The organism is Methanosarcina sp. MSH10X1, assembly GCF_004099695.1.
Lineage (GTDB): Archaea > Halobacteriota > Methanosarcinia > Methanosarcinales > Methanosarcinaceae > Methanosarcina.
Genome location: NZ_SCHL01000002.1, coordinates 173,015 through 230,685, shown reverse-complemented (window position 1 = coordinate 230,685; position 57,671 = coordinate 173,015). Strand labels below are relative to the sequence as shown.

At 43.1% G+C, this 57,671-nt stretch carries 48 protein-coding genes and 1 tRNA gene (2 of these 49 running past the window's edge); 22 read left to right on the top strand and 27 right to left on the bottom strand.

The window, feature by feature from the left end:
* The 3 genes from EQO05_RS02650 to fdhD all read left to right on the top strand — a co-directional run.
* Positions 1-938, top strand: partial view of a hypothetical protein gene (locus EQO05_RS02650; RefSeq protein WP_240664295.1) — the 3' portion only. 70 nt of this gene lie to the left of the window's left edge; the window shows 938 of its 1,008 coding nt (coding positions 71-1,008); the start codon falls outside the window, past its left edge; it ends in the stop codon at positions 936-938.
* Positions 939-1,004: 66 nt separating this feature from the next.
* The gene (locus EQO05_RS02645) at positions 1,005-2,600 is read left to right on the top strand and encodes a hypothetical protein (RefSeq protein WP_128503495.1); all 1,596 of its coding nucleotides are present in this window, start codon (positions 1,005-1,007) and stop codon (positions 2,598-2,600) included.
* Positions 2,601-2,674: 74 nt separating this feature from the next.
* Complete coding sequence (gene fdhD / locus EQO05_RS02640) at positions 2,675-3,436, top strand: formate dehydrogenase accessory sulfurtransferase FdhD (protein ID WP_128503493.1); 762 nt, start codon at positions 2,675-2,677, stop codon at positions 3,434-3,436.
* 760 nt (positions 3,437-4,196) lie between these two features.
* On the opposite strand, the gene EQO05_RS02635 is transcribed toward fdhD, so the two are convergent.
* From EQO05_RS02635 to EQO05_RS02615, 5 genes are all read right to left on the bottom strand, one after another.
* Positions 4,197-5,336: a TIGR04013 family B12-binding domain/radical SAM domain-containing protein gene (locus EQO05_RS02635; RefSeq protein WP_128503491.1), complete on the bottom strand. Its 1,140-nt coding sequence runs from the start codon at positions 5,334-5,336 to the stop codon at positions 4,197-4,199.
* Positions 5,337-5,372: 36 nt separating this feature from the next.
* Complete coding sequence (locus EQO05_RS02630; RefSeq protein ID WP_128503489.1) at positions 5,373-6,485, bottom strand: site-2 protease family protein; 1,113 nt, start codon at positions 6,483-6,485, stop codon at positions 5,373-5,375.
* 100 nt (positions 6,486-6,585) lie between these two features.
* Entirely contained in the window at positions 6,586-7,029 is a 444-nt protein-coding gene (locus tag EQO05_RS02625; RefSeq protein WP_128503726.1) for a DUF126 domain-containing protein, read from the bottom strand.
* Positions 7,016-8,221 carry an aconitase X gene (locus EQO05_RS02620; protein WP_128503487.1) on the bottom strand — a complete coding sequence of 402 codons (1,206 nt, stop codon included), beginning with the start codon at positions 8,219-8,221 and terminating at the stop codon, positions 7,016-7,018. Before EQO05_RS02620 ends, EQO05_RS02625 begins: the two co-directional genes overlap by 14 nt.
* Positions 8,222-8,227: 6 nt before the next feature.
* Entirely contained in the window at positions 8,228-9,502 is a 1,275-nt protein-coding gene (locus EQO05_RS02615) for a UbiD family decarboxylase (RefSeq protein ID WP_128503486.1), read from the bottom strand.
* Positions 9,503-9,769: 267 nt separating this feature from the next.
* Between EQO05_RS02615 and EQO05_RS02610 the strand changes: the two genes are divergently transcribed.
* Positions 9,770-12,187 (top strand): hypothetical protein, encoded by a 2,418-nt coding sequence (locus EQO05_RS02610; protein WP_128503484.1) that lies wholly within the window; start codon positions 9,770-9,772, stop codon positions 12,185-12,187.
* A gap of 127 nt (positions 12,188-12,314) precedes the next feature.
* Positions 12,315-13,109 (top strand): hypothetical protein, encoded by a 795-nt coding sequence (locus EQO05_RS02605; RefSeq protein WP_128503482.1) that lies wholly within the window; start codon positions 12,315-12,317, stop codon positions 13,107-13,109.
* A 195-nt stretch (positions 13,110-13,304) separates the two neighbouring features.
* Here EQO05_RS02605 and EQO05_RS02600 read toward each other — a convergent pair whose 3' ends face one another.
* The 3 genes from EQO05_RS02600 to EQO05_RS02590 form a co-directional block, all read right to left on the bottom strand.
* Positions 13,305-14,372, bottom strand: a complete 1,068-nt coding sequence (locus EQO05_RS02600; RefSeq protein WP_128503480.1) for a citrate/2-methylcitrate synthase — start codon at positions 14,370-14,372, stop codon at positions 13,305-13,307.
* A gap of 412 nt (positions 14,373-14,784) precedes the next feature.
* Complete coding sequence (gene acnA / locus EQO05_RS02595) at positions 14,785-17,592, bottom strand: aconitate hydratase AcnA (protein ID WP_128503478.1); 2,808 nt, start codon at positions 17,590-17,592, stop codon at positions 14,785-14,787.
* Positions 17,593-18,102: 510 nt separating this feature from the next.
* Positions 18,103-19,473 carry a hypothetical protein gene (locus EQO05_RS02590; protein ID WP_128503476.1) on the bottom strand — a complete coding sequence of 457 codons (1,371 nt, stop codon included), beginning with the start codon at positions 19,471-19,473 and terminating at the stop codon, positions 18,103-18,105.
* Between the two features lie 855 nt (positions 19,474-20,328).
* Between EQO05_RS02590 and EQO05_RS02585 the strand changes: the two genes are divergently transcribed.
* Complete coding sequence (locus tag EQO05_RS02585) at positions 20,329-21,060, top strand: hypothetical protein (RefSeq protein ID WP_240664294.1); 732 nt, start codon at positions 20,329-20,331, stop codon at positions 21,058-21,060.
* Between the two features lie 82 nt (positions 21,061-21,142).
* On the opposite strand, the gene EQO05_RS02580 is transcribed toward EQO05_RS02585, so the two are convergent.
* On the bottom strand, positions 21,143-22,891 hold the full coding sequence (locus EQO05_RS02580; protein ID WP_128503472.1) for a VWA domain-containing protein: 1,749 nt from the start codon (positions 22,889-22,891) through the stop codon (positions 21,143-21,145).
* A 92-nt stretch (positions 22,892-22,983) separates the two neighbouring features.
* Positions 22,984-24,498: an AAA family ATPase gene (locus EQO05_RS02575; protein WP_128503470.1), complete on the bottom strand. Its 1,515-nt coding sequence runs from the start codon at positions 24,496-24,498 to the stop codon at positions 22,984-22,986.
* Between the two features lie 680 nt (positions 24,499-25,178).
* Here EQO05_RS02575 and EQO05_RS02570 point away from each other — a divergent pair.
* The gene (locus tag EQO05_RS02570; RefSeq protein ID WP_128503468.1) at positions 25,179-25,922 is read left to right on the top strand and encodes a HesA/MoeB/ThiF family protein; all 744 of its coding nucleotides are present in this window, start codon (positions 25,179-25,181) and stop codon (positions 25,920-25,922) included.
* A gap of 117 nt (positions 25,923-26,039) precedes the next feature.
* Entirely contained in the window at positions 26,040-27,005 is a 966-nt protein-coding gene (locus EQO05_RS02565) for a hypothetical protein (RefSeq protein ID WP_128503466.1), read from the top strand.
* A gap of 316 nt (positions 27,006-27,321) precedes the next feature.
* Here EQO05_RS02565 and EQO05_RS02560 read toward each other — a convergent pair whose 3' ends face one another.
* Complete coding sequence (locus EQO05_RS02560) at positions 27,322-27,780, bottom strand: peroxiredoxin (RefSeq protein WP_128503464.1); 459 nt, start codon at positions 27,778-27,780, stop codon at positions 27,322-27,324.
* Positions 27,781-28,640: 860 nt separating this feature from the next.
* A tRNA-Thr gene (locus EQO05_RS02555) sits at positions 28,641-28,714 on the bottom strand.
* A 176-nt stretch (positions 28,715-28,890) separates the two neighbouring features.
* On the opposite strand from EQO05_RS02555, the gene EQO05_RS02550 reads away from it, so the two are divergent.
* From EQO05_RS02550 to EQO05_RS02535, 4 genes are all read left to right on the top strand, one after another.
* A complete protein-coding gene (locus EQO05_RS02550) occupies positions 28,891-29,451 on the top strand; it encodes an aldolase (protein WP_205793662.1) in 561 nt (186 codons plus the stop codon).
* Between the two features lie 185 nt (positions 29,452-29,636).
* Positions 29,637-30,248 carry a CDP-alcohol phosphatidyltransferase family protein gene (locus EQO05_RS02545; RefSeq protein ID WP_128503461.1) on the top strand — a complete coding sequence of 204 codons (612 nt, stop codon included), beginning with the start codon at positions 29,637-29,639 and terminating at the stop codon, positions 30,246-30,248.
* A 121-nt stretch (positions 30,249-30,369) separates the two neighbouring features.
* Entirely contained in the window at positions 30,370-30,810 is a 441-nt protein-coding gene (locus EQO05_RS02540) for an archease (RefSeq protein WP_128503459.1), read from the top strand.
* Between the two features lie 346 nt (positions 30,811-31,156).
* On the top strand, positions 31,157-32,659 hold the full coding sequence (locus EQO05_RS02535) for an RtcB family protein (protein WP_128503457.1): 1,503 nt from the start codon (positions 31,157-31,159) through the stop codon (positions 32,657-32,659).
* 195 nt (positions 32,660-32,854) lie between these two features.
* Here EQO05_RS02535 and EQO05_RS02530 read toward each other — a convergent pair whose 3' ends face one another.
* From EQO05_RS02530 to mtrE, 9 genes are all read right to left on the bottom strand, one after another.
* Positions 32,855-33,994, bottom strand: coding sequence for a hypothetical protein (locus EQO05_RS02530; protein ID WP_128503455.1), 1,140 nt, complete (start codon positions 33,992-33,994; stop codon positions 32,855-32,857).
* Between the two features lie 1,327 nt (positions 33,995-35,321).
* A complete protein-coding gene (mtrH, locus tag EQO05_RS02525; RefSeq protein ID WP_128503453.1) occupies positions 35,322-36,272 on the bottom strand; it encodes a tetrahydromethanopterin S-methyltransferase subunit H in 951 nt (316 codons plus the stop codon).
* A 13-nt stretch (positions 36,273-36,285) separates the two neighbouring features.
* Complete coding sequence (gene mtrG, locus EQO05_RS02520) at positions 36,286-36,504, bottom strand: tetrahydromethanopterin S-methyltransferase subunit MtrG (protein ID WP_128503451.1); 219 nt, start codon at positions 36,502-36,504, stop codon at positions 36,286-36,288.
* An 18-nt stretch (positions 36,505-36,522) separates the two neighbouring features.
* Positions 36,523-36,747, bottom strand: coding sequence for a tetrahydromethanopterin S-methyltransferase subunit F (locus EQO05_RS02515; protein ID WP_128503449.1), 225 nt, complete (start codon positions 36,745-36,747; stop codon positions 36,523-36,525).
* The gene (mtrA, locus tag EQO05_RS02510) at positions 36,747-37,469 is read right to left on the bottom strand and encodes a tetrahydromethanopterin S-methyltransferase subunit A (protein WP_128503447.1); all 723 of its coding nucleotides are present in this window, start codon (positions 37,467-37,469) and stop codon (positions 36,747-36,749) included. Before mtrA ends, EQO05_RS02515 begins: the two co-directional genes overlap by 1 nt.
* Before the next feature lies 1 nt (position 37,470).
* Positions 37,471-37,797, bottom strand: coding sequence for a tetrahydromethanopterin S-methyltransferase subunit B (locus EQO05_RS02505; RefSeq protein WP_128503445.1), 327 nt, complete (start codon positions 37,795-37,797; stop codon positions 37,471-37,473).
* A complete protein-coding gene (mtrC, locus tag EQO05_RS02500; protein ID WP_128503443.1) occupies positions 37,794-38,594 on the bottom strand; it encodes a tetrahydromethanopterin S-methyltransferase subunit MtrC in 801 nt (266 codons plus the stop codon). Before mtrC ends, EQO05_RS02505 begins: the two co-directional genes overlap by 4 nt.
* A 1-nt stretch (position 38,595) precedes the next feature.
* The gene (gene mtrD, locus EQO05_RS02495; protein WP_128503441.1) at positions 38,596-39,348 is read right to left on the bottom strand and encodes a tetrahydromethanopterin S-methyltransferase subunit D; all 753 of its coding nucleotides are present in this window, start codon (positions 39,346-39,348) and stop codon (positions 38,596-38,598) included.
* Positions 39,345-40,259, bottom strand: a complete 915-nt coding sequence (gene mtrE / locus EQO05_RS02490) for a tetrahydromethanopterin S-methyltransferase subunit E (RefSeq protein ID WP_128503439.1) — start codon at positions 40,257-40,259, stop codon at positions 39,345-39,347. The genes mtrD and mtrE overlap by 4 nt, the downstream gene beginning before the upstream one ends.
* 783 nt (positions 40,260-41,042) lie before the next feature.
* On the opposite strand from mtrE, the gene EQO05_RS02485 reads away from it, so the two are divergent.
* Positions 41,043-41,852 carry a sugar phosphate isomerase/epimerase family protein gene (locus EQO05_RS02485; RefSeq protein ID WP_128503437.1) on the top strand — a complete coding sequence of 270 codons (810 nt, stop codon included), beginning with the start codon at positions 41,043-41,045 and terminating at the stop codon, positions 41,850-41,852.
* Between the two features lie 51 nt (positions 41,853-41,903).
* Here the strand turns inward: EQO05_RS02485 and EQO05_RS02480 are convergent, their stop codons facing one another.
* The gene (locus EQO05_RS02480) at positions 41,904-43,823 is read right to left on the bottom strand and encodes a sodium:solute symporter (RefSeq protein WP_128503435.1); all 1,920 of its coding nucleotides are present in this window, start codon (positions 43,821-43,823) and stop codon (positions 41,904-41,906) included.
* A 369-nt stretch (positions 43,824-44,192) separates the two neighbouring features.
* Here EQO05_RS02480 and wtpA point away from each other — a divergent pair, with 369 nt between their 5' ends.
* The 4 genes from wtpA (at position 44,193) to EQO05_RS02460 (ending at position 47,852) form a co-directional block, all read left to right on the top strand.
* The gene (wtpA, locus tag EQO05_RS02475) at positions 44,193-45,281 is read left to right on the top strand and encodes a tungstate ABC transporter substrate-binding protein WtpA (protein ID WP_128503433.1); all 1,089 of its coding nucleotides are present in this window, start codon (positions 44,193-44,195) and stop codon (positions 45,279-45,281) included.
* Positions 45,282-45,399: 118 nt separating this feature from the next.
* A complete protein-coding gene (locus EQO05_RS02470) occupies positions 45,400-46,218 on the top strand; it encodes an ABC transporter permease (protein ID WP_128503432.1) in 819 nt (272 codons plus the stop codon).
* Complete coding sequence (locus EQO05_RS02465; protein ID WP_128503430.1) at positions 46,205-47,251, top strand: ATP-binding cassette domain-containing protein; 1,047 nt, start codon at positions 46,205-46,207, stop codon at positions 47,249-47,251. The genes EQO05_RS02470 and EQO05_RS02465 overlap by 14 nt, the downstream gene beginning before the upstream one ends.
* Positions 47,252-47,264: 13 nt before the next feature.
* Positions 47,265-47,852 (top strand): molybdenum-dependent transcriptional regulator, encoded by a 588-nt coding sequence (locus EQO05_RS02460; RefSeq protein WP_128503428.1) that lies wholly within the window; start codon positions 47,265-47,267, stop codon positions 47,850-47,852.
* Between the two features lie 16 nt (positions 47,853-47,868).
* On the opposite strand, the gene EQO05_RS02455 is transcribed toward EQO05_RS02460, so the two are convergent.
* From EQO05_RS02455 to EQO05_RS02440, 4 genes are all read right to left on the bottom strand, one after another.
* On the bottom strand, positions 47,869-48,333 hold the full coding sequence (locus tag EQO05_RS02455; protein WP_128503427.1) for a universal stress protein: 465 nt from the start codon (positions 48,331-48,333) through the stop codon (positions 47,869-47,871).
* Between the two features lie 312 nt (positions 48,334-48,645).
* The gene (locus tag EQO05_RS02450) at positions 48,646-49,704 is read right to left on the bottom strand and encodes a COG1361 S-layer family protein (RefSeq protein WP_128503425.1); all 1,059 of its coding nucleotides are present in this window, start codon (positions 49,702-49,704) and stop codon (positions 48,646-48,648) included.
* Positions 49,697-50,806, bottom strand: a complete 1,110-nt coding sequence (locus EQO05_RS02445; protein WP_240664293.1) for a hypothetical protein — start codon at positions 50,804-50,806, stop codon at positions 49,697-49,699. The genes EQO05_RS02450 and EQO05_RS02445 overlap by 8 nt, the downstream gene beginning before the upstream one ends.
* 29 nt (positions 50,807-50,835) lie before the next feature.
* Positions 50,836-53,196, bottom strand: coding sequence for an RND family transporter (locus EQO05_RS02440; protein WP_128503422.1), 2,361 nt, complete (start codon positions 53,194-53,196; stop codon positions 50,836-50,838).
* Positions 53,197-53,424: 228 nt separating this feature from the next.
* Between EQO05_RS02440 and EQO05_RS02435 the strand changes: the two genes are divergently transcribed.
* From EQO05_RS02435 to EQO05_RS02425, 3 genes are all read left to right on the top strand, one after another.
* Complete coding sequence (locus tag EQO05_RS02435) at positions 53,425-54,195, top strand: TrmB family transcriptional regulator (RefSeq protein ID WP_128503420.1); 771 nt, start codon at positions 53,425-53,427, stop codon at positions 54,193-54,195.
* A 337-nt stretch (positions 54,196-54,532) separates the two neighbouring features.
* Complete coding sequence (locus EQO05_RS02430) at positions 54,533-55,195, top strand: MBL fold metallo-hydrolase (RefSeq protein WP_128503418.1); 663 nt, start codon at positions 54,533-54,535, stop codon at positions 55,193-55,195.
* Between the two features lie 60 nt (positions 55,196-55,255).
* Positions 55,256-55,579: a ribonuclease P protein component 4 gene (locus tag EQO05_RS02425; RefSeq protein WP_128503416.1), complete on the top strand. Its 324-nt coding sequence runs from the start codon at positions 55,256-55,258 to the stop codon at positions 55,577-55,579.
* Between the two features lie 121 nt (positions 55,580-55,700).
* Here EQO05_RS02425 and EQO05_RS02420 read toward each other — a convergent pair whose 3' ends face one another.
* On the bottom strand, positions 55,701-56,006 hold the full coding sequence (locus EQO05_RS02420; protein WP_128503724.1) for a signal recognition particle protein Srp19: 306 nt from the start codon (positions 56,004-56,006) through the stop codon (positions 55,701-55,703).
* A gap of 193 nt (positions 56,007-56,199) precedes the next feature.
* Here EQO05_RS02420 and EQO05_RS02415 point away from each other — a divergent pair, with 193 nt between their 5' ends.
* Complete coding sequence (locus EQO05_RS02415) at positions 56,200-56,445, top strand: hypothetical protein (RefSeq protein ID WP_128503415.1); 246 nt, start codon at positions 56,200-56,202, stop codon at positions 56,443-56,445.
* Between the two features lie 702 nt (positions 56,446-57,147).
* Positions 57,148-57,671, top strand: partial view of a hypothetical protein gene (locus EQO05_RS02410; protein WP_128503413.1) — the 5' portion only. Its footprint extends 295 nt past the window's final position; the window shows 524 of its 819 coding nt (coding positions 1-524); it begins with the start codon at positions 57,148-57,150; the stop codon falls past the right edge of the window.

Here is a 57,671-nt window from a genome sequence, read left to right as displayed (position 1 = left end):
CAACTATTATTGGGGCAGTATTACTTCTGGGAATAATATTTTCGGTATTCGCCATTGTAAGGATAGGATATGTTCCGGAGTGGAAAAGTGATGCTGAGTGCTCTCATATGAATGACGTATATGAGGACATGGCAGACCTAAAATCAAAAATCGATATGATGACAGTCGTCCTGGCTTCAAACCCTAACTCCTCTTATATCAATTCTTCGAATCCGAGTTCCTATGCCCTTCAACCTATTATGACTGTGCCTTTCCATATGGGCGGTGGAGATGTCCCGTTTATAGGACCCATAAAATCAAGCGGAAGTCTTGCTGTAAACAAAGATAACTGCATAATGGGCATAGTAGTAAGATCACCGTCAGGCTCTATGTTGTATAACAAATCTCTTAATTGCAGTACCATCACCTACAATTCTCAAAATAGATATTACATTAATCAGAATTTCAGTTATGAGTGTGGAGCTTTGATCCTTGACCAGGGAACGCAATCAGTTATGACGCTCTATCCTTCTATTCGCTTCTCGAGAACTCCAAATAACAAGTATAATGTTTCGATAAATGCCTTAAGAGTATTCCAGAAGCCTTATGTTCCCCCTCAGGTAATTTCCTCAAATAAAGGATGCTCTCTCCGCCTTACAGGCTTGGATTATGTCCGTTACTATGATAGCAGTAAAGTAGCTGGAGAAATAAGCCAACTGGTACTGACGGTCAGCACAACACATCCCGAAGCCTGGAAACAATACCTTAAAGGTATGGTCGACGATGCAGATATAGAACCCTGGGATTATAGCCTTACAGAGAACAAACTTAATGGTGTACACTTCATAAGCCTGACCTTCCCTTCAAAACTACCTTCAGAATCAAGCTCAAAGCGTTTAGAAAGGGTGTACCTCAGTGAAACTGTAATCAAAGCCGAACCCGGAATTGGCTTGAGTTAACTGGATGATAAGAAGGCAGGAGTAATTTAAGGATAAAGTAGTAAAATCAAATAAAAAGGTTGGAAAATGATTCCGGATGCCTCCATTAAAAGAAATGAGACCAGGAAAACTAACCAGGGGCTGTTCTCCCACTTTTCAAAGTCCGAATCCGCTGCTGCAACAATTATCCTGGCTATACTCCTTTTAGCACTCGTATTTGCAATGGTTTCCATAGTCAGGCTTGAATATGTTCCTGAATGGAAAAATGAGGCAGAGCAGGACCATATGTATGAGATCTGGGATGACCTTCTGGAATTAAAACTAAGGATCGATATGCTTTCCGGGCTCATGGAATCAGGCAGTTATCCTGCAAACGATTTCTCAGCAACTGTGCCTTTTAGTATGGGAGGAGGGGATATTCCTGTTTTCGAGCCTTCGAGGTCAGATGGAAAACTTGAGGTAAATAAAGAAAGGTGCGTAATGATAATAACCCTATACAATTCTACTAATGAGGCAATAAATTTTTATAAATTCGACTGCGGTGGAATCACCTGCAATTTACGGAACAGGCAGTATCCTGACCAGTTTTTCAGGTATGAGAACGGAGCTCTGATTCTTTCAGATGGTACAAATTCCGTGCTGAGACAGTCGCCGGTTTTCACTATAGAAGAAAACAAAACAATAAAAGGCAGTTATACAGTCAATATTCGTGCAGTTCAACTTTCAGGCAAAGCTGATTCTTTTTACTCAAATACCATTACCCCCCTTGAATTAACAGGACTGAGTAGCAAACGAGAATACAATAACAGTGAGGATAAAAACACTAGTGTCAAAGCCTTTAATATGACAATTGCCACAAAATATCCAGATGCCTGGACTTTCTATCTCAAAGAAACCGCAGAGAGCGCAGGACTTGACTACGGCACGGACTATGAAATCGAAAGACAAGACCCCAATTGCGTATATTTTAAATTTATGCCTAAAGATAGTAAAAAGCTTGATAGGCTTAACATAGACAGGTCTATTATTCAGGTAGATCTGGAAGCCGGGAGCTCTCCGATTTTGGCAGAACCTAGCATAGATGAGTCAATACCCGTAGATGTTAATGAGTCCGTCATGAAGCTAAACCAGTGGTACCACTTCGACACGTTTACAGGAACTTCTGACGGAAATTCAATATCTGGCAGTACTGATCCAAATGTGTTTAATGATTATGATGAAGCAAGTTCACTTCCGACAGGAAATTTCGAAAATCAGCAGCTGAGCTCATACAGTGCGGTGAACGACTTCAGTCATAATATGGAGAAGAACCATAAGACTCTCGACCTGAACTTTGGATTTGACAGTTTCAGCTCGTTTAATTCTGCTTCGGCTCCAACTAAAGCAGATGTTTGCATGATCTATAGGTTCGACAATAAGGATAAAAGCAACGGCAAAAACAAAGATGAAAATAAGAACAACGGTGAAAACAGCAATAAGAAACCTGATATAAAAATGAGTTTCGAAGATGCCACAGATAGCACCTTTGAGCCGGGAGATGGATGGTGCCTGTATAATCGAACCCTATCTATGTCTCCAGGAAATCCTGAAGATATTACCCTCAATCTAACAGTAACCACTGGTAATGGAAATTATGCAGAGGGCACTTTCCATATTGACTATCTTGCAGTCCGTCCTGAATGACGGAAAAGAAAAAGGCATATGGACTCCATACCGTTTGCACCGGAAACCCGGATAAGCTGGAAAAATAGATACACATGCCTGAAAAATACATAATTTCTTACCCTGCAAAAAGAATTCATTCCGACGGCAGGACCGAAAATCTGAAAGTGCTGCTTGCCAGGGAATGCCCGGTTAAAATCATTCTTGACGGTAATCTTTTTACAACCCTTTTTGCCTCCCCACTCGAACTGAAAGAGCTTGCAGTCGGTCACCTGATTACGGAAGGAATTCTCAGATTCAGGGAAATTGAAAAAGCTGAGGTGGAAGGCGGTGAGGTTCGTATCCTTACCCGGAAGGAGAAACAGACCCTCAGTACCGAAGCAGCCGGAGAAGCCAGAAAAGAAGAACAGATTGATAAAGGGATTTTTGTCGGTTCGGACTCTGTCTTTGACCCGGAAGTCATTTTTGCAGCCATGGAGTATCTCGAATCCGATACCTACAGACTTACCAGAGGGACCCATCTGGCAGCCCTGATAGACAGAAAAGGGAAACTCGCAATCCAGATTGTCGATGTCGGGAGGCATAATGCACTGGACAAAGCAGTAGGAGCCGCTTATCTCAAGGGCTTCGACCTTTCACAGCATTATCTACTTTCCACGGGCAGGCAGCCTGCCTATATGGTCACAAAAGCCGCAAGGGCAGGAATTCCTCTTATCGCAACCAAAGCCATGCCCTTCGACTCAGGCGTTGAAGCCGCGAAAAAAGCAGATATATGCCTCGTAGGCCAGCTCAGAACAGAATCAATGCTTATTTTCTCCAGCGAATGGCGGGTCACAACAACACACCACAAACGCTGAGCTAAAATCGCTGACTTGCGACCGTTGTGCCGCGACCGTTGCGCCGGTCGATCACGCTCCGGTTACACCGGTATAGATAAATCATGAGTTTTTGATAAAACTTTTTTTGAAAAAGTTTTCGCTCAAGCCTTTTCTCAAAAGGCTTGCGGTCAAGGATTTTTTGTAAAAGGCTTGCGGTAAAGGATTTTTGTAAAAGGCTTGTGTGAGTTGGGCGAAATTTTGCTGAAATATTTTATCTCATTAGTATGTACTAATTTGAAATTAGTAGCAATAAATTATAAATACTTTAATTACTGTATTACTAACGGGACTAAAAACGAAAAAACCTCCCTTATATGAGTATGTTAACGTGAGAGCCTCCTAAGTTCAAAACGTACGATTCTAAACTGAAAAAATAGCCAAAAAAAGTAATAATTGATAAAAAGAACAGCCAGTAGTACAAGATCAATCGAAATTTTAAGACCAATAAATTAATTTGAAAAATCGGAATCTAGTCAAAGTTAAGGAGTAAATAAAACATACTCCGAAATGTAATCCAAACTGGAGAAAATAGAAAAAACAACCGACCTGAACTCAAATTCAGGTTAAAGGGGGTTGATAGGAGAATATAGTAACCGATCAAGAGAATAACATGTGCGGGATATTTCTAAATCAAAAAACTTGTGCTAAATTGTCTCAGGCAGTTTATGAATCTAGAAAAGAGGTCTGGTTTCAAAGCCGATAACTGGTGCTCAAGATCCCGGCTTTTAACCTGATCTCCTTAATTTGACTCTTTTTCAGACTTTCGGTGTTTTTCCCAGTATCCTGTTAGTTTGCCGCCAAGGGCAAGCTTTCCGAGTTCTCGCCTTACCTTGTCACTCACTTCTGACGGCACAGCCGAAGCATATGGAGTTCCTGGCAGAGGGGTGAGATAATGGGCTCTTACAGTGCCGCCTTTTTTGCAGATCCATCGGACAAGGTCAAGACTTTTTTCCTGGTCTTCTTCGGTTTCAGTGGGGAGGCCAAATATGAAATCAACTGCAGGAACGATCTCATGCTCCAGGCAGCATTCAACTGCTGAAATGCTGTCTCCTACAGTATGCCCTCTTCGAATCTCCTTTAGAATTCGGTCACTCCCGGACTGAGCTCCAAGGCTAAGGGTATCGTTTGCGCAGTATTTTCTTATAAGTTCAACAGACTCATTGCTCACGAATTCCGGGCGCACTTCGGAAGGAAATGTCCCGAAGAAAATCTTCTTATCAGGGAGCTTATGAAGTGTCGAAAGCAGTTTCTCCACCTTATCAAATCGGGGGTGAATTCCGTCACTGCCGTAGCCAAAAGCATTGGAAGCTATAAAACGAAGGTCATTATAATGCCCTGCATTTCTCACAATTGAATCTATGCTTCTGTGCCTGACTTCTCTTCCGAAAAGCCTGGGAGTCTGGCAGTACTTGCAGCCCCAGGGACATCCCCTGCTGATTTCAATCGGAGCCCGAAGTTTCTCAGGGTTAAAGCAGGGATAGGAATCAAGATCTGCATAGGGTCTTTCCGAAGTTATGAAAACCGTACCCGTTTCTGTATCCCTGTATGCAATTCCAGGGACTTTCCCCGGAGCTTTTCCTTTCTGTATTGTTTTTACAAGTTCCGGAAGGGTTTCCTCACCTTCCCCGATAACGACATAGTCAAAGTATTCAAGTGTCTCTGCTGGAGCCCCTGACGGGTGAGGTCCTCCTGCGATGAAAATCGAATTCGTGCCTGCATTTTTTACTTCCATAAAAACCTTTGCTGCCTGACGCGTTGTAAAACTATAAATCATTATCCCGTTTACAGGTTTATCTACAAAACCGGCTTCCGGTAGTAAAGGGGAAAGGACTGCAAAGCTGTAAGAGTTTTTCTTGCTGTACCGGAAATGCACGTCCATTATTTTGCCTCCGTTTTTTAAAATCCAGGGCTCTTTTCAGGGAATTGGCTTAAAGGGGATCAGCGTAAAGCAGAGGAAGCCCAGGATAAAGGTAATGATCCCCAGAAGGATGCGTTTTTTGTCCAGTTCTATTTTGTCATGCAGGGGAGAGGGGTGTCCTGCTGCTGCAAAAACCCAGAGCAGAAGAGCCCAGAAAATCCATATAACTCCGTCTTCCTTCAGCCAATAAATTACATAAACTCCTATCAAGAACAGGATACGAGGCATAAGGAAGGAAATCTTTTCCGCTTTCTTACCAAGCATAGCCCTGAGAATATGCCCGCCGTCAAGTTGTCCTGCCGGAAGAAGGTTAAGAAGGGTCACAAACATTCCGACCCAGCCAGCAAAAGCTACGGGATGCAGGTTATTTCCTGTAGTCCCGACAATCTTCTGGATAAACACGAAAAGAGGTGGCAAGCCGAGATCAAACATCATAGAATCCGGCAGAGGGTTTACTGCAGGCATCTCAAGGTTAAGCCCTACGATAGTAACTGCAACTGACATTAGCAGACCTACCAGAGGCCCCGCAATCCCGACATCAAAAAGTGCTTTTCTGCTGGGCACAGGTCCTTTGTAACGAATTACTGCCCCCATAGTGCCGATAAAAGTGGGAAAAGGAATGAAATACGGAAGAGATGCCTTCATACCATGATATCTCGCCATAGCATAGTGAGCCATCTCATGGGACCCGAGAACTGCCATTATTGCAAGGGTAAAAGATAAACCTCGAAAAAGCTGGAGAGGCTCTTCTTCCAGGTTCACTCCGAACATCCAGGCTCCGCAGATCATTGTTGTAAAAAAGGTTGCTATGAAAAGTACAAGGTTTAGCCAGGTCTTTTCCTTCGCCTTTTTTTCAGGAAAAACCAGCAATACATACTCCCCAAGCTCGTACTTTAATGTGCACCCGAACCCAAACTGTTGTAAAGGTTCCCAGAGTTCCCCAATGAGATTTTCAGCATCGGTTCTGGGAGTTCCGAAGAAATAAAGGCCCTCCCCGGAATTCTGGATCTCATACACATCGAATACCCTGACTATAAAAGGGTATAAACGCGAAACCGTTTCCTCGGCGTTGAATTTTCCTTTTCCTTTCTTGTGGTTATCTCGGTTCATTTTGGAGTTCCTATCTCCCAGCTTAAGATTTGATTTTCAGGTTTATCCGTTTTCAGCTTTTGGGACTTAGTTTATCGTTTTTCATTTTGCTGATTATTTTTCAGTCATACCTGTTTTCAGTTTTACCTGTTTCCGGTTTGATAAGTTCTATATATCCTTTGTTTCCGTTAACCAGAACAAGGTCTCCATTATTTAATACTTCGTAAGGGTCTCTCTCAAGCTTATCAACAAGCGGGATTTCGGAAATAATAGCTCCAACTGCAACTATCGGTTCAGTCTCCAGATTTATTATCGCTATAGGCGCAGTTCCGTTTTTCTTCAGTTGATACATAACATACGAGCCAACTGTAGAGCCTTTTCCGTGAGGGAAAACAAGAACTTTACCCTGGATCGATTTTCCTTTAAGGATGTGATTTTCCTCAATCACGACCCCGGTTTTCGGGTCTACACTGCCAAGGAAGGAAATCGGGTCTCTGGAGAGCAGTACTTCTCCTTTTGCACATCCCCTGGAAATTATCCTGCCTTTAAGTTTAATGGGAACCACCTTCCTTCTTTGCAGTCCCACCGACTGCCTCCTCAACACACGCCTCCATACTTCCGTATACGGCTTCAGCACCGCACATACCTGGCACGTAAGCAAGAGCTTTTCCTGAGTTTACCATAACGCAGGAAAAGCGATTGGTAGCAGGAGAAACTACCATGCAGGTATCACAGACTACTTTAGCTCCGCTTTCTTCGATAGTCCGGATATACGCAGGATAGCGTTTTGCAAGTTCCCTTGAGGTAAAAATCCAGAACTCTTTCGAAACGGTTTTTCCCTTGAGGAGTTTAGCTGCCGTTTCGAGCTCGGCTGCCGTGCAGTGGGGACAACCTATGGTTATCAATTCGGGTTCTTTGCGGGCTGTTCTCAGACTTTCATAAATCTCATCAAGCTCTTTTTTCTCAATAGCCACCTTTTCCGCAGGATCTTCAAAATTTCGCTTGCGAATTTCAGGCGTGATCCCTTCCACATGGTAAAGGGCGACTGCTCCCGAAGCTGCCATTGCAGCCCCGAGCGCCTTTAATTCATCTGCGTCAGGAGTACTTCTGAGATGAAAAACAGGCACTCTTTTTCCTGCGAGTTTCCCGGCCACATAACCGAGTGCACCATAGTCCGATCGCTCAAGTGGATATTCTACATCAATTGAGATTTCAGGCACACGGTTTTCGTCCAGATGAAACCCATAATTTGCGGTTTTCCCGAGAAGTGCCGCTGAAAGCGCTGAGGGCCCTCCTTCCCGGTTTGTCCTGGCTCCAAGCACGGAGTTTGCATAGGATACAGCTGAAGATTCGCTCCATGCCAGATGATCGCCATAGCCAACATCGAAGCCCTCAAGGGCGTAAGGTGTGCATGTGCATTCACAGCGAATTCCCAGTTTTTCATATGCCTGAACAATCAACTTTTGCTTTTCCGCAAAATCGGGTGAGATCCTGAGCCTTTCCCAGTCTTCCAGATCCATCCCTGCAGGGTTCAGGATCGCAGGGACCTTAACTCTGCCCTGCAGATCAGAAATCCATTCAAGGCCTGCATCACCTATCGTTTTATAGGAAACCCCTGCAATCTGGGCACTTTTGATGGGTATGAGCCTGTCTGCACCATAGATATCTCCAAGGGTCACCAGGATCCCGATAGCCTGCCTTAAAGTTTCTCCGGCTTCTCCATTCAGGATTTGCTCTTCTTCTTTTGTAAGATACATTGAGATTCACTCGGTAACTTCCGGGATTATTGCCCTTTCAAAATTTTCTTTTTCAACAAGCACCTTTGTTGCATCAATTCCCACTTTTGTAGTCGTTCCATCAGGAGCTCCGCGCGGGTCAAGGGAACTGCCCCGGACATTAGGAACAATAAGAATATCCATATCCCCTTTGACCCTTGTTGCAATTGCAAACTCAACATCGTTAGGGTCGAAAATATTTATATCTTCGTCAACGACAACTACATGCTTAAGGCTGGTATGGGCTGCAAAGGCTGCCATTATGGCGTTTTTCCCGTCCCCTTCGGTTTGCTTTTCAATCTGAACGACTGCATGGAGATAACAGCATCCCCCTTCTGTCAGCACCACGTTCCTGACAGAAGTAACCTCCCCGACAGCCCTGTAAATCCTCGGTTCGTAAGGAACCCCCATCATCAGGAGATGTTCAGGACCTGCTGGCAGAATCCCGTGATAAATCGGGTCTTTCCTGTGGATAATTCGGGTGATATGGATAACAGGTTCTTTTCTTACCACGTCGTAGGTTCCCGTAATATCCACAAAAGGCCCCTCATCAACCTTCTCTGTGGGATCGATATAACCTTCAAGCACGATTTCGGCATGAGGAACCTTTATCCCATTCGCACACTCAAAAAGTTCCACAGGGGCTCCTCGCAGAGCGGCTGCGTATTCAAACTCTTTCCCTACAGGCACTCTTGTAGAAGTTGCGTAAATAATTGTCGGGTCGCATCCAAGCACAATTGCAACAGGCAGACGTTCGCCTCTTTCGGCAGCTTTTTTATATAATAGATAGGTATGCCTTGGAGGAACCAGGCGTGCTGCGAGTTTATCTTTTCCTGCAAGCATAAGGCGGTGAATCGAAGCGTTAATTGTGCCTCCGTACTCGGAAACTACAATCCCCGCAGTTATATAAGGGGCTCCGTCTTTTTCAAAATGTGTAAGGATTGGAAGTTTTGTCAGGTCAACTTCGTCTTCTATGGCCTCAAGGGTTGGAGATTCTGATACCAGACGCACTTCACCTTCCGGAGAAACCTCCGAAAGCCTCTTTATGATTTCTTCTTTAGGAACTCCGAGCATGGAGGCCAGTTCGTCCCTTGAGCCAAGCAGGTTCATTATAACCTTCGAACCTGAAACATCATGGAAAAGAACAGGGGCTTTTGCAGCTTTTGCAATTCTCGAAGCTTCAAATCTCGGAGATACGGACACAGGAATTTCTACCAGTTTTCCGTTTTCTTTTAACTGGTCGATAAAAGTTCTAAAACTCATAGGTATCTGGATATCAAAAAGCTGTCAGATAATAAAAAGATTGTCCGGTCGTCAGGTATTATGGAGAATAAAAGTAGAGCTATTTCTCTTTTGTAAAATCACAAACATAAGTAACTATAGGGTAGAAAAACTCTATATTGGGAAATCAATTTCCCTTATGATATACGAAAGAACTAAACTTCAAATTCGCATCAATTTCTCGGTACTGCCATAGAGATTGACTGGTTTGGATACTTTTAAACTGCTAAGATAAGGATCATATCAAATTTGAATACGTACCCATTTTTTATCCAAAAAATTACTGTCAAAATTAATAAGATTGTCGTTAAATATATTTTTGAAAAATTAGCTATAAATAATAGTTCTATTATATTTTTTAGTGTATTTAGACTACAAATATTCATATTCTGGGGTGTAAAGTTTATGGGATTAATTAATAGGAAGTCTAGGCTGGCAATGATATCGATAATAACAACATTAGCAATTCTATCATTAGCAAGTCAAGCAATGGCAGCCGCTTCATCAAAGGAATATACTCTAAATGCTGACTTTGATGAAGGAACGTTTGTTGGAGTGGAACATGATACAGTAGCCGATCAATTACAGTTATCTAAAGAAGCTACTACACTTCCATTCATCTGGGTTCCCAACTCAAATGAAGGTACAGTTTCTAAATATGATACTGTAACTGGGAAAGAATTGGCAAGATATTGGACAGGGCCGAATTCCAATGGGAACCCTTCAAGGACAACTGTGGACCTTGATGGAAGTGTATGGTTTGGTAACAGAAACACCGGTACGGTAGTGAAGATTGTGCTTCCCGAAAGTGGGAAATGGGTAGACAAGAACGGAAATGGAGTCTGTGACACTTCCCAAGATACAGATAATGATGGGACTATTGAGAGTGGTGAAGTTCTTCCATGGGGCCAAGATGACTGCGTAGTGCATGAAGTACCAGTGGGAAGTAGATGGAGTGGGCCCAGGGGTATAGCAATTGATTCCGATAACAACCTTTGGGCAGGAACTTATTCTGATTCGTCAAACAAGTTCTACCACATAAATGGAGAAACCGGAGCTATCTTTGATACAATCGATATTGGATATGGTTCATATGGTGCTCTTATCGATGAAAATGGAAACATCTGGTCGTCGACTCTAAGCACCTGTGTGCTTAAAATTGATCCTTCCACAAAGAACGTTCAAGAAATAAACATCCCATCCACCTCATATGGTATAGGGATTGACAAAAATGGTCACGTGTTCGTTGCTGGATGGGGTAGTGGCATAATAACAAAAATTGATGCAGTTCAGGGCACTATCATAAACACTGCTTCTCAGGGAGACGCTTACAGCCGTGGAGTAGCAGTTACAGATGAGGGAGATGTTTGGATTGCCAATACTGATAAATGTGATGTTACACGCCTTGACAATGATTTGAATTTCAAGGCGACTATAGATGTAGGCAGCGGGGTTATGACTACAGGTGTAGCTGTCGATGCAGAAGGTAAAGTTTGGGCATGTAACTATAACGATGGGAGTATTTATAGAATCAATCCTGATGATAATTCTGCTGAACTTATAACACGGACTCCAGGTATTTCAGGTGGTTTTGGACAGCACTACAGCTACAGCGACATGACTGGTATTATAGCAAGAACGGTGACCACTAAAATCGGTACATGGACTGTTGATTTTGATAGTGAAGCAAGTGATATGTCATGGGGCACTGTTTCATGGAATAGCAATGAACCAACTGGAACATCCATCGAGGTTAAGGTAAGAAGCTCAAATGATGGAAATACCTGGTCTGCATGGGAGATTGCTACGAAGGATAATTCATTGAGCTCGACACCTGCTGGCAGATACTTGCAGGTAGAAACGAAACTACAGATCACAAGTGGGGATGAATCGCCAATCCTCTATGATCTTACTGTTAAGGTAGGAAACCAGCCGCCTGTAGCCAATGCTGGTGCTGATCAGACAGTTGAGCAGGCTAATCTGGCCGGTACTGAAGTAACTCTTGATGGATCGGGTTCTACAGATGATGGACTAATTTCACCATTGACATATGACTGGACATGGAATGGTGATGACGAATGCGACTGGAAAGACAAATGCGACTGGGAATCCAATGGCGAATCAGCTATTGGTGAGAAACCTGTAGTAACCCTTCCCTTGGGAACAACAGCAGTAACCCTTACTGTCTTCGATGGACAGTTTTCGAGTACCGATACAGTTGACATAACAGTGAGAGATACAACTGCACCGACGATAACGGCTTCAGGTGACCCAAAAGTACTCTGGCCTCCGAACCATAAATATGAGACTATTTCAATCTCAGACTTTGTTACTTCAGTGACAGATATCTGTGATGCAAGTGTAGGTGTCGATAAAATAATGATAACATCAGTTAGCAGTGACGAACCTGAGGAAGCTCTTGGCGAAGGAGACGGGAATACGATGGAAGATATTGTTATAAAGGATTCCCAAACAGTTGATTTAAGAGCAGAAAGACAGGGAGATGGAAACGGCAGGGTATACACAATTAATTATCTAGTTACAGATACATCAGGCAACACGGCAACAAGGTCCTATCAGGTTTGGGTTCCTCATGACCAGGGCAACGGAGCTACAGCCGTTGACGACGGTGCAGCCGCAGGATACATAGTGAACTACCCTGAGTAAACATACTGTTCTTTAATTGAAGTAAATGTGAAAACGTTAACAAAAAAGACGGGAAGAAAATTATCTTCCTGTTTTTACTTTTTAGGTAGTTTTTCATTTTAAAGGAGAAATGATGAATTCGAGAATCATGAAAAAAGCCGTATATATGCTCGGTTTTATTTTTATTGTGGCAGACTTGTTTGCTATTAACGCTTTTAATATAGAGGAGAAAGTATCACCTGTTGTTTCCAGTAAAAATACCTCTGTGTTTTATGAAAATTTTAGTTCAGGAGTTTTAGATTCACAAAAATGGCAAATTACTCACGAAGGAGATTTTAAAGAAAGCATAATAGACGTATACGATATAGATCCTTCAGAAAATATTGATTATAATTTGAGGCTAGGCATCAGTACAATTGGCACAATAGATGATACTGTAAAATTCCAGGGAGTTAGAAGTGTAGAAAAAGTGAATTTTAGTGACGGAAATGAAGTCTCTTTCAATCTTGATTGGAACAACCAGAGCAATGGCTGCTATCTGACGGGATCTTTTTATCTCTGCCCTACTGCAACGAATGCCAATCCAGAAGATGAAAATGATTGGATGAAGCTTGAGTATATTGGAGTGCCTCCCGGGCGAAATGCTCGCAGCGTTATTGCCAATAGAATTGTTGGGGATACCAGACTGTTATATTCCGGTGATTGGCCTCAAAATAGAACTGGCAGGAAGATTTCGAATCAGCATATAAAATTAATCCTGAATAACAAAAGCTTTAAAATTTTGGAAAATGGTAATGAATTATATAGTTCCCCGTCACACGATCTGAATTTCACATCTGCTTACATATATTTACAAATGAGCAGTCACAGCAATTATCCTTTGAGAGAAATTTATTTCGATAACATTATAGTAACAAAAAACACTCAAAAAGGCGTATCTTGAGGGAGATCTCAGAATCAATTTTAGCATTCAGCAATCGAAATCTTTTTGTGATCTTGGGTTGATGTATATAATTACAAACTTCATAAAAGGCAATTTATAATCAACAATTCCTGAAATCGAATTTTGAAGGGTGAGAGAAGTAAAATGGAACATCCAGCGATTACTCCTCATTCTTTCAAAAGCTCTTAATAAATGCTAACATTCATCAAGCATAAAAGCTCTGGGCCTTATTATCCTTTTCTTCTCATACTGGTCAAAGCAGTGAGCTATCCAGCCTGAGACCCTGCCGATTGCAAAGATGGAGGTTGCAAGTTGAGGGGGGATATCCAGATACTTATAAATAACTCCCGAATAGAAATCCACGTTCGGGTAGATTGGTTTTCCTTTTTTCTCCACCAGTTCGCGGATGACTGTGTTTTCGATCTTTTCGGCTGTTTCGTACCAGTGCATATCCCCTTTTGCTTCAGCGAGTTGCCTGGAGAGTTGTTTGAATACCGTGCCCCGGGGGTCATAAGTCTTGTATACCCTGTGCCCGAATCCCATGATCTTTTCTTTCTTTGCGATCCTTTCAAGAACAAATTTTTCTGCATTTTCCGGGGAAGCAATCTCTTCAATCATGGTCATGACTTCGGCCCTGGCTCCTCCATGCAGAGGGCCTTTAAGGGTACAGAGCCCGGAAACAACAGCCGAATACAGGTCTGAAAAAGTAGAAGCTGTGACTCTTGATGAGAAGGTGGAAGCGTTTAGCTCGTGCTCGGCGCTCAGGATAAAATCTTTTTCCATAACCTCAGCTTCCAGTTCACTTGGTTTACTTCCCCTTATCATATACAGGAAGTTAGCTCCATGGGAGAGAGATGGGTCAGGGGGAACAGGCTCTTTTCCGTTTGCGATTCTGTAATACGCAGCAACTATGGTTGGGATCCTGGCAATTAACCGTATTGCTTTTCTCATATTTCCTTCATGAGAGCTGTCGTTAATGTCCGGATCGAACTGTGATATAAAAGAAACGATTGTACGCAGCGCTTCCATAGAATCAATGTCAAAATTGCACATGCGGATAACATCAATCGCCTCCCTGTTGATTTCACGTTCCCCATGCAGGCGGGCTGAGTACTCGGCAAGTTCCTGGTCTCCAGGGAGTTCTCCCAGGATAAGCAGATAGGAAACTGCATCATAGGGAAGCTCAACCAGCTGGTTAATGTCTACCTCCCTGTATTTCAGAATGCCCTCCAACCCGTCGATGAAACATATATTTTTGCTCATTTTATACCTCACAGTTATGCCTAGAGGATTTTCAAAAAACTTTGAAGTTTGGGGAATCCTCTGCTTATACGTGGAAGAGTTTAACGCGAAGGGCCTTATAAGACCCAAAAATAGGGTGACACTGCATTCCTATTATCGTCGAATAAGTATATTAAATTTGTTGAAATTGTATTCAAGAGCTTTGTAATTATATTTCATATATTAAGTAAGCTACGGCTTTAAACCTCTCGGTTATATTGAATCTGAGAACTGTTATTTTCCAGAACGCTACCTTCCTCAAAACGCGTGAGATGATAAATATAACACTCTTCCCGATAAGCTAAAAGAGAAGGTTCCAAAAAACTAGAAAGCCTTATGTAAAGCTTGCGAAACCTTCTCAGGAATTTTTACACCTAATTCCGGTGTTGGTAACTTATTCTTTTTTCTTCACCGAATCCCGCAGGAACTTATGCAAAATCCCGCCGTTCCTATAATATTCGATCTCCACAGCGGAGTCCAGCCTCACGATTACCTGGAAGAGAGTATCTACCCCGTTTTCGTCCTTTGCTCTTACTGTAAGCTCTCCATGAGGCTTCAGGTATTCAATGCCCAGAATATCGTAGCTCTCCTTTCCCGTAAGACCCAGGGTATCGGCATTTTCGCCTTCTTTAAACTGTAGTGGAAGAACTCCCATGCCTACAAGGTTGCTTCTGTGGATACGCTCGAAAGATTCTGCAATAACTGCTTTTACCCCGAGCAGAAATGTACCTTTGGCTGCCCAGTCCCTGGAACTACCTGTCCCGTACTCCTTTCCTGCAATAGCTATCAAAGGAATATTATTTTCCGCATAAAGCATAGCTGCTTCAAAAATCGGAATTCCTCCGCAGCCTTCCTCCGGAAAGTCCTCTTTCCTGGGATGGTATAAAGTCCAGCCTCCTTCCCTGTCAACGAACCTATTCCTGAGGCGGATATTCCCAAAGGTTCCACGCATCATCACTTCATGATTACCTCTGCGAGATCCATAGGAATTGAAGTCTTCAGGACCCACTCCCCAGGCGATCAGGTACCTGCCTGCAGGACTATCTGCCGGGATATCCCCTGCAGGAGAGATATGGTCCGTGGTAATGCTGTCTCCGAAAAGGGCGAGGACCCTTGCACTCTTTATATCCTCCGGGGAAGGAGAAGTAAGCGGAAAATCCACAAAATAGGGAGGCTCCTGAATATATGTGGACATCGGATTCCAGTCATAAAGAGTCCCTGTTGGAGCTTCCAGTTTTTTCCAGAGTTCCGGACCTTCCAGGACACCGGAATACTCCTTTTCGAACATTGAAGGCTTGATACTGTTCTTTTCAGCTTCCCTTATCTCTTCTTCTGCAGGCCAGATATCTTTGAGGTAAACAGGGCGTCCGTTGGGGTCATAGGCAAGGGGATCAGTATCTAAATTGAGATTCACGGTACCTGCGATTGCATAGGCTACAACCAGAGGTGGGGACGCAAGGTAATTTGCCCTTACAAGCGGATTAATCCGTCCTTCAAAATTCCGGTTTCCACTGAGTACGGCTGCAACAGTAAGGTCATTCTCCTGAATTTCCTTAACAACGTTTTCAGGTAAAGGCCCGCTATTCCCTATACAGGTCGTACAGCCGTAACCAACCTGGTGAAAACCCAGGGCTTCGAGATAGGGCAAAAGGCCTGCAGCTTTCAGATATTCCGTAGCTACTCTTGAGCCAGGAGAGAGGCTTGTTTTCACAAACGGCTTGACGTGCAGACCTTTTTCTACAGCCTTTTTTGCGAGCAGCCCTGCTCCTATCAGAACTGAAGGGTTTGAGGTATTGGTACATGAAGTAATTGCTGCAATCACTACTGAGCCATGTGTAACCTTGAAAGCCTTCACCGGAGATTCCATTATTTCCTCCTCTGCGCCAGGGGTTTCAGGTCCACCTACAGGTGTTCCCCCCTCCCCTATCCAGCGCTGGTAAGCAGGGTCTCTGGAAAGTTCAAGCCCGGATTCCTTCTTCCGGATGAAAGTTTGCTGCATGGTTTCACGGTAGTTTTCAGGTACTTCATTAAAAAAGAGCTGATCCTGGGGACGTCTCGGGCCTGCAAGACAGGGCTTCACCGTGCCCATATCAAGTTCCAGGGTAAGGCTGAAGATAGGGTCGGGCTTGTAAATTGAATAGAGAAGGTCCTGAGCTTCCAGATACTTTCTTACAAGGTCTACCTGCTCTTCGCTTCTGCCGGTCCTTCGCAGGTAATCAAGAGTCTCGGTATCTGGCGGGAAGATTCCAAGGGTTGCACCATACTCAGGAGCCATATTGGAGATGGTTGCCCTATCCGGGAGGCTCAGTGAGTTTAATCCTGGCCCGTAGAATTCTACGAATTTGCCGACAACTCCCTCCTTTCTCAGGATTTTCGTAATTGTCAGGACGACATCGGTAGCGGTGACCCCCTGCGCAGGTTTTCCATAGAGCTTGAAACCCACGACTTCAGGAACGGGCATATAATAAGGCTGTCCGAGCATTACAGCTTCGGCTTCTATGCCTCCGACTCCCCATCCGAGTACTCCGATCCCGTTAATCATTGTCGTATGGGAATCGGTCCCTACAAGGGTGTCAGGGAATGCCGATAACTCCCCATTTTCGTCCTTGAGATGCACAAGAGGAGTCAGGTATTCAAGGTTCACCTGATGGATAATTCCTCTACCTGGGGGCACGACTCTGAAATTGTCAAAGGCTTTCTGTGCCCAGCGCAGGACGGAATAACGTTCTGTGTTGCGTTCAAACTCCTTTTTCTCGTTTTCCTCAAGGGCATAAGCCGTGCCGTAAGAATCAACCTGGACCGAATGGTCAATAACAAGGTCAGCAGGTATAACGGGGTTTATTTTCGCAGGGTCGCCTCCCAGACGTTCCATTGCCGATCGGAGTGCTGCCAGGTCTACTACAGCCGGAACGCCTGTAAAGTCCTGCATAATCACCCTTGACGGAATAAACGGAATATCCCTGTCACTTACATTTTCAGGGTTCCAGCGGGCAAGAGCCTCTACATCCTCGACAGTTATTATGTGCTTATCAGTATCTGCGTGCCTGAGCAGGGATTCCAGCAGAATCCTTATAGAATAAGGAAGCAGGGAAATTCCTTCAAAACCCCTTTCTTCCAGTTTGCCCAATCTGTAAATCTTAGCTCTTCCGGCAGCTGTTTCGATGGTATCTCTTACCCCAAATGGGTCCGGACCTTCTCTCATATATTTCTTACCTCCAGCAAAAACATGAAACTGAAATTATGTTATTATACATTTTCTCTCTATCCTATGAGAGTATAGATTTTTTCTTTATCGTATGAAGCCTCATCTTATCCTCAGACTATTTTATTCCTTCGGGTTTACTATTCCTTTTTATATGCAGAAGTATACTTGCACCGACATCTTGCCTTTTACTTTTTCCCAGAATCCAGAAAACTGTGCCCCAATTAAATTATATATTAACCAGTATAATAATTGTTGATTTTTACCCCGGCTTCAGTTACACTGGCCCTTAACTTCAGGTCTTCTATGTATTGCATCAGTGCGCGAAAAACGGAAACCGATGGTAGTTAAAAACTATCAAGAAAAAAGAATTAGAAATTCTCAAAGCCCTGAAATCATCTTAATCCACAACCATCTGAGTCTTGAGCACTTCCAGGGATTAAATCAGAGTACGGACTTATATCCTGCTCTGAACACCTGAAATCGAAAAAGAAAAAAGCTGGAAGCTGCTTATTCTTCAGCAGCTCCGATTGTCACGGTATACTCAAAGTTCTCGGTATTTCTGGGCAGGATTGAAAGCGTCCATTTTCCTGCAGCTCCGGGAGCGGAATAGGTCTTCACAAAAGTTGTGGTTCCTCCCTGGTAATTCCCCTGATCGTAAGTTTCCATACCGTCCGCAATTCTTGAGGATATATAAGGCATGGGATATGGCGGCTGCGGGTATGTATCATCTACTATGTTTATCGAGCCGCTATGTTTTGTGTTTACAAGAACAGGAGTAACCTCATCCCCTGAGGGATTTATCAGGCTCACATTAAAGGAAGGCGTAAGATCTCGGTTTCCTTCGGTCGTATACAGGCCGTACCCATACTGGTAAGCTTTAATCTCCAGAGTGACGGGTCCATCGGTTTCAGCTTCAAAGCTACTCTCGTAAGGTTCCTCCGGAACCGGAAGAATGCGGAAGCTCAGGGAAACCAGTTCTTCATATTCGCGAATTCCGGGGTCATCAATATTCAGGTCAAGACTGCCGGTATAACTGCCCTTTGCATCAGCCGGAACTGCAAGTGTCAGTTCGATAATAGCTGTCTGTCCGGCTTTAATTATCTCAGGGGCTTCTACTCTTATCGCATCGTCTCCAAAAGCCTGCTGCGGTATTCCTGCAGAGGAAGCTGCATCTTCAGCATAAACGATACCCCCTGCTCTGGTAAGTTCAGGGGAAATTGCGATATCTTTATCACCTGTATTCCGGAGTTTTATTTCATAAGTATAACTCTCTCCGGCCTCCACAAGGTCATTGACATATGGCGTAAGGATCTGGATTGAAGGCCTGACCCTTAGCTCTATATTCAACTGCATTGTGCCCGGAAAATTCGGATAATAGCCAGCTATGTCTCCCTCAGGCACCTTTTCCGTGAAAGCAATAAGTGCGGCATAATTTCCAAGGTCGGCATCTTCAGGTATGTTCACCTTTACCTGAAATTCCTGTTTTTCTCCGGGCTTCAGAGTTTTTTCTGAGGGACTTATACTGGTCCAGTTTTCGTTCATGAAATTTTCCGTGTAAGGAGTGATTAAAAGTTCCGGCTTTAATCTGATTGTCTTGTTATCTTGATTCTCTACGGTTACAGTAAAGTTATCACTGTTTCCGGGATCAAGCTGCAGGTACTTATAAGCCGGATCAACCCTGATCTTCTCAAATTCGGGGAAATAATCAGCAATATAAATCGAAGATGATTCAACGCTTGCCCCGACTTTTGGTTGTACTTCTTTTGCAGATGTGACAGTACTTCCATCCCCTGCTCCGGCACAGGCAATCGAAAAGATTGCTATGACAAGAAGTCCGCATACTATTCCTTTTAACGCCTTAGTATCCAGTATACGCATACTTTTCACCTCGCTCATTATCTATTAAGGCGCGAGACTTATAAAATAATTCCCTAAACTGCGAATCAATTTGCAGTTATTTCAAGAAGAGAGACGGCATCGGAACTTAGCGTCACTTTTGCCAGTAATCGACAGTAATCAATTAAAAAACAGGGAATTTAAAAAAGTATCTTAGTTTATGTCAGTAATTTATACGAGATATAAATTGCAGATCTTCAAGAATCACTTTTCTTAACCAGGTTAATCTTTATAATTATAGCAATCTTCAATATCTTTAAGTTTAGGAAACATAAAATGAGCAAAAGCGCTATTTACCGTACAATTTATCGATAAGAACACAGGTTGTCCAACTGCGTGGATGTGATATTTCGGTGATGGAGGTAGTGCTCTGCCAGGAGCCTTAAAGGATCAGGTTCTACTGATGGCATTCAAATCTCACCAGGACATACACGCGGCATGAACAGGGAAGAGGTATAACTTCCTATTTTTACTTTTTTGTATAATTTCTTTTATGGGAAAAAGCTGGCTTCCGAGGGAAAGTACGGAAAATCGTTTCTGATACGGATAAAGCAATCGTTGGACCTGTGAAGAGCGTCTTCCTTCAGGCGGTTCATTACTTTTGTGTATTTAATCAATGAATCAGAAAAATTAAAAGGCTCAAAAACATTAACAGGAAAAGAGATCATGCCCCCAGATTAAACTCCTGGCAAGTAATTAAATTGATATGCAGGTAATTAAATTGATATATATGTAATATTGAGTTGATATTAAGCTATCCGGGCTACGAATTATTCCGCTAATAATTTTTGTATTTTAAGAAGGAAGGCATTTATTTTCAGGGAGGAATGTATTTTCTTGCTTAAAGAAAAAGTCTTCAATAAACTTTCAGATGCAGGATTAAGGATCAGGAAAAACCCCAAATCCAGAAAGGCTTCATCACGTGAGTCTCTTTTTGGAAACAGTCCTATAATTGATGCTGATTTTGTTGAGGTAGATGAAGCGTTCTTCCGCGATCCGGATACCTCTCCTAAGCTGGATTCAGAACCAATTGACTCGGAACTTCTGGAAAACCTCAGGGAATATCTCAGGACCAGGTCTGAGGAGGAGATTTCGGAAATTTTTCAGGAGGTTCGTAAAATTCTGGAGACAAGGGGTGCTGAAAGTGATTTTCGGAAGGCGTCGGGAGAAGAGATCCCTATTAATCAAAGAGCGAGAATAAAAAAGATCTCAAAGAATGCTTTTAAAGTTTTCCTGGAAACAGCCTCATACGGAAGGAAGCACATAGCAAGCGCCTCAAAGACCGCTTCCTCAATAGCCTCGTCAATAGCTTCCGAAGGAAAAGAATCAATAATGGATTCCTCGGAAAAACTCAATAGAAAATGGAATAATCTGAGCCCGAGAGACCGCAAAATCATTTCCGAACTGATAGTCGCAGTGATAGAAATCGGACTGCTCAAAGGAGCCAGCCGGAGCAAACGGGCAGCATTCGCTATTCTGTCAAGTATATCCAGGCATCAGCCTCCGGGCAGGAAAGACCTGGAGGATTTCGCAGAAGGTTTGCAGAAAATCCTCAAGCGCGGGCGTTGAACCATAAAGAAGTCACGACGAAAGGACAGATCTAAAAATATTCTGGAATCCGAAGTTTCCCGCAATCAAAATATCCGGGAGATTAAAACCTGTAAGGCTTGCTTATCGCTTTCACAAAACTTGCAGGACTTTCCCCAATATCCCAGTTCTCGGCATTCCTTATAAGATATACGTGGTCAGAAACCTGTTCCAGCCCTCCGGCATCGTAGTTTCCTATGATCAGGGAAAAGATTCGGGCTCTTCGTTCAGTTTTTATCTCATTCCATTCCCTGATAAGCGGTCTTTCTGAGATTTCGGAAAAGCCATCGGTAAGGAAGAGAAGATCGGCTCCCTCGAAAGCTTTTTCGTTTTTCATAGCTTTAAGGCCTGCGCGAAGTGCAGTATTGAAATCGGTGCCGCCGCCGAAAGTAAATTTCAGGAATTCCAGAAACTCTTCACCCATACGCTTTTTATTTGTGAGTTCGATTTCAACGGTCTGCCACTTCGAGGAAAAAAGAATCACTTTAACGTCCCTGTTTTCCTTCAGCATTCTTCTTGTTATTGCCAGAAGTACGGCTTTTGCAAGAAGTTCGGGACGCCCCCGCATCGATGCCGAGGTGTCTACCAGAGCGATTACAGGTCCTTTTCTCTTTTTTCCTGCAGCATCCGAGTTCCAGTTATTCCCTTTTAACTCGTAGGTAAGGAGTTTCCCTTCCAGCATATCAGCATAGAATTTGCGTTTCAGAAGAGGGTTTTTCAGTTTTACGGTTTCTGCCGGAAGCAGTGTATGGATATCGCCTGAAAAGGTAACCGAATGTACTTCGCTTCTACTGTATGGCGACAGACTCAGCTTTTTTGAACCGTACTCAAGTTCGATCCTTCCGACCTGCTCAAGAATCTCGTTAATATCCGAACTTTTTTTGAAAATTGAAGCGTATTTCTCAAGGTTTCCGAAATATTCTCTGTGAAGAGCTCTGAGGGAATGATCCCAGATTCTGCCCGGAAAAAGCATTGAGAGAATTTCAAGCATTTCGAGGTGGTCTTCCAGAACAGGAATAAGTTCTTCAAGTTTCATAGCCACGCTTTCTTCTATAATAAATTCCAGGGTTTCTCCTGCTTTTTCTGAAGTCATGAATCTCAGAGTCTTTGAGGCGAGTCCTTCGGAACCCTCAGCCATTCCAGCCTTCTGATCTGGATATTTCCGGATCTCGTATTCAGGGTCTTCCAGGGAGTTTTCACGTTCCAGGGGATTTTCCTGTTTGATGGGATTTTCCTGCTTGCTATCCTCGCTCGCCTGTCGATAGGGTACATCCGGATTTTCCTGCGGGAGGAAACTTCTCTCTACGCTTCTGATTCTATTTCTTTCCCATGCTTTTAGAGTTTCGTCTATAAGGTTCCCCAGAGCCTTAAACCCTTTTTCGAGGTTTTTTGTGGATCTTTTTGAAAATTCGGATTCTATTTTCCCATATTCATCCATAAGTGTAAAAAGTTCTTCAAGCAGGACTTTCAGAACAAAAACACCTGCCAGATTAGTAGTTCCTGCAAGAGCTTTTATTTCAGTCCAGGCTCTGGAATCTCTCAAGCCAAGAAGAATCGGATACAAAGCTCCGAATTTGCTCATGAAGAGCTTTTCATCCTTTATTTCGTACCCATCTTCGGAAAAAAGCTCGTAAATAAGAACCTCCGCAATATCTTCCCTGATTTGTCTTGGCATTCGCCGTGGAGCCGCCAGGACTTCCCTGAGTTCAAGATTCAATATTGTGGAAGGATTAAAGGTATGGCTGAATGATAGAGATGAGCCTGGTCCGGAAATGCTCTCGAAATTTTCTTTACGTCGTTTTAATTCCTGCATATTTTTCCTTTTCCGAAGATTCTCCTGCGCCTTACGAGAATTTACGAGCTTTGAGAATCTTTCAATTAGCTCTTATTTCCCTTTTTTAAGTCTCAGGCTACCTCTCCTGCTTTTTCAACGGCTACATCAAATACTCTGGGTTTTTCCAGCAAGAGCCTGATTTCGCTTAAATTACTTACAATCTCGTAGATGTCGGTATTTTTCGAGCGATATTTCATCAGGATTTCCTGGCCGTCCTGCCCTGAAATCCAGATATTTTCTCTCAGAGTGTCCTCAAGCGCTTTTTCTTCTTCCTGGATTTGCCTTCTGAAATAATTCACTCTCTCCTCCAGATTTTCGTACTCTTTTTCGTAGAGTTTCTTATCTCCGTAGTCGAGACTGATCTTGAATTCAAATCCATATTTCCTGCGGAACTGCTCTGCCAGGGATTCGAAGTTCAGGGAACTATTGAGATTGCTATGATCGAGCCCGAAGCTGTATGTATGGGTTGGAAACTCGGTATGATGTTTCAAAAGGTCGAGGGCATTGTCAAATGTGAGATTTCTCTGGGTTCTGACCCCTGAGAACCTTGAACTTTTCATACCACCTGCTGTTTTTCGGTCTTCTTCATAGCATTTATTACAGGCTACAAGATCCGGTAGTTCCTGCTGAAGACAACTGTAAATGGAGTTTTTCAGGTCAAAAATGTCCAGTTTCAGCTTGCCTGTATCCGTGCCCCCTGAAACAACCCTATCCAGAATAATTTTCCGGATCGCTTCCTTCTGTTCAGGCACGTCCCAGAGCATGTGCTGTAGCAGGACAGCAGTCATCCGGTTTACGCTGGAATGCCCGTTCACAACTGAGGCTACCCTGAGTATATTCACGATTTTTTTCCAGCGTCTGTCCGAGACAAAAATATTGGAGTTCTTAAGTTCTCTTCGGAGCGCCTTTATAACGGCCCGGACCTCAGAATCAACCGGGAGGTTTCTTGCCTTCCGCTGGACTTCTCTTATATCATCTATACTGAGTTTCGTTGAAGGTTCAAAATCTTCCGTGTTTTTGAAGATCAGGTCTTCGAGGTTCTCTTCATGCTGGATATAATCGACTCTGTACCTGAACAGAAACCGGTCATAAAGAGCTTCGAGGCTCTCATCTTCCTCAGGCAGCTCATTTGAAGCCCCGAAAACGGAAAACAGGGGCACCTCTATAAGCTCCTTACCGTTGTGGTATTTTCTCTCATTCAGTACAGTCAGCAGGCTGTTCAGGATGGAGCTATTTGCTTTAAAAATCTCGTCAAGCAGCGCTATATGGGCAGTTGGAAGATAGCCCTCTATCCGTCTACTGAATTCGTCCCTCTCAAGCGCCTTGAGGGAAAGCGGTCCGAATACCTCTTCAGGCGTGGAAAAGCGGGTCAGAAGATAATGAAAAAAGTTTCCTCCCTCGATAGTTTCGCAGATTTTATTTGCAAGCAGGGTTTTTGCAGTCCCTGGCGGGCCCAGTAAAAGGATATGCTCGCCAGAAAGAAGTGCAAGAAGAGACCCGTTGATTTCAGCATCCCGTTCTTTAAAGTAGTCTGAAAACTCCTGTTTGATATTGATAACCGTATTTTTTAAATCCAGGACTCTCATAAATTCCAAAACCTTTATAGATTTATTTTTTCAGCATCCTGCCTGTAGTGTGTACGAGAAAGCTGCTATAACAGTGAATTGCAATAGCCGGTCAGAGCGTAATATTAAAAATGAACTCCCTATTTTTGTGGGCCGTGCCTTAATTAATTTTTCTAAAAATTCCTGTCCCTACCACCAATATGCCTGCGGATTATGTTTCTTCTCAGTGATATATCTTTCTGCCTTCCTCCTGAAACCAGGGTTTTCACCGAATTTTATGCGCTTGTCTGGTTCCGTCCTGATTAAAGTTCCTGCCAGTTCTGTCCCTTAGCATCCGAAGGAGTTATGCGTAGGGAAGTCAAACATCAATAAGAATATGTAACTCGTCTGAAACAAAAGTATTCCCGATGACGAAAGATAGAAATCATATCTGAAACAGAGAAATTCTGAAATTACCTGTATCATGAAATTAATCAATATTTAATTTAATCAATATCTAAATTAAGCAATATCTAAATTAAGAAATATCTAAATTAATCAATATTTAATCTAATCAATATTTAATCTAATCAATATTTAATCTAATCAATATTTAATCTAATCAATATTTAAATTAAGCAATATTTAATCTAATCAATATTTAATTTAATCAATATTTAAATTAAGCAGCGTCTAATTAAGCAATATTCCGGAGTCCTTGCATGAATGATTTTGAACGTGAAAAATACAACCGGCAGATCCTTCTCTTTGGGGAAGAAGGGCAGGAAAAATTGAAGAATGCAAAAGTACTGGTTGCCGGGGCAGGTGGGCTGGGAAGTCCGGTTTCCACCTATCTTGCAATAGCCGGAGTCGGAAAAATAATTCTTGCGGATTTCGATTCCGTGGATCCGAGCAATCTAAACAGGCAGTTTCTGCATCATGAAAAGGATATCGGAAGGCTTAAGGTAGAGTCAGCAAAGGAAAAGCTGCTTTCCATGAACCCGGATATTAGTGTTGAGACCATAGCAGAAATGCTTACTGAATCAAATCTCGAAGCCCTGGTTCCTGAATGTGATGTTATAGTTGATGCTCTTGATAACCTCGAAACGAGACATATGCTTAACAGGCTAGCCATAAAAAGAAGAATTCCTTTAATTCATGGAGCAGTTACGGGGTATGATGGCCAGGTGACAACAATAGTGCCTGGAGAAACCCCCTGCTTTTACTGTATCTTCCCGCGCATTTCCAGAAAGGAAGTTTTTCCGGTTTTAGGAGTTACTCCAGGCATCATTGGCTCTATCCAGGCGAATGAGGCAATAAAATTTCTGACAGGGCAGGGAAAGCTTCTGGAAGGCCGCCTTTTATTCTGGAACGGGCTTTCAGGAAATTTCAGTGAAATTTCACTCTCAAAGCTAAATAATTGCCCGGTCTGCGGATATCTCAGTAAAGAGACCGAAAACAAATGATAACTTTTCCTTTCTAAGCCGGGGTAAAACTTTATCTCATTCCCTGCTGCCTATTGGTCAATTTTTATATATCTTCAGTAATAATATCTTATAGGGTATCTTATGCGAGGGGATTTAATGAAGAAGAAGGCAGGGCCAGTTGAGAATGAGGTCAATATTTGGGACAGCAACTCAAATTTATGGCCTTATGGATTCCAGGATCTAGGCACATCTACATATGATTTATCTTCTGCTTCTATCCCGAATGTGCCCTATTTTGACCTTCGGATCTATCGGGAGTCCAGGGTAAAGTCATTAATCAAATTACACAGTAAAGATATGTACCGGCTGCTTGAGAAAGTACATTTTGATGGGAACTACTACAGGGTGAAGTGTGCAAGTTCAGGAGAATGGGAGTACTGCTGGGATCTGGCTGTCAGGGTTCAGTTTTTCGGGAAAATGCTAGGAATGACTCTTTACCCCAAAAGGCTGGTCTCACAAAAAGAGAAGAGGATTACCTACAGGTCCATGATCATTGTTAACCCTTACCAGCTATGGGACGAAGCGCTTGTAAGCAAATTCTGGAACTTGCAGGAGAGAGTTGAATTCCTTATAGCCAGAATTCTTTTTCATGAGTGCATTCACGTTATGATTTCGCTTGGGAATCACCTGCCTTCAGGTTTCGGAAATACGGATATTTACTTTGAATTCAGGAAGATGATAGAAGTTTCGGTTTCCAGGAATCTTTCTACTGAATATCATAATGTGCTGTTCCGCCTCTGGAACCTGGTCCTGTTTGGGGCATCGGGTTCTGAAAGTGAGAAAAAACTGCTTGAAAGAGTCCAGGAGATATACGAATTCCTGATCAATGAAAAATATAGCAACCAGAAGACCGGAAAAGCTTTCCGTTTTCCTTCTAACAATAAAAAAATCGCCAGAAAATATGCATGGATGGCAGCTGTCAAAGCCGGAGGAGACATGCAGGTAAGCAAAAGGGTGTGGCAGGTAGAAGCCCGCAGGCTCAGCATAGCATTGAGGGAACTCTTTGATGGGATTGACACGGAGTTAAATAATATGGGATTTAAATTAAATAGTAAAAACTGATGTAAAGTTAAGAAAATATCAAACTTTTATAGATAAAGCTGATGTAAAGTTAAGAAAATATCAAACTTTTATAGATAAAGCTGATGTAAAGTTAAAAAATATCAAATCTTTATAGATATTAGTCGTAGAGCCTTTAACATTCCCTAATTGTTTACTTGCCTTACATTTTATAGTTATTAACTACTTTCTCGCTTATTAACTGCCTTCTCCCTTTTCACCCGGTTATCCCATTATCTGTTTATCTCATTTTGTCCTGTCATTCTACTGTTTATTCTTCTTGTTTATTGTTTTATTCTTAAGAACCAATCCCTGTGCCTTATTGCTCCAGGACTTTTCCAATTTTAGCCATATCAGGAAGCTCATGCATAGGATATACTTCGAAGAATATAACTTTCTGCTCCTCATCGATAATTATGTTCGCCCTCTGAGAGACACCTTCTTTTTCCCTGAAAATTCCATATGCTCGGGCGACCTCTCCATGCGGCCAGAAGTCTGAAAGGAGCTTAATGTGCGAAATTCCCAGTTCCCTTGCCCAGGCCCTTTTCGATGGTATGGGATCCACACTTATGCCAAAAGCCACCGTGTTCAGCCTGGTAAACATTTCGTGATTTTCTTCAAGTGATTTCATCTGCTCTGCACACACATTAGTCCAGGCAAGCGGATGAAATGACAGGAGCACCTTTTTGCCAGCGAAGTCGTAGAGATGAACGTCTTTCTGTTTCTGGTCTCTTAACCTGAAATCCTGAATTATATCCCCGATTTTAATTTCGTTCATAGTGAATTTCTCCTTTTAATCTCGCTCATGATAATTCCCCTAATTTAATAAAATCTTTTATATTTAATAAATTGCCTGTCTTTTAGCGATTATGGACATATAAAGTTACACGTAAATACTGACCTTAGTGGATTCGACAATATCTTTATGATATTTTTTTGGGATTTATTGCAGTTCTGATCGGCAATTTATTCCTGAAAAATCGGAAAAGGGCTTCATAATCTCAATCTTTAGCTTTACCTCAATCTTAGCTTGTTAGTCTTTGCAGGCTTACCGCACATGCTACCTGGAAGCTGGAAAGGTTAAGTGAGGGAGATATTGAAGTATTTAGGAACTGGACTCCCCGGTAAAATGGCAGAAAAGAATTACAATATTTAGGAGAAGAATTACATGTTTAGAGGAAGGATTGCGTGTTTAGAAAAAGGATTACATGTTAAGAAGAATCCCGAAGATACTGAATCCGTATACTGTATCCCTCAATACAGCCCCTTTGAATATATCATGCTCCCCAAACAGTAAATTCAAAGAGAGACCAGTAACCTTCGGGAGGTTCTTTATCTGTGTGGTGTGATAATACCCCCTTAGTTCCCAACTCCAGCATATAAAAAGAATAGAAATTATTTTAAATTTATTATGCAAAAAATTGGTTTGAAATAAATAATAATTTCAAGTTAAAAATTTCAAAGGAATGAGGAGGTTTTTATTTATGCACTTGTTACAGAAATCTGTCTATATGAGTTGATTGAAAAAAAACTCTAGTATTATTTAGTGTAAGTAATTGGAAAAGAAGAATATTGTTTATTCAGAAATCTATAATTTTAACCAATTAGAGAACACAGGGTACGGAAAAATAAAAAAGAAGCCTCGTGCGTGATTCGAACACGCGACCTAGTGATTACAAGTCACTCGCTCTACCGGGCTGAGCCAACGAGGCAAATCGGAGATACTGCGACTTATCTAAATACAATACTCACAGATAAACTTTATGGCAGGTTTCGTTCTCTGGAAGGCTGCCGCCATGTTTTAAATGTACAGTTTTCTCTTTTTGCGGGATTCCTGAGGTTATAGTACATAAACCTTATGGCGTCCTTTATCTATATACCGGTTAAGATGTGGCAGGAAATCGCAAAATACGGGCGCAAGCTGGTCGAACACGGGCTTGTAGAGTCCAACTTCGGAAACATCAGTCTCAGAGCCGGAGACAGGATGCTCATTACCCGAACAGGGACGGCACTTGATGAAGTCACAGAAAACAGCGTTGTTGAGGTTGATATTCAGGACACTTCCTCTCTGGATATAATTGCATCTTCCGAAGCTGTTGTGCACAGGGAGATTTACAGGCAGACCTCAGCGCTTGCAGTCATTCACGCTCACTCCGTATACGCGGTTGTTGAGTCCCTGCTTGCGGGCCCTGACGGGAGAATTGCGCCTGTAGACAGTGAAGGGCAGTACTTCCTCGGAGAGATTCCGGTCGTCGGAGGGGGCATAGGTAGCCGCGAGCTCGCAGGAAATCTTGCAAATTCGCTTTCGAGGCACAGGGGCGCTATAGTTTACAGCCACGGAACTTTTGCAACAGGGAGAACACTCGGGGATGCATATATCGTGACCACACAGCTTGAGCACTCCTGTAAAGTTAAATACCTGTACGAGCGTGCAGCAGCAGAAAAGTGAATAAGTAAATTTATCTATTGAGTAACGGATAACCATACAGCCTTAAGTATAAATATAAAAAAGCAGGTAAACACAGAAACGACATAATAAGCAGGTCCAAACCAGGATACCGAATAAGACCAGGTGCCTGTTGCTTGGGCGACTTTCCATTACGGATATCACATAAAGGAAGAATCTCGAGTACCATGACGTTTAATACCCTGAGACCTTTTGCCTCAAGAGTTATCGAACCGCTGGCTGACCTTTTCGTCAGATATGAGGTCTCACCCGATACAGTTTCCATAGCTTCCCTTATCTGTGCATTTTTTGCAGGGCTCAGTTTTTACTACTCGCCCGCATCCAGGGAATTAGTCCTGCTGGCAGGTATCCTGGTAATACTTAATTCGATTTTCGATGCTCTTGATGGAGTGATTGCACGGAAGGCAGATAGGGCTACCTCCAGAGGCGATTTTCTGGACCACGTTATCGACCGCTACTCGGATGTCTTTATTATATGCAGCATCTTTTTTGCAGGTTACGTGCCCTGGCAGATCGGAGTTGCGGCAATTGTAGGAGTACAGCTTACCAGCTATCTCGGAACTCAGGCTCAGGCACTCAACCTGGGGAGATACTATGGAGGAATTATGGGCAGGGCAGACCGGCTTATAGTTATAATTCTTTCAGCTTTCGGCAACTTTGCCTTTTCAATGCCGATTGCAGGTTTTTCTATTCTCGGCTGGGCTGTGATCCTGATTGCTGTAACCAGTCATATAACAGCTATCCAGAGAATTCTTTATATCTGGAAGAAATTAGAGTGAAGGTAGCTTTTTAAGAATTTGCAAACCCTGTTTTATTCCGGTTCAGGGGGACTCCTGCGGACCTGAACCCAGGCTTCTGAAGTGAATAGGTTAATGTAACACAAAAACACAATACCCAACCATGTCGTCTCAAGGAAAACAGTATGAGTATCTGGAACATACTGCAGATATCAAATTCCGGGCTTATGGGAGAACTCTGGAAGAAGTTTTTGAAAACTCGGCTCTCGCGATGTTCAATGTAATTATCAATACAGAGAAAGTCTCTGGGAATACTCCAAAAGAAATTTATCTTAGGTCGCCTGACCTCGAATCTCTGCTTGTGGACTGGCTTTCTGAGCTTTTATATGTATTTGAGGTTGACGAAATCGTTTTCAGGGAGTTTCGGGTTGAGAAAATCAGCGAGGAAGATGGCGAGTACTCAATAACAGCTAAGGCACTTGGAGAAGAGTTTTATCCTGAGAGCCACCCCTTTGAGACTGAAATAAAGGCTGTTACCTATAACCAGCTCGAGATAACAAAGACTGATGAAGGCTGGAAAGCTCAGATCGTTGTGGATATTTAAGGGAGCAGAAGCTTTCTCCCTTAATTACACTACTGGCTGTTTTCCTCCAATCCGTTTGCACCATGCATATCTTCATGTATGTGAATTATTATCCTATTCTGCACTACAAAACCTCAAGCTGAATTATCTCGTCCTGAATTTATTCAGTCATCTCATATCGACTTTATTATATCGAAATAATATTATTATCAGGCGTTTCCAGAACTCATTGTGGCTTCAATCCAGCCTGATATGGTGTATAATGATCACGTTTCCTGGGGAACTTGCAGAGCTTTGGAAAACGGAAGGTAAATTAGTAGTTTTATAATTACATCCATAAAGCATAGAGGAGCAGGGAGTATCAATCATGGCAGAAAGCGAAGATACAGCTATTGACGAATTAAACACAGAAAGCATTCAGAGGGATGTAAAGAATATGGTCAGGAAGCTTTCCGAAAATAACTGGGAAATTCCTACCGGGCACATCCCCAATATGCGTGTTCCAGGCCGCCTGTTCGTTTCCGAAAGTTTACTCGAAGGGATTGAACCCGGAACCATTGACCAGATTGCAAATGTGGCAACTCTCCCTGGAATCCAGAAGTATTCCATGGCAATGCCTGACGCCCATCTTGGCTATGGTTTTGCTATCGGGGGAGTTGCGGCTTTTGATGCGGAAGAAGGAATTATCAGCCCAGGCGGAGTGGGCTTTGATATCAACTGCGGAGTAAGGCTCATTCGTACCAATCTTCAAAAGGAAGAGGTGGTTCCGGACATAAAAAGGTTAACCGATGAGCTTTTTAAGAATGTTCCCGCTGGTGTTGGTTCAAAAAGTCGGTTCAGGGCTTCTGATAAGGAACTGGACAGTGCTTTTCTTGAGGGTGCAAAGTGGGCTGTAGAAGCTGGATATGGTGTGGAAGCCGATATTGAGCACTGTGAAGCAAATGGGTATATGGAAGGAGCTGATCCTTCCCAGGTAAGCACGAAAGCCAGAAACAGGGGAAAACCCCAGTTAGGAACTCTTGGAAGCGGCAACCACTTTCTTGAGGTTCAGTATGTCGACAAAATTTATGATCAGGAAATGGCTTCGACCTTCGGGCTTGAAGAAGGCCAGGTCACGGTAATGGTTCACTGCGGGTCAAGAGGTGCAGGACACCAGATCTGTACTGACCATCTAAAGGAACTCTCTCAGGCTGTAAAGAATTATAAAATTGAAATTCCGGATAAACAGCTTGCCTGTGCTCCTGCCCAGTCAAGGGAAGCCCAGAACTATTTTAAGGCAATGCTTTGCGCAGCAAATTATGCATGGGCAAACCGTCAGATGATTACACACTGGACAAGGGAATCGTTTGAAAATGTATTCAATAGAGACACTGACGATCTGGGCATGGATCTGCTTTATGACGTTGCCCATAATGTGGCAAAACTTGAAGAACACATCGTGGACGGCAGGAAAAAAGAGGTGTACGTGCACAGGAAAGGGGCAACGAGAGCCTTTCCTCCAGGGCATCCTGAAGTTCCTGCCGTGTACAGGGATGCAGGGCAGCCGGTTTTGATTCCTGGAAGCATGGGAGCCCCATCCTTTATATTATGCGGTTCAAAAGAAGCTATGGATATCTCTTTCGGTAGCGCTTGCCACGGAGCCGGGAGAGTCATGAGCAGGGCACATGCAAAGAAAGAGTTCCGCGGACAGACTATAAAAGATAACCTTGAAGCTCAGGGCATTACGGTAAGAGCCACGCATCCTTCAGTGATTGCAGAAGAAGCTCCAGGCGTATACAAGTCCAGCAGCGATGTAGTAAATGTCGTCCACGACCTCGGCATTGCCCGTAAGGTCGCAAGAGTTCTTCCTCTAGGAGTTACAAAAGGTTAAACGGGATGACGAAAGACCGATCAGGCATTTAGCATCAGGTATCCGTTGTAGAGGATTTCGGGAGAACTTTAGTCTTCAGGCTGAAGTTTCTAATCCCTTATTTTAAAACATTGTCTTTATCTTTTCTTTTTAATAATTTTTCCAGAGATTTCCTTCAACACATCGAATTTTTTCTTTTAATTCATGGACCTGCCATCAAGCATCAGTATATTCTTCTTCAGGTAATTCAGGCTCTTCAATTCCTTCCATTAAATAGAGGTCCGAACTATCAGGTTCTCGCCCCCGGAAGAATCGGAATACGATCATGCTTGAATATAAAGAGGTATCGAAAGGCGTGCCATTTTCCCTGAATATGTTCGAGAAATACTCAGCAAGATTGCGAACAACTCTTTCATCCTTATAGTCGTGGTAGATGGTTACTGATTCATTCCCGGGTTCGAGAGAGATTTCTATATTCTTTACGAGCTGGGTCGCCAGATACATTCTCCTGAAATGAACAAGTAAATCCGGAAGAGACATATCACATACCGACTGCTTGCACAGGCGCTCAAGGATTTTTGTCGGGTTTGGAACCTCACCTGTTGCGAAAACTTCAAACTGGCTCCGATGAAGAGTTACGAGATTGAATCTCTCAACATTGTAAGTATACATTAGCTGAGTCCAGAATTCGGTATTGTCGTCCAGCTCTTTACACAAAACATCAAGATACCCAAAATGCTTCCGGATTCCGGGCATAATCTCATTCAAAGAGGTAGATGGATTCTTTCTGAAAGAAATCTGGGTCGAGTTTGATCTCCTGAAAACATGCTCAACATCGAGCTGTTTCCATCTGGAAAGGAAATGAGCTATGAGTTGGGCAAAAAAATCTCTGCTGTGTACAGTAGAGTTGGAGATTAGTACAAGTGCATTCTCAGGACTGTTAATATTTTCACATTTTATTGAAGTTCGAATTGTCCATTGATAACTTCTTGAAACCCTGTTCAGGTAGTCTTCGAGTTGTTTCATATCCTGAATCTCAAAAGGATTGATAAGTTCATTGACAAGCTCTTCATCAGTGAGCCTGCCTTTCGTGCACCTGAACAGCCACTCAAGCATTGTTTTATTTATAACGATATTTTCTCCGTTCTGAATTGTATCATTTAACTCCTCTTTTACAGGAGTTTCTTTTAAAAACTGGATTGCATCATCAATACTTTTATGGTATACAAGAGCGGTATCCGCAACTTCAATGGTATCCCTGACCGCAGCACTCAAATTCCCATTGTTAGCATCCAGAAGGGGCTGTAACTTTTTAAGGTACTTATCATCCAGGGAGATATTCTTTCTGATCAGCATATTTCCACCCGATACCCGGTTTCCTGGCTCTTTATGCTATGATCCGTTTTGGCAACCGTAAGATCAGGACTTTTTATGGCTTCCGGTTTAAAATCTAGAAAAAAATTTTATATAATCAGGTACTCTGCAAATCTAAAAGTTTTTACTTAGAACCCGTTTATGGTACTGGTAAGTGCTACCGAATATTAAACCTTTCTATTTAGTATCATTTCTTGGTAATTAGAGTAAATATAAATTCCATCAAATGTATCAATTCGCCACAAATATTGCACCTTATTGGCTTGAGTACAAATTCTCAGATTTGATAGGGCAATAATTTTGTACAGTGTCTTATTTTCGAACCTTAATTAAGTTTTTCTTATGATTTAAAGTAAAAACTTGATAAACGATCGGAAACGTGTGACATCAGTTCACAATTCTTTATATATATATGTTAAGACAGTGTACAATATGTAAGTTAAAAAATTGGTATATGAATCGGACTGCTATAACCTGGAAGATTGTGTTATTAATTTAGCCCTGTCTCACAGTTTGTCCAACCTTTGATCATCTACTCTAATCTTATCTCAAGTGCATCGGTTGGCATTTTTGAAAGCTGTGGGTCCGGGAGTAGATTGTACGGTTCCTGCCTGAGCGCAGGGTAAAAATTCACAGGTTATAACAATTTCCCTGATAACTCACGATCTTCAAAGGCTATAACAGTCCAAGAAAGCGAGTTTGGGAGTGGATTCATAAGTACCTGGCAGGTTCAGATATAGTTATTTAGCCAGCCAGGGACTTCTCTCCTGATAAATAATGTAAATCCTTTATGAATCTTTTAATGTCAGTCTTTCGTTTTCTTTCCGTTTCTTACCGCGTTTTTCTTTTCGCTGTCTTTCGCTTTCTTTTCGCCTTTTTTCTGCTCACTTCTCTCATAAATTTTAGTTCACATCGAATCAGATTTCTCCGGTTCGCCTGAATAGTATATTTTCCTCGGCTTGACTGGATATCCTGTTTTCCCTACATGTGAAATTGCACTCAGGAGATATATGAATAGAAACTAAATTTTGCCGGATTTAAGGCAGAACAGGATAGAAAGAACAGAAAAAAAACACAGAAAAGTCAGGAAAATAAGCATAGAAAGAATAAAAAACACAGAAAAGTCAGGAAGATAAGCATAGAAAGAATAAAAAACACAGAAAAGTCAGGAAGATAAGCATAGAGAAATCAGAAAAGCAGCTGTTTTATTCTGGCAAAAAAGCCACAATAGAATAGAAAATAAGAAAAAGCAAAGGAAAATTTCCTCTGCTTTTGAGTCTTACGACTCTTTTTAATTTTTTATATTCGTTTATGTCAGTTTGGTTACAGGGTGGTTTGCCAGATCTGCAATCTCGACGCCAAGTTCCTTGGCAGTTTCTCCGAGCATGATGTCGACCATTGCGACAGCAGGGAAAATCTGGTTGACGTTCTCGATCGGACCGTAGAGCAGGAAGTCAGAACCTGCGATCTGGGCTACCAGGTTGGTACCAATGTCTGTAGGCATGTAGATTGCCTTCGGGTCAGGCTGGGTCTTCTTGAATTTCCGGAGCCAGTCCCAGGCAGATGCCATGTTGTGATATCCACCGCCGACAGGCAGGCCGAGTTTTCCTTTGATTGTCGGAACTGTGCGGATTGTTGCGCCTGCGCCTGCACCGAGAGGCATAGCTGCAACGTCGATCAGGGGAATCTTTATTCCACATTCCTTTGCGACCTGAAGCATACCCTTGGTCTGTCCGGAACCACCGACTTCAAGGATATCCATCTTCCCTTTTACGGTTGGGTCAGTTGCATTGAATGCAAGAACGATTGCAGCTGTTACGTCACTTTCTGTGAGGATATCCATTTCTGCCTGCTCAATGCTTGCGTTGATTGAGTTGTGGATTGCCCTGTCTGCAACACCGATTTCGGTACAGTACTGGGCTGCGGCTGCACGCACTTCTCCTGCTGAGGAGTCAATAAGGAAAGGCGTCCTGTCGTCGATTCCAATGAACCAGTCGATGTAGCGCTTGATTGATTCGGGGGTTTCTCCTACAATCTGGTTTACGTAGGGATTTCCTGTAGCATCGCTCATTGATACCTGGGTATTCCAGAGAGTTTCTGCAGCAGCCTTATCGAAGATACCTTTGTCTTCATCAGTCACAATCTTGTGCCTTGCATAGAACATGGTACTGACTAATACGGTTGGGTATTCACCCGGCTGTCCGCCGAACTTAACTCCGCCGATCTCAAAAACTTCCTGTTTCTTGTCAAACTTGAACATTTTGATCCCTCATTTAAATGAACATTGATGATACCGAGACATAGATCAGGAAGAGTAACAGGCCAATGACTCCGCCATACAGAATTCCGATATCTCTTCCTACCTTCTTTCCGATTCTCTGTGCAATTTCACTGTTGACAAACTCGATCTTTTCATCGATCGTATCGAGCTTTTTCATTACTTCGTTGAACTCGCCTGACTCTACAAACGCTGCTGGTGCTTTTCCGTCCATATTATTCACCTCTCAAGTTTATAGGCCGACAGCTAGTGGGAGTACGACGACCATCAGCAATGAAAAGAGGAAACCTGCTGCAAAGCCGATTATTCCGGTGGACATTACCCCGGAATCAAGCTTCTGGTTCCTCGCAATCAACTGTGCTCTATATCGAATGCTCTCAACAGTAGCGTCAATTGCACCCATCTGAGGGGCGAGCACCATTGGGACGCCTTTATCATATTCTTCTGCCATTTTCATTACCTCCCTAGCAGTAATAATCCAAGCAGGGATATGGTCACTGTCAACCCTATCATGGCGCCTTCAATCTTTCCTGCGTGAACTCCTGAGTGGAACTTGTTCAAGTTTCCTATATCAAGCATGCGGGCTTCAATTGCCTTCAACCTGCTGCGGAGAACTGCGATTTCTCCGGAGACTGGTCTGACAACGCCACCTTCCTCTTCTTCTCCGCCTTCTTCGCTGATCTCTACAACCAGCGGGTCTGCATCAAACGCACCCGGGTCTTTTGAGGCGAGTTCTCTCACCTTGGAGGTGATTGCACCCATATCTTCAGTATCGAGCAGATTGACGACCTGAACCTGTTCCTGGAAACGGGCAACTGCGGCTGCATTCAGGTTCTCTACATAAGGAATTGCGCCAAGTGCGCCTGCAATCCTGTTCTCTTTTACGCCGTTCGCGTGCAGGCTCATCATTGACTGCCCGGTAATGTGCCCTTTAACCTCAGAACCTGTCACAAGCAGGTATCTGATGTTAGGGTTTGAGATAATGTGGGCAACAACCTTCTCAATACCCAGGTTTTCGGTTTTGCATGATCCAGTGACGGCTGCGCCTGCATCGAGAACAGGCTTTCCAGGAAGGTGCGATCCGCAGGTAATTACCAGTACACAGTTCTTGACGTCGCCTACTTCATATTCTCCTTTCAGGATAGGCCATCCTGGGGCTGGTTCTCTCTTATTTGCCATTTTACACCACCCCTTCCATCAGTCTTGTTATGTATACGATGAGGGCTACCAGTCCGCTGAAAGCAAGACCTATAACAACTCCATAGAAGGAGTTTGCGTAAATACCTGCCAGATAGGACGTATTTTCACGGCCTGGCCAAGTATTAAGGAGCGGCTTGCTGGGCGAGAGTGAATTCAACAGGTCTTCTGCAATTTCATCCAGTTTGTCCACCCTTTCAAAGACTGGTTCCATGGAATACTGAATCGAATCCTTCCTCTCTTCAGCCACAGTCGCCGTATCCGGATCCAGGACTAAGTTTAACTCAGGAGCTATTCGAATCATGCTCATTGCAATTCCTCCGCAGTTGGCAGCATACCGGTTCCAACCACTGCATATGCATCTCTCTTAATCAGCGCATAGTGCTTGGCAAAGGCAAGATACCAGATGACGAGTCCTACAAGAATATTTATACCAGCCGTCATCAGTCCTTCATGAAGTGAGGATGCAAAACCTGCAATGATTAATGCAATGGCTGCCTTTTCAACAGCAAGAGTCAGGGTTCTGTCCTGTTTCTCATCAGGGCCCAGGCTGGCATTAAAGGGGTGAAGGATTCCCATACCGCCTATTATAAAGATCAGTGCAATGTATCCGTTTGCGATCACATTTTCAATAACTGCAGCATAATCGAATGACCCGGCAATGACGACACTCAGACCGAGAATTACAAGCGTACCTGCACCTGCGATTTCTACCATTGCCTGTTCCATAATAGGGATACCCATACCGATTACCCTGTTTGCAAGGGCACCGATAACGCCACCTATAATTGCTGCTACAACGAAAGCAACTATGGGTCCTGCAATACCTCCTACGGAAAGTCCGAAGAGGGCTGCTAAAATACCCATACCAAGGGCCAGCATACCGATTGATGGGACACCAGTACCAAGTCCATAGCTTGCAACACGCCGGACCGCATCAGCACCCCAGACTGTTGCACAGATTGCTCCGATGCCTCCGAAGAAGGAATATGCTGGAGGCATGAAGTGACCAAGGTAAATTCCAACGAGACCGCCGACTATACCTAAAGCCATTATTGTTTGTGCAGGATATCCGCCTTTGGCTTCTCCTGCTCCGCCTACAGACATTTTAAATACCTCCGAGCTCTGCGATCGCAACAACTGCCACGATAGCACACAGTATTGTTGCTACAAAGGAGGAAATTACCGCTTTTGGCCATTTCTTAAATTTAGGGTCATGGAACCCTTCAATTGTACCTCCTATGTTGTAGGATGGAATTACGGCGTTCACGAAGAAGATTCCTATTGCAAATATTGCTGCAACTGCTACAAGCGGATTTCCTGTGACTGCATTGGTAATTCCAACGCGTTCCAGTCCTGCATTCATACCTACTTCAATGAGTGAGTAATAAACAAGAGCTCCTCCGATTCCACCGAGAGCTCCTCCAATAACTCCACTCACGAAACTGACAGTCGGAAGTCCGTGCCCTTCAGTACCCTGGGATACATAAAGGTCCTGCCTGTATCTTGTTATGGGGTCAACCTTCACTTTTGCGGAGGAAGGCACAACACCTACACCATAAACATAGACCCAGGTACCGACAATCATGGTTACAGCGAGCATAATCATTGCACCCACTGCTCCTGAGGCAAGAATCAGTGGAAGGTTATCTGTTACGTTCATCATAAACCCGGCACTGACAAGCCCTGTAAGACCTGCGCCTGCTGCCAGCTGCACTGTACCGGTACCGATACCTGTTGCCTGAGCCATAGCTGCAGGTGCACCGCCTACAGGCACAAAGTGGACACTCCAGGAAATCAGAACGCCGCCTATTACGATAAAAGCCATCCATAGGATGTTTGCTAAGAGAGCGTCAATCATGCTGAAGCCTCCTCAGCCTTATCTTCTTTGTAAGGACCAAATGCTTTACGGGCTGCAACTTCCATCTTCCAGTTCCAGATGATTAAAATAAGGACAATAACAACACCTGCAACAACAGAAAGCCATCCCATTGTCAGGCCTTTTGCAGGATCAAAAATAGTGGTTATCCAGCTTCCCAGGAATACGGTCATACCAAAAGCAAGCCCTGTGACAGGACCTCCAAACTTGGCACAGAACCAGGAGTTATCATACCCGTTCCTGAGACCGGATTCGGCGTACCTTACAATATTTCCTGAGTTTGAAGCGTTCAGCCCTGAGCCGAATTCAAACTGCTGGAACTCACGCTCTGCACCATAGTGAACGTCGCCTGTGGACGATCCTATTGCACCCACGGTGATACCCCAGATAAAAGCCAGCATGGTTAGCGGGAAGGGGTGTCCGAGCACAACGGTCATCAAGTACGACACTATGAGAACACAGAAGGTCGTTATGAACGCGTATCCCATAATTACGGGGACGTGACTCCTTATCATATCCAGATAAATCGGCTGCTTGAACCGACTCTGGCTGGCACATCTGCCCATTGTAGCAGTTACGGAAAAAGTCCCGTGTACAGCTGCTGCAATAAGGGAGCCAAGTACCAGTGCAAAGAGTGGAGACGAATTCATTTCACTTATTAATACTGTTGCAACGGCTGCACCGATCGAACACATTAATGCGTTTGACGGTGGTTCTCCTGATACCGCTTTGTTAAAGATTCTGTGCGGAAACATCATTTGGGGAGCTAACTGGACCTGTGAGTTTGGATTACTCTGAGATCCGACATCGGATTCTAGGTCTTCTGAGGCACCTGCAATGGTTGCAGCTACGCCAATAAGTGCCAGCACTCCCATGCCTATGAGTGGTTCCATTCATTTTCCTCCTTTATGTTATTACATGTAATAAGCCGGATTCAAAAAACGCTGTACATTTTTTTAAAATCGTCTGCCATATCATTATAAAGAAATATGATTATGACGCGCGTTAAATTTTTGATTAGAGAGGATCATTCATAAACCTTTCGAAATATGTAGGCTTTTAAAATATTATTATAAGATTATAAAATATACAAACAATTTTATAAGACAGCTTGGCCTGGTTAAAATAAACAAACGTATATATTTATATAAATAAAAAAATTTTACTTCTTCCAATATAATATAAAGATTCCGATTCTAACTAATGAATTTTTTTGGCTATTGTTAAAAAAATATTTATGATTTTTATATTAATGAGTTCTCCCTATGTGGTTTTTATATAAATAATTTTTATAAATTGTACCTATTATTAACTTCCTCGTTTATTCGTGGAATAGATTAGATATGTACTCAGTAAGATAGGATGTAATTTATTTAATACTGTGCAGGGTTGAAATAAAAATATAAATATTATAGAAAACTATATACCTTTTTTAATACCTATTTATAAAAATTTTTACACTATGACGCCGATAACATATATTTATATATAAATATGTTGGCTGTTTTTGTGTTACTATTGGTATGAAAATTATCAGGATAGAACTTTTAAAGAAGGAATTCTCCAGATTCTCTAATTTAACTTAAATTACAATAATTTTTTCATTATGTTTTGTAAATTCAATTCCTATAGGAATACAGAAAAGGATTTTTATATTTAGTTTCCTTGCTTAATGCGTGATTTTAGGAGCTTCATCCTTTGCCGGTGCCCCTGAATACTTAAAGGGATATGTTGAGTCAATAGAATTGTATATTCCCAAGCTCGGGATATACAAAGGTTCAACACTTGAAACGGAAAAGCTTGACCGGGTGCTTAATGAGATCTCGGCCTATAATTTTGCAGTGACAGTCCATGCTCCTTACTCTGCAGGGAACTCAAAATACCCTTCAGAACTCCAGATAGATACAGCACGGATGGGCGAAAGGGATTTTACCCTGCTGGAGGAATCAATTGCACTTGCAAACCGGACCGGAGCCCGTGTTGTAGTACTGCACCCGGGCAGGATTGGAGCTAATCGGGAGAAATCTTTTTCCTCTATGGTAAGAAATCTGAGCAGGCTTGCTATCATAGCTAAGGATTACGGAGTTACCCTGGGCCTTGAGAATAAGGAAGGTACGGACCCGTCGAATTTCTGCTGTAAGGCAGAGGAGCTTTCCCGGACCATAGAAGCTGTGAATTCCGAATACCTGAAAGCCACCTTTGACATAGGGCATGCAAACCTTACCTGCGGAGGTAATCCTGAAAAACTAGAGAAATTTGTCCGGACCCTGAAAGAACATATTATCCATATACACCTGCACGATAACAGTGGACGGTGGACCGAAAATTACGATGGAGACGAACATATGGCTCCCGGAAAAGGCTGTACGGACTTTTCGGTCCTTAAATTGCTCTCAGGATACAGGGGCGTCTATAATTTTGAGGTATTCTCACTGGAGGATCTCCACTTCGGGAAAAAGACCCTTGAAAGCACTTTTAGACTTTAAAAAAGCAGAATGTAAAAAATGTAAATAAGGTTCGATTTGAACCCCAGTTTTTTAATAGAAGTCCAGGCTCACGCCTTTCTGACCAAGTGCCTTTTTCAACTCCTCGTAAGCTGTGAAAAGCTCTTTTCTTTGCCTATCGACGGTTTCGAGCCTGGGCTCGGCTTTGAGCCAGATATCCTTTTCTCCGCTTCCCCTGGAAACTGCTACACAGGCGAGCATATCTCCATGAGTCAGCCTGTAAACGGAATCAAGCCCTGTAGGCGTAACCCAGGCAGGAGAACTTGATTTAAGCTTCTCTACCAGTTCATGCCAGCTAAGGTTTCCGGAAGCCCGAAGATTGAGCTGGAGATGAGTACGCTCTCCTGTGATTTTTTCATCAACATTTTTCAGGAAAGAGGTGTACACATGATCTTTCTCATTAATTTCCCTTGCTTCGTAGCGGGCAAGCTCTTCAGCTTCCTCCTCGAAGAAAGGTGCAAGGTTGACTCTGCTTGAAGGTTTCGTCATCAAAGATACTCCAAAGAAAGCAACCGCGCTTAATGTCATTCCCACAATAACCCCGTGGCTCATGAACGCAGGGTGAATAGTTTCAAGATAGTAGGGCGAAAGAGGCGGGGTATTTATAAGGTCGAGAGCCACAAGAGCCACCTGAACCGTGAATCCCACTACCATGCCTGCAAAAGCTCCTTCTTTAGTGGCTCGTTTCCAGTAAAGACCTCCCATCAGCGGGAAGAAGTAGGAGGCACTTGCAATGAAAGTCGCTATATGAATGGCATCTATAATGTTAGGGATCACAAATGAACCTGCTGTCGCCGCAAGTATGATTATTAGCACACTGATCCTGTTTACAATCATCATTTCCCGCATAGTAGCTTCCGGCTTTATATACCTCTGATAAATATCCCGCGAGATGCAGGACGCGCCTGAGGTGGCAAAGGTATCTGCGCAGGACATTGAAGCTGCTGCAAGCCCGATTGCACTTATGGCTATAATTAGTGGAGCAGAAGCGAAACGCTCATTGACAAAACTCAGGAGTGCAGGTTCAGCAAAGGCCATGCCCGCAGGAAAACCCATTCCCGCGATCTCAGGGAATAAGTGACTGAGAGCTATTGCAATCACAGCACATGCCGCGAAAACTACAGTAATCATAATGGATCCTATAATCATTCCAAGACTTGCAGATTTTGAATCCCGCGCGGCCCAGACTTTCTGCCAGGGGTCCTGCTCAATAACCCAGCCAGGAATAATAGCCAGGATAAAGATTAGAACCATTGGAAGACCTATCGAAAAAGGATTCCACCAGGTTTCGGATACGCTTCCGAAAAGTTCGGAACTGCTTATTGCAGGCGCCTGTAGTCCTCCGTCTGCCACGGCCCCTAGTGCCGCAAAAGCTATTCCTATCGTAAAAAGAGAGAGGAAGCTAAACTGGATGACATCCGTCCAGACAACCGCAGACAAACCTCCGAGTGTCACATAAAGCGAAACTGCGATTGCAACAATGGCTGCGGCATAGAGCGGATCAAGCCCGTAAAATATCTGCAATACCAGGGAAAGTCCCGTAACATCGGCAACTGCAAAAAGAATCATTACAACCGTGATAATCAGGGCAATCGGCCATCTGACCATACTGCCGTATCGCTGCTCCAGAAGTTCGGGCTGTGTAATTGCGGGCAGATTTTTAATCTTTTTCACAAGTACTGCGATTGCAAGAAGGGCAATAATATTCGGAGCCACAAAAGCCCATATAGATCCCATTCCCTGAAGCATAAAATATCCGATGACTGCAAGAATCCCACCTGCGGTCAGCCAGGAAGCTGCAGCTGAAAATCCCAGGGCAGAGGGTCCTATTCTCCTTCCCGCAAGCCAGAAGTCAGTAACAGATTTCTGTTTTTTATTAAAATACCAGCCAATAGCCACAAGTCCGGCTATATAGACCGCAAGCAATATCAGGAAAATACTATAACCGTCCATAAAGATACCTTCAAAACAATTAACTAATGTACGCGGATATATCTGTTTTATCGGAAGTTTCTGAAATATTATGACTTCTCTTAAATATTACCTTTAATATATTCTCATTGTATTAATATATGAGTAAATAAATTTTACTTTGATCCGATCATTTATTAATATCTTTGCTGCTGGATGGGTTTCTTTCCTTTATTCCACGCAAGTTTACTTGGATTCAAACTATTTTTAACTTACATCTTTTGGAAGGTAAATATTTGGATTTAACGCTCTCCAAACCCCATAATTTGGAAAATAAGAACCTAAGAAACTTATCACAGGTTTTACAGTTCAGGAAAGGTTTATATTTGTTATGTCTAAGAAAACATATCTATGGAAATTAAACCCGGAATTTTCAAATTGATATCGGTTCTCTTGATACTGGTTATGTTTGCGGGCCTCGGTTGCGTTGGCGATCAGGGTGAGAATGAGAGTACGGATTCTATGGAAAACGCATCAGGAAACGCTGCTGCAGGTGAAGGGGAAACTCTGACGGTTTTTCATGCCGGAAGCCTGAGTATACCATTTGAGGAGCTTGAAGCCGAATTCGAAGCCCAGCACCCAGGCGTCGATGTTCAGAGGGAAGCCGCAGGTAGTGCACAGAGTATAAGAAAGATCACTGAGCTCGGTAAAAACGCCGATGTGCTCGCATCTGCAGATTATGCCCTGATTCCGTCAATGATGACGCCTGAATATGCAGACTGGTCTGCGGCTTTTGCAAGAAATCAGATGATCCTTGCTTATACAAATGAAAGTAAGTATGGTAAGGAAATCAATGGAAACAACTGGTATGATATTCTCAGGCGCCCCGATGTTCGCTTTGGGTTCTCCAATCCTAATGACGATCCTGCAGGCTACAGGTCACAGATGGTAACTGTTTTAGCCGAATCGTATTATAACGACAGCCAGATCTATGACGACCTTATCCTGAATAACACAGGCATAACTTTTACTACTCAGGAAAACGGGACAGCCCTTGTGCAGGTTCCTGCATCCGAGGAAATTGCGCCGAATCCAGATAAAATCATGCTCAGAAGCATGGAAGTAGAACTTTCTTCTGCCCTTGAGACCGGGGAAATAGATTACCTCTACATCTACCGGAGCGTTGCCGAACAGCATGGATTCAGATATGTTGAACTTCCACCTGAGATTGACCTGAGTTCACTCGACTATGCTGACAATTACTCAAAGGTCCAGGTTCAAATGGTAAACGGAGAAGTAGTTACAGGATCTCCGATTGTTTATGGTGTAACCATTCCTAAGAATGCTGAAAATCCGGAACTTGCTGCTGAGTTTGTAAAACTACTCCTCGAAGAGCCAGGCCAGCAGATATTCATAGAGAACGGCCAGCCGCCAATCGTCCCTGCAATTGCCGAAGGAAAAGATAAAATGCCTGAAGAGTTACTGTCGCTTTTGGAATAAGGATAGGTAAGATAAAGGGAAATATAAAAACAAGAAGAGAAGTTAAAGTAAAGCGAAACCCAGAACTGAAAATCAGAAAATACTTTAAAAGCTAAAACGAATGTAAAAAGGTATAAAAATGAAAATTTTTATCACGAAATCCAGTAAATTTGAACCTCTAATTTTCATTTTTTCCTTTTTACTGCTTGTTCTGTTTCTTTTCATCTTCTTAACACTTTCAAACATGATCTTCGGGCAGATTTTTGACGATCTGCAGGGCCTTATCGAAGCTGCGGAAAATCGGGCTGTGGTCAGTTCTATTTTTCTTTCACTTTATGCAGGCTTCCTGGCGACCCTTCTTGCCCTTTTCCTAGGAGTACCTGCAGGTTACATTCTTGCAAGATTCGATTTTCCCGGAAAAAGGCTGGTCGAGAGTATTATTGACGTGCCTGTAGTAGTACCGCATACAGTTGCAGGAATAGCCCTTCTTACGGTCTTCGGGTCCAGAGGGCTTATAGGCGGACCTCTCGAAGGCTACATCCGGTTCAGTGACGCCCTGCCCGGAATTGTGCTTGCAATGCTCTTCGTGTCTCTCCCGTATCTGGCAAATTCAGCCCGGGAAGGCTTCAAAAGCGTTGACCCCAGGCTTGAAAATGCAGCTCGCTCCCTTGGCGCTCCTCTCTGGAAAGCCTTTCTCTTTATAACCCTACCTCTTTCGGCAAGGCATATTCTAATAGGGTCAGTCATGACCTGGGCAAGGGCAATAAGTGAATTCGGAGCTGTTGTGCTGATTGCTTATTATCCTATGATAGGACCAACTCTTATCTATGACCGTTTTCTTTCCTATGGGCTGTCTGCATCGAGACCCATAGCCGTGTTGCTTATACTGGTCACGCTTTCCATATTCATAATAATAAGGGTCCTTTCCGCAGGCTGGAGTATATATGATAGAGATTGAATCCCTCTCCAGAAAGTGGAAAACCTTTGCTCTGGATAAACTGAGCCTTAAAATCGAGTCAGGGGAATATTTTGTAATCCTCGGACCGACAGGAGCCGGAAAAACTCTACTTCTGGAGCTAATAGCAGGTTTTCACTCTCCTGACTCCGGGAAAATCCTGATAGACGGGAAAGATGTAACAAACCTGCCGCCGGAAAAACATGACCTTGCTTTTGTTTACCAGGACTATTCGCTTTTTCCTCACATGAGCGTGAAAAAAAATATCGAGTTTGGCATGAGGATGAAAAAAATAAAGTCACCGGAAAAGCTCCGTGAAATTGCCAAAGACCTGAGAATTACCCATTTACTCGAACGCCATCCTCTCAAACTTTCTGGAGGGGAACAGCAGAGAGTATCCCTTGCGAGAGCCCTTGTGACTGATCCGAAAATTTTACTCCTGGACGAGCCTCTAAGTGCACTCGATCCCAGGACACAGGAAAGTGCCAGGGAGCTACTCTCGAATATCCATAAAAATAAAAAGCTAACTGTGATGCATATTACCCACGACCAGACAGAAGCCCGGATAATGGCTGACAGGATTGCAATAATAATGGATGGAAAACTTATGCAGGTAGGGACTCCGGAGGAAATCTTCGAAAAACCGGTTGACAGCCGGGTAGCCAGTTTTGTAGGGTTTGAGAATATGCTTAGTGGCAGGGTAATCTCCGCGGACCGTGGACTTCTGAGGATCGAAGCCGGAAAGATAACTATCGACGCTTCAGGGGACATTGAAGCAGGAAGTGAGGTACATGCCTTCCTGAGACCTGAGAACATAGTTTTAAGTAAAACTTCCGCACAATCCAGCATCAGAAACTCTCTACAGGGCAGGGTTACAGAGGTCTGGATGCTGGGAGCTCTCGTTCGAGTGAAGATTGACTGCGGGGTCCTCCTTAATGCCCTCATAACCCGGCAATCGGCAGAAGAAATGGATATCCACCCCGGGGTTCCGGTCTATGTCCAGTTCAAGGCAAGTTCTGTCCATGTGCTCCGGTAAAAGGTGAAAATCTGTGAAAGCAAAAACAAAGCTCTGGTTTACTGAAGAAGGAAAAACCGTTATGGGTGCTGGAAGAGCTGAATTACTGAGAACAATAGAAGAAGAACGCTCGCTTCGGAAAGCCTGCAAGAAGCTCGGAATCTCATATAAACATGCCTGGACCATGCTTAAAAAAATGAACGAAGCCCTCGGAGAACCCGCTGTCATCACAGTACGCGGCGGAAAAGATCAGGGCACCTTCCTTACCGACCTTGGAAGAAAACTGCTGGCTGAATATGAGACTGGTAAACAACTCATTAATGAAACCATAGGAGACAAAACCGCCTGGGAAAATGTTAGTCTTAAGTTGTCAGCCAGAAACCAGCTGCCCGGAAAAGTGCTTGAAGTAGAAAAAAGCGGGCTTGTTTGCAAAATTACAATTGAGATGGAGCCCTCAATTATAACCTCTGTAGTCACCGAAGAAGCTGTAGAAAAACTGGATATAAAACCCGGAGACAGGGTTTACGCGGTCATTAAATCCACTGAGGTAATGGTTGCAAAACAGGTCAGTGGAAAAGAGCAAACCGAAGCAGGTTCCGAAGAGCCGGATAATTCCGACTGAAAAGTATAATCCCGATTTAACAGGAAGTTTCGGATTTGCTTCCTCCCCGGACGACCAGAACAGGGACTTTTGAGCCTCTTACTACTTTTTCTGCAACGCTTCCAATTAGAAATTTTTCGAGTCCGGTTTCTCCAAGTGTACCCATTACTATCAGGTCAGCATTATTATTTTCAGCAAAATTGATAATCTCACTACCAGGGCAACCGTCTAAAACAACCTCTTTTACCTTTACCCCTGAAGTTTCTCCAATTTTCTTAACTTCGGATACTGCTTTCTCTCCATCGTCTCTCATAATATTATATATTGTTTCCTTACCAATAGTCCAGCTCTCAGAAATCGTAGACGGGGTATTAACCACATAAAGGGCATAGACAGTAGCTCCGCTAAGTTTTGCAAGCTCAATACCGTAAGAAATTGCCTTTCGGGTATTTCTGGACCCATCGGTTGCAATCACTATATTTCGATATAATTCTCCTCTCATATGTTGTTCTCCATTTTCTTTAAGCACAAAGTACCGGTATGGCAGAAAAATAATTCAATTACACTGACACGGATTTGATTTCCGGGGCTATCAGGTGACTGCTTTGCAAATCGGGTAAAAATAAAAATTATGAAGCCGGATAAGTATATTTTCTAAAATAAAGGGTTGAGCCTTTTTAAAAGGCTACCTGGAAATTTCCTCACATTTGCTCTGGTTCAAACCCTTTCAGCTCTTTAGCGGCTGGCGTTCAAACTGGCATTTTATTTGCCAGAACTTTTTGTCTATTTATAGAATTCTTTTTCTTTACTTTTTTTAATCCTGGCTTCTCTTCCTTAGCAGGATGAAAAATGCGGCAAGGGCCATAAATGCAACACCTGTTCCCATCTGGTATCCCGGAAGGCTCTCTCTGGCAGGCAGAACTTCAGTATTGATTTTGATACTGTCTGAGATCTGGTCATGCCCGTCAGCATCCTCATAGAGAATTTCACTGTTTAGGGAATAAAGCTTTGGGGTTGCAATCTCGTCTACGTCCATATCGAAAAGAGCAACAGCGCTTTCCCCTGCATCCAGGGTACCAAGATAAGCCTGGTCGTCAGTTGTGCTGAAGGGATCGGCTGCACTAACCCTGACAGTCGCATCTTTTGCCGGTTCTTCGCCGCTATTTTTGTACGTAACGCGGAGCGTTCCGCCTTCACCGGGGTAAAGGTCACCTGTTACGTTTGCGACTTCAAAGTAAGGTTCTTCTTTGACTTTTATCTCTATAGTCTCTATCTGAGTCTTGTTTTCATACCAGATGCCTACTTCCTTGTTAGTTACAACGCCTGTAGTACTGTCAAACTCATCTCCTCCAACCTGAACATTGTTCTGGTACTGGTACGAAAGCTGAAGGGTTAAAGGATAGGTACCTGCAGAAGCATTTTTATTAATCTCAATTGTAAATTTTGTGGGGCTTGAGCTCTGTTTCCCCTGCTTGAGAGTACCTGCTTGCTGGGCTTCGGACTTGACTTTAATATTCGGATCTTCGGATTTGAGGGCTGCAAGGATGCCTACTGCTGTCGTAGCCTGGGCTTCATACTGCATTTCGGATTGCTGGAGCATTTCATCCAGATAATCCCCCATGTCCACTTCATTCTCAACTTCAAAGCCCGTAATCTCGCCCTTGTTCATCATCTCTATATTAAGGGTTACAGTATCTCCTCTCGAAAATTCATTATCTCCGACGAGTGTTGCATTAAGGTCAGGCCCTCCGTATACGTTGTAATAATTCTCGCTAATATCAAAATTTTCGGGTAAAGCTGCCTGTGCCGGGAAGGTTGCCCAACAAAGGATTAGAAGGGTTGTGACAGCAACAAAACATCCATTTTTATTCATTTTCATCACCTGATGCATTCTCATTATTCTTGTTTCTTTTCCGGTGTACATTTACGATCTGGTAAAGGGCGATAAGGAAAATCAGTATAATTGCTACACCCGTTATGCTAAATTTCTTTTCTGCAGCCTCAAGGGGAATGTTCACTTTCATATTTTCTGAGAAGGAACTCTCTCCACCTTCATCAACATACTTTATTTCACTGTTAATGCCATAATTCTTCACAAGGGCTTCCTGGTCTGCAAGGATCTCAAATCTTGCAGTTCTTTCCTCCCCGGGTGCTATATCCCCGAGCCTCACTATAGGTTTCTCGGTGCTGAGCGGGCTCATGACAATTATACGGGCTAAGGCATCTCTTGCTACGCCCTCTCTGGTGTTTTTATAAGTAACTTCAATGGCTTTACTTTCTCCCTGAACCAGATTTCCGGAGACTCTGGTTACTTCTAATTTCGGTTCATTTTCTATAGAGATAGCCACTCTGAGAGTTTCGATTTTAGTTTTATACTCTCTTGCATACCGGGTGTCCGTCAGACCCAGGTTTATCACATCCGCAGTTGCAGTCCGGACATTTGCCTGATATTGATAGTTAACAGGTAGGAGAAGCTCATAGCTTCCAGCAGGTATATCACTATCAATTTTTATTGTGTAACGAAGGTTAGCCGTAGAGCCTGTTTCAAGTTCTTCTACGCTCTGGAGACTGGCTGTCGGTTCGACCTCTATATATTCCGTTTCAGAAATGAGGGTGGCTTCAATATCTCTTGCTGTTGTACAGTCTTTTTCTTCTTCCATCTCAGCCCCTGCAAGCGCCTCCTCGGCTGAATCCGGAATTCTGTTCTGGTTTACATTAAGTCTCTTGAAACCTTCTACCACTCCGCCATTAGCGATCTTTATCTGCAGGTCTGCAGTTTCCCCCCTGCTTAGTTCGGGATTTCCTGTGATCGAAGCCCGGATAACTGGCTCCCCGTAACCCCTGTAGTAGTCTACGGTGTATCCATGCTCCGGAATGAGGTAATTCGTTTCGTCGTCATCGTTTCCGAGGGCTGGAAATGCAGTCACTGATAAGATTGACAGGATTAACGCAAGTATAGCAATTTTTCTAATCATTTTTTGCCTTAATTTTATGGGCACTCGTCTCATATCTCGGCCCCCTGAACTTGTTTTTGTGTCTCGATATCTTTTTCTGCTGTCCTGAATCCTTTTCTTTTATCCCGCCAGGTATCAAGGATAACCATAAGCGGCGGGAAGACTACAAACGTTGCCAGGAGAGCCAGCACGACATCGATAACCGTAACCATACCGAAGTCTGAAATCATAGGGAAAGGAGAAGCCAGCAACGCCATAAATCCGAATACCGTTGTAGCCCCTGAAGCAATGATTGCACTTCCTATTTTGGAACTTGTCATCCGGATTGCTTCCAGAGGACTCTCTCCTTTTTCCTTTTCTTCAAAATAACGTTCCATCATGAGGATTGCATATTCGGACCCAACCCCCAGAATCAAAGCTCCCAGGGTTGCTGTCAGGGGAGTATAGTCGATGTTAAGATAGTTCATTACTCCGCCTGACCAGCCGATCACTATAATCATTGGGATTACAGGAACCAGTGCTTTCACCCAGTCCCGGTAAACGACAAGAAGCCCAACAAGCACAAGGATAAGGCCAAAGAATGTCATTGCCACTCTTCCGCTGGTAAGCGCAGTGATTACCTCCGTGAACACGACCGAGTTTCCGGTAATCGTAACTGTTGTTCCAGGCGGGGCTGGCATCCACTGCATGTCCTGCTTTACAATGTTTATAAGCTCTTCAATCCCTGTTAGCTTGATGTCCGCAACCGCATTTCCTATATTAAAGTTCAGGAGAAGCATGTTTTTCCCGTACATGTAGCGATTCTTCTGTACCTCGGGGATCTGAGAATAGATATCTTTTATCTCCTGACTTGTATCGGGAATTACGCCTCCATTTTTTTCCTTTACGAACGGTACTATGCTCGTAGCACTGTAAATATGCCCATTGGAAGCTACCTCATGTTCGGAAAACCTGTCTATCCATTTCAGAACATCCGGGTTCGCCGTATCCTCGACTTTGATGATCAGGTTTAACTCATCGCTTCCGCCCATGATATCTCCCATATGCTTGAGATCAACCAGGGTAGGCATATCCTGAGGTACGAAGGTTTGCACGTCAGTCTGAATAGGTACGGATTGATCAAGATAGAGGCCGCCAAAGCAGAGTAAGCACGCTGTTCCCAGTACCAGAACGTCATATTTGATAGTCAGATCTGTAGATTTCTGAAGAATTCTCCCTATTAGACGGTTGCTTCCAGTTTCACTTCCGGATTTTTTCTTCTTTTCCGGATTTGCGGGTTTTATTTTACCTGCTACCTTCCTCAGGGGATTTTTCTCCGAGTATTTATCAAATAAAGAGATCGTTACAACGCCTACGAAGATGGAAGAGAAGTAACACATTACAATACCTATCATGAGCAGTTTCCCAAAGTCCTGGATCATTGGCACAGTAGATGTGAACAGTGAGAAAAATCCGAGGGCTGTCATTGACAGAGCTATGATGACTGCAGGACCGGTGTGTTTTATGGTTTCTATAACTGCTCTGGATTTGTTTCCTTTTTCCTGGAGTTCTTCTTCGAGCCTGTTGTGGAACTGAATGGCATAGTCAATTCCCACTCCTATCAGGATTGGAAACGCAGACATGGAAACCATAGACATTGGGATTCCTATATAACCCATAGCTCCGAAGGTATAGACAATTCCCAGGAGAACTACCGGGAGAGGGAGGAGAGACCAGCGGACATGCCTGAACACTATGAGCAGGACAATAACCATGAAAACAGCTGAAAGCCCTAAAAGTATACCCATGCTGGAATTCATCTCATTGTTCATAGAAATTTGGAATGCCGGGTCACCTGTAACGATAATATTGTAAGACGGTGGGAAATCCGAGAATGTTACTGCACCTTCAGTTGCAGTAACAATATCTTGCTGTGTTTTATCACTGGCTGAACCGGCCATAGCTACCGAAATCAGCATATGAGTGTTGTCAGGGATGATCTGGCCGAAAATAGCAGGGTTTCCATCTACAATGGCTTTTATTTCTTCATCGGTTTCGGGAAGCGCGTGCCTTCCTGTCATCTGGTAATTAACCTGTTTGATAAGAGAGGCAGGGCTTGTAGTCTCAATCACCCCATCCGTTGCCTGTAGCTGATGCTCCAACCTATCTACGGCTTTCATCAGATCAGCGTTTTTTACCTCATTCCCCTCTACCATTACCACAATAGATTGTGTCTGAAAAATATTCTGATAAAGGTGATCGTAATCCTGGTAGAGAGGAGAATCTTTCCCGACAAAGGTTTCCGTTCCTGCTTTCATCTCAATGAGCTGTGCTCCCTGCATTGAGATTATTATGAATAGGAAAGCTATCAGGAGTACGGAAAAACGATTATTCTGGACAAAAAATCCCAGTTTTTCAAAAATATCTTTAATAGTAGATTCCCCTCATAATTTTTAATATGAAGTGCAAATTAAGAACCTTGAGACAGCTCCAACTTCTTTATTTTCAGGTTGAGTGGTCATTATTCAAGATCTATTAGCATACATTCTAATAAACATTTTTATTATTATTCTATTGTGCGGCAAATTTTTAGTGATTTGGATCTGTTGACGTATATAGACAGAAAACATTTAAGTTTATTGTTACATTAGGGGTAACAGATGTTTTCACAAATTAATCCCCAGTTAATTCGTAATCTTGAGAAGCTAGGGTTAACTGAAAACGAAGCCAGAACCTACGTCGGGCTTGTAAGTTTGAGAGAAGCTACAGCTAGGGAAATTCATGAGCTTACAAATGTGCCGAGAGCCAAAATCTATGAGATTCTTAAAGTGCTTGCTAAAAAAGGCTATCTTGAAGTAAGACAGGGATCTCCGACTTATTTCCGGGCAGTCGATCCAAAACAGGTGATCGGGAAGATAAAAGACGAATTCATTAACTGCGCAATTGAAAGTCTTGACCAGCTCAACGAACTGAGTTATGAGCTTCCGAAGACTTCTTCAGTTTGGTGCATCCAGAGTGATTGGGGAATAAAGAACAGGATACGTGAAATCCTGTCAGGTGTAAAGGAAGAACTCATTGTTTTCTCGTCCAATCCTGAGTTCTTGAAAGAGTTCGAACCCGAATTAAAAAACCTGGAAAAAACCTGCAGTTTGATTCTTATTGTTAATGAGCTGGACAGGTTCAGGTCACTTCCTTTTGAATTCAGGGAGACTACAAAAGAGTTTACGGATTTCCTGAATAATATTGTAATTGAGGGGATCAGATACGATGAAGAATTCTTCATGATTGCCGATGGAAAAGTATCAATAGGAGTCCATCGTGCGGGAAACAAAAGGGAAGCAGTGGTGATCAAACTCCCGATTGTGTGTTATATGCAGAAAATGATTTATAACAGGGTGCTTGAGCCGAGTTTTGTCAAAAAGGAGAGGTAGCCAGCCTATACATAAAGAATTCTAATTTTCTATAATCTCGCAATAATTTCGTATTTAATCCAGCAATGTTTCCAGGAATACTATTAACCCTGAGTTTGCTTGATGATGGCTTAAAGTAAGAGTCTATATAATGCTTAAGCCCGGAGTTTACTTAGCCTTCTGAAAGGTATTTCTCTCTTTAAAGATAGAGTCAATAATGTCGGATACTATTAATATAATCGCAAAACAATCTTTCTATAATATAATCTAAAAATAATCTTTCTATAATATAATCTAAAAATAAGCTTTCTATAAGGTTTTTTCACAGGCTCAATTATGGAATCCGCAGGTGTATTAGATGAATAGTGTTAAGATTGGAAGCGTTACTATCCGATGGCTGGGACACGCTGGTTTTATACTAGAAGGGGGCGGCAAAAAAATATATATCGACCCCTATGATCTCAGGGAAGAGCCGGCTTTTGACGATAAAGCTGATATTCTATTAATTACCCATGAACACTCTGACCACTGCAGCCCTGATGATATCCGAAAGGTCAGGAGGTCAGACTCAACCACACTCATCCCTGAGAGCTTATCCCTTCAGTTTAAAGGGGACGCGAGACGGATTGCCGAGGGGGATGTGCTGGCCGATGGGCTTGAAATCAAAGGAACCCGGATTGAGGTAGTTCCGGCTTATAATATAGATAAACCTTATCATCCCCGCGGATCCGGAGTGGGATATATAGTGGAACTTGGGGGAATCAGGATATATCATGCAGGAGATTGCGATTTCTTCCCTGAGATGAAAAATATCAGGGCTGATGTAGCCCTTTTGCCTATAGGAGGGACGTACACAATGGATGAAGAGGAGGCTGCAAGAGCGGCTTTAGCCATTTCTCCAAAGGACGTGATTCCGATGCATTACGGAAAGCCAGGAATTACGAAAGGAGAACCCGAAAAGTTTAAAGCCCTTGTCCACGGCAAGAATCCGGATATCAATGTGATTATACTCGATTTCTGATTTCGATTTTAAAAACATCAAAAATCGGATCTGAGACGAAAACGCAGGATCAGTTTACCCATGTCCAGAATAGCAAGAAAACAGAAGAAAAACCTGATTCAGGGAATCGCAACTCAGCGCATGTGGCGGCTTTTTGAATTGGCAAAAAAAGAACATGCAGAGCATCCTGACCGCAGCGGGCGTTACGTGCAGCTTATCAGGAATATTTCTATGAGAAACCGGATGAGTATTCCAAGGGAGATAAAGAGCAGGATCTGTAAACATTGCTACTCTTTTCTAGTGCCCGGAAAAAATGCCCGCTACAGGCTGAAGGAGGGATATGTTGTTGTTTCCTGCCAGAGCTGCGGAAAAGAAATGAGATATCCCTATAAAAAATTGAAATAGACTCGCTGGATTGACAGGGGCTGCTGAACCCATATCAGTGAGTTCTCAAAACACCCGGCGCTCTTTAGATCTCTCTGAATTTCTCACTCCCCTTTTTTTCCATCAGGGAGCAATATTAATATCAGGTTTTGGCAGGACTCTCATGGCCTCTCATCTTTTTTATGGCTAAGGCGATCTGTTTTGCAATAACGGATTTCGGACCTTTATCATCTATGAGCACTCTCCCGCTTACTTCCCACCAGGTCTTGGGATAGGCTTTTTCAGGCTCTACCTCCGGATTCAAGCCAAGCTGCCGGGCTGCTTCTTTTATCTCATTAAGTTGCGGTTCCTTTATGGCATTTTTCCGGGAGATAATTCTGCCGCTGCTCCTTGACTTTGTCTGGTCGAGATACACTGGCCAGATTACAAGTTTTCCCTTATCTTTCATCATCATGTTATCTTCGTCCTAAATTGCTTTCATGCAATTTAAAACTGCCCCGGAAACCTCTGCTGGTAAGGACTCGTCCAGTAAGAATTGTATTCTTTCCAGAACTTTTTTCCTGTTTACCAGACCTTTAGTTTATTGGATTATCAACCTGTAATTATTTATCTTCCCCGGACAAGTTCTGCATGGTGTTAATATGATTCCGTCGTTTACAATTGATGAAAAAGTAAGAGCCTATATAAGAAAGAGCGGGCAGGATTTCAGGCTCTGCACATCCCCTGAGGGTCCTGTACTTCTTCCACTGGGTACAGCCGATCCCAAGCCTTCAGACCTTAAAATCCTGGTTGGTAGCAATATCCTTTACGTTTCCAAGCTTCAGGCAAAGTACATAAAGAAGGTTGACTGGGCTATGGTGGAGAAATTTCTAAATCAACAGAGTTAATCGTAGACAGATTCAAATTTCAGAGTTAAACTGAAAATATGGTTAAAGCAGTAAAACCAGGTCTTTTAAATTTATATTACGTTTGCGATGATGCCCAGGACAAAGAAGAGGTTTAAAGATATTTTCATGGGAGTTCGTATGTTTAAGTCGACTCCCTGCGCCCACATTTAACCTGTTTCTTCTAAAATTTAATTATTTTATTAGTTTTGTTGTGATTAGATCTGTTATCCTCTCATGCCAATAATAAAATTCATCTGATGCGTTTGAATATGAAATATAGATAATATCGCCTTTCCTATAAATAGGAGCATCTGGGGTTCGGAGATACAGATATCTCAGTTTATGGTATAACGGTCTGCTTTTTTACGTTATTGGTTTTATTGACAAAATACCTTGTTTATTAATTTTCATTATCGAAGCTAATTTATAAGAGTGCACTATAAGCTAGAGGTCCTTTGCTTTGAAGCATATTAGGGATTATAAATTTAACAAGAAATAAATACATTGGCCTCGTGGACATTATCTTGTAAATAAATAAGTAGTAGGACTTATGGGGTTAAGCGGGAAGAACAATAGACATTGAACTTACCCTGACCCAATCATGTGATTTGTGGAGTTCTGGCTGAAACACTGAATTTAGGAAGAGAGTGTTCTTCACCAAACGTTTGTAAGTCCTATTCTATAATTTTATGGAGTGGTTAAATGTTAAGGATCAAAAAGAATCTGGCTATTTTACTGGTTGTTTGTTGTTTACTGTCAGTAACAGTTGCAGTAGTAAGTGCCGATACAACGGGCGGAGACGCAACTGCAAAGGGCGATGCAACCGCAACAGCAGGGAACGTAGGTGCAACAGTTGATTCAACCGCAACCAGCGGAGATGCAACCGCAACGGGCGATGCAACTGCAACGAGTGGAAGCTCAACCGCAAATGCTGACTCAACCGCAGCGAGCGGAGATGCAACTGCAACAGGCGATTCAACTGCACAGACCGGAATTGCAAGGGCAGCTTATGACTCAACCGCAGCGACAGGAGATGCAACTGCAACAGGCAACTCAACCGCAACGACCGGAAATGCAGTCGCAAAGACCGACTCTACCGCAGCGAGCGGCGATGCAACTGCAAACGGTCAATCAACAGCCACAACGGGCATAACATATGCAGGGTCTGACTCAACCGCAACCAGCGGAGACGCAGTCGCAAAAGGTCAATCAACTGCAACGACCGG

Excerpts from the sequence above, each read along its gene's own strand:
- EQO05_RS02645 (WP_128503495.1), top strand. The coding sequence starts at position 1,005 with ATGATTCCGGATGCCTCCATTAAAAGAAATGAGACCAGGAAAACTAAC.
- fdhD (WP_128503493.1), top strand. The coding sequence starts at position 2,675 with ATGCCTGAAAAATACATAATTTCTTACCCTGCAAAAAGAATTCATTCC.
- EQO05_RS02635 (WP_128503491.1), bottom strand. The coding sequence starts at position 5,336 with ATGGACGTGCATTTCCGGTACAGCAAGAAAAACTCTTACAGCTTTGCA.
- EQO05_RS02630 (WP_128503489.1), bottom strand. The coding sequence starts at position 6,485 with ATGAACCGAGATAACCACAAGAAAGGAAAAGGAAAATTCAACGCCGAG.
- EQO05_RS02620 (WP_128503487.1), bottom strand. The coding sequence starts at position 8,221 with ATGTATCTTACAAAAGAAGAAGAGCAAATCCTGAATGGAGAAGCCGGA.
- EQO05_RS02615 (WP_128503486.1), bottom strand. The coding sequence starts at position 9,502 with ATGAGTTTTAGAACTTTTATCGACCAGTTAAAAGAAAACGGAAAACTG.
- EQO05_RS02605 (WP_128503482.1), top strand. The coding sequence starts at position 12,315 with ATGAAAAAAGCCGTATATATGCTCGGTTTTATTTTTATTGTGGCAGAC.
- EQO05_RS02600 (WP_128503480.1), bottom strand. The coding sequence starts at position 14,372 with ATGAGCAAAAATATATGTTTCATCGACGGGTTGGAGGGCATTCTGAAA.
- acnA (WP_128503478.1), bottom strand. The coding sequence starts at position 17,592 with ATGAGAGAAGGTCCGGACCCATTTGGGGTAAGAGATACCATCGAAACA.
- EQO05_RS02590 (WP_128503476.1), bottom strand. The coding sequence starts at position 19,473 with ATGCGTATACTGGATACTAAGGCGTTAAAAGGAATAGTATGCGGACTT.
- EQO05_RS02580 (WP_128503472.1), bottom strand. The coding sequence starts at position 22,891 with ATGCAGGAATTAAAACGACGTAAAGAAAATTTCGAGAGCATTTCCGGA.
- EQO05_RS02575 (WP_128503470.1), bottom strand. The coding sequence starts at position 24,498 with ATGAGAGTCCTGGATTTAAAAAATACGGTTATCAATATCAAACAGGAG.
- EQO05_RS02570 (WP_128503468.1), top strand. The coding sequence starts at position 25,179 with ATGAATGATTTTGAACGTGAAAAATACAACCGGCAGATCCTTCTCTTT.
- EQO05_RS02565 (WP_128503466.1), top strand. The coding sequence starts at position 26,040 with ATGAAGAAGAAGGCAGGGCCAGTTGAGAATGAGGTCAATATTTGGGAC.
- EQO05_RS02560 (WP_128503464.1), bottom strand. The coding sequence starts at position 27,780 with ATGAACGAAATTAAAATCGGGGATATAATTCAGGATTTCAGGTTAAGA.
- EQO05_RS02550 (WP_205793662.1), top strand. The coding sequence starts at position 28,891 with ATGTGGCAGGAAATCGCAAAATACGGGCGCAAGCTGGTCGAACACGGG.
- EQO05_RS02545 (WP_128503461.1), top strand. The coding sequence starts at position 29,637 with ATGACGTTTAATACCCTGAGACCTTTTGCCTCAAGAGTTATCGAACCG.
- EQO05_RS02540 (WP_128503459.1), top strand. The coding sequence starts at position 30,370 with ATGTCGTCTCAAGGAAAACAGTATGAGTATCTGGAACATACTGCAGAT.
- EQO05_RS02535 (WP_128503457.1), top strand. The coding sequence starts at position 31,157 with ATGGCAGAAAGCGAAGATACAGCTATTGACGAATTAAACACAGAAAGC.
- EQO05_RS02530 (WP_128503455.1), bottom strand. The coding sequence starts at position 33,994 with ATGCTGATCAGAAAGAATATCTCCCTGGATGATAAGTACCTTAAAAAG.
- mtrH (WP_128503453.1), bottom strand. The coding sequence starts at position 36,272 with ATGTTCAAGTTTGACAAGAAACAGGAAGTTTTTGAGATCGGCGGAGTT.
- mtrG (WP_128503451.1), bottom strand. The coding sequence starts at position 36,504 with ATGGACGGAAAAGCACCAGCAGCGTTTGTAGAGTCAGGCGAGTTCAAC.
- EQO05_RS02515 (WP_128503449.1), bottom strand. The coding sequence starts at position 36,747 with ATGAAAATGGCAGAAGAATATGATAAAGGCGTCCCAATGGTGCTCGCC.
- mtrA (WP_128503447.1), bottom strand. The coding sequence starts at position 37,469 with ATGGCAAATAAGAGAGAACCAGCCCCAGGATGGCCTATCCTGAAAGGA.
- EQO05_RS02505 (WP_128503445.1), bottom strand. The coding sequence starts at position 37,797 with ATGAGCATGATTCGAATAGCTCCTGAGTTAAACTTAGTCCTGGATCCG.
- mtrC (WP_128503443.1), bottom strand. The coding sequence starts at position 38,594 with ATGTCTGTAGGCGGAGCAGGAGAAGCCAAAGGCGGATATCCTGCACAA.
- mtrD (WP_128503441.1), bottom strand. The coding sequence starts at position 39,348 with ATGATTGACGCTCTCTTAGCAAACATCCTATGGATGGCTTTTATCGTA.
- mtrE (WP_128503439.1), bottom strand. The coding sequence starts at position 40,259 with ATGGAACCACTCATAGGCATGGGAGTGCTGGCACTTATTGGCGTAGCT.
- EQO05_RS02480 (WP_128503435.1), bottom strand. The coding sequence starts at position 43,823 with ATGGACGGTTATAGTATTTTCCTGATATTGCTTGCGGTCTATATAGCC.
- wtpA (WP_128503433.1), top strand. The coding sequence starts at position 44,193 with ATGGAAATTAAACCCGGAATTTTCAAATTGATATCGGTTCTCTTGATA.
- EQO05_RS02470 (WP_128503432.1), top strand. The coding sequence starts at position 45,400 with ATGAAAATTTTTATCACGAAATCCAGTAAATTTGAACCTCTAATTTTC.
- EQO05_RS02465 (WP_128503430.1), top strand. The coding sequence starts at position 46,205 with ATGATAGAGATTGAATCCCTCTCCAGAAAGTGGAAAACCTTTGCTCTG.
- EQO05_RS02455 (WP_128503427.1), bottom strand. The coding sequence starts at position 48,333 with ATGAGAGGAGAATTATATCGAAATATAGTGATTGCAACCGATGGGTCC.
- EQO05_RS02450 (WP_128503425.1), bottom strand. The coding sequence starts at position 49,704 with ATGAATAAAAATGGATGTTTTGTTGCTGTCACAACCCTTCTAATCCTT.
- EQO05_RS02445 (WP_240664293.1), bottom strand. The coding sequence starts at position 50,806 with ATGATTAGAAAAATTGCTATACTTGCGTTAATCCTGTCAATCTTATCA.
- EQO05_RS02435 (WP_128503420.1), top strand. The coding sequence starts at position 53,425 with ATGTTTTCACAAATTAATCCCCAGTTAATTCGTAATCTTGAGAAGCTA.
- EQO05_RS02430 (WP_128503418.1), top strand. The coding sequence starts at position 54,533 with ATGAATAGTGTTAAGATTGGAAGCGTTACTATCCGATGGCTGGGACAC.
- EQO05_RS02425 (WP_128503416.1), top strand. The coding sequence starts at position 55,256 with ATGTCCAGAATAGCAAGAAAACAGAAGAAAAACCTGATTCAGGGAATC.
- EQO05_RS02420 (WP_128503724.1), bottom strand. The coding sequence starts at position 56,006 with ATGAAAGATAAGGGAAAACTTGTAATCTGGCCAGTGTATCTCGACCAG.
- EQO05_RS02415 (WP_128503415.1), top strand. The coding sequence starts at position 56,200 with ATGATTCCGTCGTTTACAATTGATGAAAAAGTAAGAGCCTATATAAGA.